Source organism: Peribacillus sp. SRI_006 (assembly GCF_057586375.1).
Map to the genome: position 1 here is coordinate 287,940 of NZ_JBYCZT010000002.1, position 57,671 is coordinate 345,610.

Annotated in this window: 48 protein-coding genes and 4 pseudogenes (1 of these 52 only partly in view); 19 read left to right on the forward strand and 33 right to left on the reverse strand. The window is 39.1% G+C overall.

Annotated elements, in window-relative coordinates; all coding sequences use genetic code 11:
- Positions 1 to 132: 132 nt before the first annotated feature.
- The 11 genes and pseudogenes from AC2YHV_RS03755 (at position 133) to AC2YHV_RS03805 (ending at position 14,628) form a co-directional block, all read left to right on the forward strand.
- Positions 133 to 726, forward strand: coding sequence for a TetR/AcrR family transcriptional regulator (locus AC2YHV_RS03755; protein ID WP_440438494.1), 594 nt, complete (start codon positions 133 to 135; stop codon positions 724 to 726).
- Positions 727 to 1,232: 506 nt separating this feature from the next.
- A pseudogene (locus AC2YHV_RS03760) lies at positions 1,233 to 1,775 on the forward strand (NADPH-dependent FMN reductase).
- A 323-nt stretch (positions 1,776 to 2,098) separates the two neighbouring features.
- On the forward strand, positions 2,099 to 3,091 hold the full coding sequence (locus AC2YHV_RS03765; RefSeq protein ID WP_096339542.1) for a thiamine pyrophosphate-dependent dehydrogenase E1 component subunit alpha: 993 nt from the start codon (positions 2,099 to 2,101) through the stop codon (positions 3,089 to 3,091).
- Positions 3,092 to 3,112: 21 nt separating this feature from the next.
- Complete coding sequence (locus tag AC2YHV_RS03770; protein WP_098936477.1) at positions 3,113 to 4,147, forward strand: alpha-ketoacid dehydrogenase subunit beta; 1,035 nt, start codon at positions 3,113 to 3,115, stop codon at positions 4,145 to 4,147.
- Positions 4,148 to 4,252: 105 nt separating this feature from the next.
- Positions 4,253 to 5,473: a dihydrolipoamide acetyltransferase family protein gene (locus AC2YHV_RS03775; RefSeq protein WP_487372617.1), complete on the forward strand. Its 1,221-nt coding sequence runs from the start codon at positions 4,253 to 4,255 to the stop codon at positions 5,471 to 5,473.
- A 16-nt stretch (positions 5,474 to 5,489) separates the two neighbouring features.
- Positions 5,490 to 6,872: a dihydrolipoyl dehydrogenase gene (lpdA, locus tag AC2YHV_RS03780; protein WP_487372618.1), complete on the forward strand. Its 1,383-nt coding sequence runs from the start codon at positions 5,490 to 5,492 to the stop codon at positions 6,870 to 6,872.
- 35 nt (positions 6,873 to 6,907) lie between these two features.
- Positions 6,908 to 7,684, forward strand: coding sequence for an acetoin reductase (locus tag AC2YHV_RS03785; RefSeq protein ID WP_057277653.1), 777 nt, complete (start codon positions 6,908 to 6,910; stop codon positions 7,682 to 7,684).
- 206 nt (positions 7,685 to 7,890) lie between these two features.
- A pseudogene (locus AC2YHV_RS03790) lies at positions 7,891 to 9,776 on the forward strand (sigma-54-dependent Fis family transcriptional regulator).
- 71 nt (positions 9,777 to 9,847) lie between these two features.
- Positions 9,848 to 10,825 (forward strand): NAD(P)H-dependent flavin oxidoreductase, encoded by a 978-nt coding sequence (locus tag AC2YHV_RS03795; RefSeq protein WP_487372619.1) that lies wholly within the window; start codon positions 9,848 to 9,850, stop codon positions 10,823 to 10,825.
- Positions 10,826 to 11,759: 934 nt separating this feature from the next.
- Entirely contained in the window at positions 11,760 to 12,107 is a 348-nt protein-coding gene (locus AC2YHV_RS03800; protein ID WP_487372620.1) for a hypothetical protein, read from the forward strand.
- 1,816 nt (positions 12,108 to 13,923) lie between these two features.
- Positions 13,924 to 14,628, forward strand: a complete 705-nt coding sequence (locus tag AC2YHV_RS03805) for an exosporium leader peptide-containing protein (protein ID WP_487372621.1) — start codon at positions 13,924 to 13,926, stop codon at positions 14,626 to 14,628.
- A 112-nt stretch (positions 14,629 to 14,740) separates the two neighbouring features.
- Here AC2YHV_RS03805 and AC2YHV_RS03810 read toward each other — a convergent pair whose 3' ends face one another.
- Positions 14,741 to 15,379: a glycosyltransferase gene (locus AC2YHV_RS03810; RefSeq protein ID WP_487372622.1), complete on the reverse strand. Its 639-nt coding sequence runs from the start codon at positions 15,377 to 15,379 to the stop codon at positions 14,741 to 14,743.
- Positions 15,380 to 16,108: 729 nt separating this feature from the next.
- On the opposite strand from AC2YHV_RS03810, the gene AC2YHV_RS03815 reads away from it, so the two are divergent.
- Complete coding sequence (locus tag AC2YHV_RS03815) at positions 16,109 to 17,140, forward strand: acyltransferase family protein (RefSeq protein ID WP_487372623.1); 1,032 nt, start codon at positions 16,109 to 16,111, stop codon at positions 17,138 to 17,140.
- 90 nt (positions 17,141 to 17,230) lie between these two features.
- On the opposite strand, the gene AC2YHV_RS03820 is transcribed toward AC2YHV_RS03815, so the two are convergent.
- Positions 17,231 to 18,205 carry a bile acid:sodium symporter family protein gene (locus AC2YHV_RS03820; protein ID WP_487372624.1) on the reverse strand — a complete coding sequence of 325 codons (975 nt, stop codon included), beginning with the start codon at positions 18,203 to 18,205 and terminating at the stop codon, positions 17,231 to 17,233.
- Positions 18,206 to 18,209: 4 nt separating this feature from the next.
- Positions 18,210 to 19,598, reverse strand: a complete 1,389-nt coding sequence (locus tag AC2YHV_RS03825; protein ID WP_487372625.1) for an FAD-binding oxidoreductase — start codon at positions 19,596 to 19,598, stop codon at positions 18,210 to 18,212.
- A gap of 531 nt (positions 19,599 to 20,129) precedes the next feature.
- Between AC2YHV_RS03825 and AC2YHV_RS03830 the strand changes: the two genes are divergently transcribed.
- Positions 20,130 to 20,918, forward strand: a complete 789-nt coding sequence (locus AC2YHV_RS03830) for a FadR/GntR family transcriptional regulator (protein WP_487372626.1) — start codon at positions 20,130 to 20,132, stop codon at positions 20,916 to 20,918.
- Between the two features lie 188 nt (positions 20,919 to 21,106).
- Here the strand turns inward: AC2YHV_RS03830 and AC2YHV_RS03835 are convergent, their stop codons facing one another.
- Positions 21,107 to 21,286, reverse strand: a complete 180-nt coding sequence (locus AC2YHV_RS03835; protein WP_034306717.1) for a hypothetical protein — start codon at positions 21,284 to 21,286, stop codon at positions 21,107 to 21,109.
- 301 nt (positions 21,287 to 21,587) lie between these two features.
- Here AC2YHV_RS03835 and AC2YHV_RS03840 point away from each other — a divergent pair, with 301 nt between their 5' ends.
- A complete protein-coding gene (locus AC2YHV_RS03840; RefSeq protein WP_034306719.1) occupies positions 21,588 to 21,959 on the forward strand; it encodes a cyclic-phosphate processing receiver domain-containing protein in 372 nt (123 codons plus the stop codon).
- A gap of 562 nt (positions 21,960 to 22,521) precedes the next feature.
- On the forward strand, positions 22,522 to 22,722 hold the full coding sequence (locus AC2YHV_RS03845) for a hypothetical protein (RefSeq protein WP_487372627.1): 201 nt from the start codon (positions 22,522 to 22,524) through the stop codon (positions 22,720 to 22,722).
- A gap of 141 nt (positions 22,723 to 22,863) precedes the next feature.
- Here the strand turns inward: AC2YHV_RS03845 and AC2YHV_RS03850 are convergent.
- From AC2YHV_RS03850 to AC2YHV_RS03875, 6 genes and pseudogenes are all read right to left on the reverse strand, one after another.
- Positions 22,864 to 23,394: pseudogene (locus AC2YHV_RS03850) on the reverse strand (family 4 glycosyl hydrolase); the annotation flags it as partial.
- Positions 23,395 to 23,572: 178 nt separating this feature from the next.
- The gene (locus AC2YHV_RS03855; RefSeq protein ID WP_487372628.1) at positions 23,573 to 24,490 is read right to left on the reverse strand and encodes a DMT family transporter; all 918 of its coding nucleotides are present in this window, start codon (positions 24,488 to 24,490) and stop codon (positions 23,573 to 23,575) included.
- Positions 24,483 to 25,178: a GntR family transcriptional regulator gene (locus AC2YHV_RS03860; protein ID WP_487372629.1), complete on the reverse strand. Its 696-nt coding sequence runs from the start codon at positions 25,176 to 25,178 to the stop codon at positions 24,483 to 24,485. The genes AC2YHV_RS03855 and AC2YHV_RS03860 overlap by 8 nt, the downstream gene beginning before the upstream one ends.
- A 671-nt stretch (positions 25,179 to 25,849) precedes the next feature.
- A complete protein-coding gene (locus AC2YHV_RS03865) occupies positions 25,850 to 26,668 on the reverse strand; it encodes a methyltransferase domain-containing protein (RefSeq protein WP_487372630.1) in 819 nt (272 codons plus the stop codon).
- Positions 26,669 to 26,841: 173 nt separating this feature from the next.
- Complete coding sequence (locus tag AC2YHV_RS03870) at positions 26,842 to 27,297, reverse strand: HEAT repeat domain-containing protein (protein ID WP_487372675.1); 456 nt, start codon at positions 27,295 to 27,297, stop codon at positions 26,842 to 26,844.
- A gap of 275 nt (positions 27,298 to 27,572) precedes the next feature.
- Positions 27,573 to 28,400 (reverse strand): TrmB family transcriptional regulator, encoded by an 828-nt coding sequence (locus AC2YHV_RS03875; protein ID WP_191929215.1) that lies wholly within the window; start codon positions 28,398 to 28,400, stop codon positions 27,573 to 27,575.
- A 139-nt stretch (positions 28,401 to 28,539) separates the two neighbouring features.
- Between AC2YHV_RS03875 and AC2YHV_RS03880 the strand changes: the two genes are divergently transcribed.
- The gene (locus AC2YHV_RS03880) at positions 28,540 to 29,169 is read left to right on the forward strand and encodes a homoserine/threonine efflux transporter (protein WP_034306727.1); all 630 of its coding nucleotides are present in this window, start codon (positions 28,540 to 28,542) and stop codon (positions 29,167 to 29,169) included.
- Between the two features lie 216 nt (positions 29,170 to 29,385).
- On the opposite strand, the gene AC2YHV_RS03885 is transcribed toward AC2YHV_RS03880, so the two are convergent.
- Together AC2YHV_RS03885 and AC2YHV_RS03890 are read right to left on the reverse strand one after the other, a co-directional pair.
- A complete protein-coding gene (locus AC2YHV_RS03885; protein WP_487372631.1) occupies positions 29,386 to 30,717 on the reverse strand; it encodes a (Fe-S)-binding protein in 1,332 nt (443 codons plus the stop codon).
- Positions 30,714 to 32,120: an FAD-binding oxidoreductase gene (locus tag AC2YHV_RS03890; protein ID WP_487372632.1), complete on the reverse strand. Its 1,407-nt coding sequence runs from the start codon at positions 32,118 to 32,120 to the stop codon at positions 30,714 to 30,716. The genes AC2YHV_RS03885 and AC2YHV_RS03890 overlap by 4 nt, the downstream gene beginning before the upstream one ends.
- A gap of 111 nt (positions 32,121 to 32,231) precedes the next feature.
- Between AC2YHV_RS03890 and AC2YHV_RS03895 the strand changes: the two genes are divergently transcribed.
- Positions 32,232 to 32,873 carry a hypothetical protein gene (locus tag AC2YHV_RS03895; RefSeq protein ID WP_063576220.1) on the forward strand — a complete coding sequence of 214 codons (642 nt, stop codon included), beginning with the start codon at positions 32,232 to 32,234 and terminating at the stop codon, positions 32,871 to 32,873.
- A 64-nt stretch (positions 32,874 to 32,937) separates the two neighbouring features.
- On the opposite strand, the gene AC2YHV_RS03900 is transcribed toward AC2YHV_RS03895, so the two are convergent.
- The 8 genes from AC2YHV_RS03900 to AC2YHV_RS03935 all read right to left on the reverse strand — a co-directional run bounded on the left by AC2YHV_RS03900 (position 32,938) and on the right by AC2YHV_RS03935 (position 41,933).
- A complete protein-coding gene (locus AC2YHV_RS03900; RefSeq protein ID WP_095678476.1) occupies positions 32,938 to 33,744 on the reverse strand; it encodes an ABC transporter permease in 807 nt (268 codons plus the stop codon).
- On the reverse strand, positions 33,744 to 34,688 hold the full coding sequence (locus AC2YHV_RS03905) for an ABC transporter permease (RefSeq protein WP_063576219.1): 945 nt from the start codon (positions 34,686 to 34,688) through the stop codon (positions 33,744 to 33,746). Before AC2YHV_RS03905 ends, AC2YHV_RS03900 begins: the two co-directional genes overlap by 1 nt.
- Positions 34,652 to 35,812, reverse strand: a complete 1,161-nt coding sequence (locus tag AC2YHV_RS03910) for an ABC transporter ATP-binding protein (protein ID WP_487372633.1) — start codon at positions 35,810 to 35,812, stop codon at positions 34,652 to 34,654. Before AC2YHV_RS03910 ends, AC2YHV_RS03905 begins: the two co-directional genes overlap by 37 nt.
- 19 nt (positions 35,813 to 35,831) lie before the next feature.
- Positions 35,832 to 36,932, reverse strand: a complete 1,101-nt coding sequence (locus AC2YHV_RS03915) for an ABC transporter substrate-binding protein (RefSeq protein ID WP_191929209.1) — start codon at positions 36,930 to 36,932, stop codon at positions 35,832 to 35,834.
- A 19-nt stretch (positions 36,933 to 36,951) separates the two neighbouring features.
- The gene (locus AC2YHV_RS03920) at positions 36,952 to 37,959 is read right to left on the reverse strand and encodes a TAXI family TRAP transporter solute-binding subunit (RefSeq protein WP_487372634.1); all 1,008 of its coding nucleotides are present in this window, start codon (positions 37,957 to 37,959) and stop codon (positions 36,952 to 36,954) included.
- A 162-nt stretch (positions 37,960 to 38,121) separates the two neighbouring features.
- On the reverse strand, positions 38,122 to 39,498 hold the full coding sequence (locus tag AC2YHV_RS03925; RefSeq protein ID WP_487372635.1) for a sigma-54-dependent transcriptional regulator: 1,377 nt from the start codon (positions 39,496 to 39,498) through the stop codon (positions 38,122 to 38,124).
- Positions 39,499 to 39,522: 24 nt separating this feature from the next.
- Entirely contained in the window at positions 39,523 to 41,544 is a 2,022-nt protein-coding gene (locus tag AC2YHV_RS03930) for a transporter substrate-binding domain-containing protein (protein ID WP_487372676.1), read from the reverse strand.
- Between the two features lie 242 nt (positions 41,545 to 41,786).
- The gene (locus AC2YHV_RS03935) at positions 41,787 to 41,933 is read right to left on the reverse strand and encodes a hypothetical protein (protein WP_189337288.1); all 147 of its coding nucleotides are present in this window, start codon (positions 41,931 to 41,933) and stop codon (positions 41,787 to 41,789) included.
- A 543-nt stretch (positions 41,934 to 42,476) separates the two neighbouring features.
- Here AC2YHV_RS03935 and AC2YHV_RS03940 point away from each other — a divergent pair.
- A complete protein-coding gene (locus AC2YHV_RS03940; protein ID WP_141489662.1) occupies positions 42,477 to 42,560 on the forward strand; it encodes a stage V sporulation protein M in 84 nt (27 codons plus the stop codon).
- Between the two features lie 255 nt (positions 42,561 to 42,815).
- Here AC2YHV_RS03940 and AC2YHV_RS03945 read toward each other — a convergent pair whose 3' ends face one another.
- The 9 genes from AC2YHV_RS03945 to nirB (AC2YHV_RS03985) all read right to left on the reverse strand — a co-directional run bounded on the left by AC2YHV_RS03945 (position 42,816) and on the right by nirB (AC2YHV_RS03985) (position 52,019).
- A complete protein-coding gene (locus AC2YHV_RS03945) occupies positions 42,816 to 43,409 on the reverse strand; it encodes a YdeI/OmpD-associated family protein (RefSeq protein WP_487372636.1) in 594 nt (197 codons plus the stop codon).
- 82 nt (positions 43,410 to 43,491) lie between these two features.
- Positions 43,492 to 43,884, reverse strand: a complete 393-nt coding sequence (locus AC2YHV_RS03950; protein ID WP_278089441.1) for an SRPBCC family protein — start codon at positions 43,882 to 43,884, stop codon at positions 43,492 to 43,494.
- A 2-nt stretch (positions 43,885 to 43,886) separates the two neighbouring features.
- Complete coding sequence (locus AC2YHV_RS03955) at positions 43,887 to 44,210, reverse strand: ArsR/SmtB family transcription factor (RefSeq protein WP_189337287.1); 324 nt, start codon at positions 44,208 to 44,210, stop codon at positions 43,887 to 43,889.
- 894 nt (positions 44,211 to 45,104) lie between these two features.
- Positions 45,105 to 45,566, reverse strand: a complete 462-nt coding sequence (locus tag AC2YHV_RS03960; protein ID WP_191929204.1) for a hypothetical protein — start codon at positions 45,564 to 45,566, stop codon at positions 45,105 to 45,107.
- 271 nt (positions 45,567 to 45,837) lie between these two features.
- Entirely contained in the window at positions 45,838 to 46,158 is a 321-nt protein-coding gene (locus AC2YHV_RS03965; RefSeq protein WP_487372637.1) for a hypothetical protein, read from the reverse strand.
- A gap of 360 nt (positions 46,159 to 46,518) precedes the next feature.
- A complete protein-coding gene (locus AC2YHV_RS03970) occupies positions 46,519 to 46,944 on the reverse strand; it encodes an OsmC family protein (RefSeq protein ID WP_095678434.1) in 426 nt (141 codons plus the stop codon).
- Between the two features lie 511 nt (positions 46,945 to 47,455).
- The gene (locus tag AC2YHV_RS03975; protein ID WP_487372638.1) at positions 47,456 to 49,072 is read right to left on the reverse strand and encodes a family 14 glycosylhydrolase; all 1,617 of its coding nucleotides are present in this window, start codon (positions 49,070 to 49,072) and stop codon (positions 47,456 to 47,458) included.
- A gap of 197 nt (positions 49,073 to 49,269) precedes the next feature.
- Positions 49,270 to 49,587 carry a nitrite reductase small subunit NirD gene (nirD, locus tag AC2YHV_RS03980; RefSeq protein WP_057277625.1) on the reverse strand — a complete coding sequence of 106 codons (318 nt, stop codon included), beginning with the start codon at positions 49,585 to 49,587 and terminating at the stop codon, positions 49,270 to 49,272.
- A 17-nt stretch (positions 49,588 to 49,604) separates the two neighbouring features.
- Entirely contained in the window at positions 49,605 to 52,019 is a 2,415-nt protein-coding gene (gene nirB, locus AC2YHV_RS03985) for a nitrite reductase large subunit NirB (protein ID WP_487372639.1), read from the reverse strand.
- Between the two features lie 204 nt (positions 52,020 to 52,223).
- On the opposite strand from nirB (AC2YHV_RS03985), the gene AC2YHV_RS03990 reads away from it, so the two are divergent.
- A complete protein-coding gene (locus AC2YHV_RS03990; protein ID WP_034311054.1) occupies positions 52,224 to 52,550 on the forward strand; it encodes a MerR family transcriptional regulator in 327 nt (108 codons plus the stop codon).
- A gap of 242 nt (positions 52,551 to 52,792) precedes the next feature.
- Here AC2YHV_RS03990 and AC2YHV_RS03995 read toward each other — a convergent pair.
- The 4 genes and pseudogenes from AC2YHV_RS03995 to nirB (AC2YHV_RS04010) all read right to left on the reverse strand — a co-directional run.
- A pseudogene (locus tag AC2YHV_RS03995) lies at positions 52,793 to 52,993 on the reverse strand (transposase); the annotation flags it as partial.
- Positions 52,994 to 53,342: 349 nt separating this feature from the next.
- On the reverse strand, positions 53,343 to 54,113 hold the full coding sequence (cobA, locus tag AC2YHV_RS04000; protein ID WP_487372640.1) for a uroporphyrinogen-III C-methyltransferase: 771 nt from the start codon (positions 54,111 to 54,113) through the stop codon (positions 53,343 to 53,345).
- 99 nt (positions 54,114 to 54,212) lie between these two features.
- Positions 54,213 to 56,363, reverse strand: coding sequence for an assimilatory nitrate reductase catalytic subunit NasC (nasC, locus tag AC2YHV_RS04005; RefSeq protein WP_487372641.1), 2,151 nt, complete (start codon positions 56,361 to 56,363; stop codon positions 54,213 to 54,215).
- A gap of 106 nt (positions 56,364 to 56,469) precedes the next feature.
- Positions 56,470 to 57,671 carry the 3' portion of a nitrite reductase large subunit NirB gene (nirB, locus tag AC2YHV_RS04010; protein ID WP_487372642.1) on the reverse strand. 1,120 nt of this gene lie beyond the right edge of the window, so only the last 1,202 of its 2,322 coding nucleotides appear in the window; its start codon lies off the right edge, out of view; its stop codon occupies positions 56,470 to 56,472.

The following is a 57,671-nucleotide window of genomic DNA, read 5'->3' on the forward strand; positions in this document are numbered from 1 at the left end:
GCACCTTTTCCCGTTCAATCTTAAAAATAAAATGTGCTGTTGGAAGTATTTTCTTGACAATTTAAAAACAGATGAATAGAATAAAATGGAAAGTCAGTAAGTACTGACAGTCGATTCGGAGGAAGTGAGAGCATGAGTAGCAGTAATAAGCTTAGTACCGATGATAAGCTGCTGTTGGCGGCAATCGATCTAATTGCAGAGAAAGGGTACAATGGTGTTTCTACTCAGGAAATTGCTGGTTCCGCAGGTTTTAGTGAAAAAACACTATTCCGTCGGTTTGGAAGCAAGCAAAATCTTTTAGAAACGGCATTTGACCGATATCATTATACTGAAGAGATGACCAAACTTTTTAATGAAGAGCAAATCGTGTGGGATTTGCATTCAGATTTACTACTGATCAGTCGAACATATCATGAAATCATGAATCGTAACCGGAAAATGATTATGATAAGTATCAAGGAGGAAGGCAATTTACCTGGTTTTAGAGAAAAAACACAAAAGCATCCCCGACAGTTACTGGATATTTTGACAAACTATTTTAACACGATGCATGAAAAAGGAAAGCTTATTCCCACAGACCCAGAGCTTCAGGCGTTGTCGTTCATGATGATGAATTTTGGTGCCTTTATGAACAATCTGGATGCCGATGAGAACTATCCAACCGTGTCCCTGGAGGCATTTATCATGGAGAGTGTGCAAACATTTACTAGGGCTTTGACTCCCTAGTTTTTGAATAAGTATAATGACAGTCAGTACTGACATACCATGGTGATTGTATAGGAAATGCCAATTTTTAATGAACTAAAAAATAGATTAAATGACAGGAGATTATGAATATGAAATCAAGTAATACAATAGTATGGATTAATGTATTTACAGCTAAAACAGGCAAACTAGATGAATTGGTTGCTATCCAAGCTGAAGAACTGCTCAATTTCAAGAAGGGATCATAAGGTGTTCCCGGTTGGATCAGCAGCCGTTGGCATCGTTCTGTAGATAATGATAAGGCAATTATGGCAACGACCTTTGAGAGTATTGATTTTCATAAAAATTGGTTAGAAAAAAGTGAATTCAAAGAACATCTTAACAAAATAAAGCATCTCATTGAAGATACAGAAGGTGGGTACTACACGTTAGTGGAAGAGATTGAAAATATGTAAATCCCTCAACTTATGAGGTTATATTCTTAAACAATTAATTGGCCAGTAAGTTTTTACGAGGAGGAGAAAACATTGGAAAAATTAAAGATTGGAATTATCTTAGGAAGCACACGAATAGGACGTGTAAGTCCACAAGTGGGAAATTGAGTTAAAGAAATAGCAGATAAACGAGAAGATGCAACTTATGAAATCGTCGATATCGCAGATTTCAAATTGCCGTTTTTTGGAGAAGGCACTGGTAAAGAACCAGGATTATTAGCTTGGTCAGAAAAACTCTCTAGCTTGGATGGTTTTGTGTTTATTGTACAAGAATATAATCACAGCATTACAGGGGCATTAAAAAACGCACTTGATTCCGCACGTGATGAATGGAACAACAAAGCTGCGGGCATCGTAAGCTATGGTTCAACTGGCGGAGCCCGTGCAGCCGAACATTTGCGTGGCATATTAGGGGAATTACTAGTTGCGGACGTTCGTGTAAATCCAACATTATCGCTATTTACAGACTTTGAAAACTTCAAAACGTTTAAACCAGCTGATTTACACCTTGGTAATGTCCATGCAATGCTAGATCAAACAATTGCATGGAGCGGTGCGCTAAAAAATTTACGTTAAGCTTGATAGTTTACTAGCTAGGTCCTTCCTCTCTAATTATTTAACAAAATTCATGTTAGTAAATACTGAAACCTAAATAAAAGGTTTATTCCTTAAGCTTAAGCAGGCTGCTTTCCACATTCAAACCATCTTTGAACTTCAGTTATAAGTGAATTCGGATCGTATATTTTAAACAAAACGAGACAAAACGAGACACCAATCTCATTTTGTCTCGTTTTGTTTCTGCTGAAAATAGTTAATGTCCTAATTTTACCGCCTCCCATTTTGGCACGGCAATTGCACTATATAAGATTGACTCGCTATTACTGATTGGGGGCTGAAAAATGGAAACGGTTCAATCGAATGAAATAAAGTTATCTCAGGACAAGGCTTATTGGATGTATAAGAAAATGCTGGAAATCAGAAAATTCGAAGACCAAGTTCATGAATCTTTTGCAAAAGGGATTTTACCTGGGTTTGTCCATTTATATGCAGGGGAAGAAGCGGTTGCTGTTGGTGTATGTGCCCACCTATCCGAAAAGGATAGCATTACAAGCACTCACAGGGGGCATGGCCACTGTATTGCAAAAGAATGCGACCTAAACGGGATGATGGCTGAAATCTATGGGAAAGTGACCGGGCTTTGCAAAGGAAAAGGCGGTTCAATGCATATTGCCGATTTGGACAAGGGGATGTTAGGTGCAAACGGGATAGTCGGCGGAGGCTTTCCGCTCGCATGCGGTGCAGCATTAACTGCCAAGTATAAAAAGACCGATCATGTTAGTGTATGTTTTTTTGGTGATGGTGCCAATAATCATGGGACATTCCATGAAGGGATAAATCTGGCGGCAATCTGGAAGCTGCCCGTAATATTCATCGCTGAAAATAATGGGTATGGAGAAGCCACGCCTTTCAACTATGCTTCTAGCTGTAAAACGATAGCCGATCGGGCGATAAGCTACAATATCCCGGGTGTCCGGGTGGATGGGAAAGATGTATTGGCCGTGTATAAGGCTGCTGAAGAAGCCGTTCAGAGGGCTCGCAGGGGAGAAGGGCCATCATTGATCGAATGCGTTACTTATCGTAATTATGGCCACTTCGAGGGAGATGCACAGAAATATAAAAAGGAACAAGAAAAAAAGGAACATAAACAAGAGAAAGATGCGATTGCCCTATTTAGGAATTACTTACTGAATCAGAATCTGCTGGCGGAAAAAGAACTGATTTCTCTTGAGAATGCCGTTGAGGAATCTATTAAACAAGCAGTTAAGTTCAGTGAAGAGAGCCCATATCCAGAAGCGTCCGATTTATTAAACGATGTTTATGTATCTTATTAAACCATAAAAGGAGGAATTGAGATGAGTAGAAAAATCAGTATGTCGCAGGCAATAAATGAAGCAATGGCAATGGCAATGAGAAAAGACGAGAATGTCATCCTTATGGGAGAAGATGTAGCCGGCGGTGCAGAGGTCGATCATTTGCAGGATGACGAAGCATGGGGTGGCGTCTTAGGTGTCACGAAAGGATTGGTTCAAGAATTTGGCCGGGATAGAATTCTTGACACACCCATTGCGGAAGCAGGATATATGGGAGCGGCAATGGCAGCCGCTTCGACAGGCTTGCGACCGATAGCCGAGTTAATGTTCAACGATTTCATTGGCAGCTGTTTGGATGAAGTATTGAATCAAGGTGCGAAATTCCGCTATATGTTTGGCGGTAAAGCACAGGTTCCCGTGACGATCCGTACGATGCATGGTGCAGGGTTCAGGGCTGCAGCTCAGCATTCACAAAGCCTTTATGCCTTGTTCACCAGCATTCCAGGATTGAAGGTCGTCGTTCCCTCATCCCCCTATGACGCAAAAGGGCTTTTACTTTCAGCCATTGAAGATAATGACCCTGTCATCTTTTTTGAAGATAAAACACTATACAACATGGTTGGAGAGGTTCCGGAAGGCTACTATACAATCCCAATCGGCAAAGCCGAAATGAAAAGGAAAGGCTCGGATTTGACGATCGTTGCCATCGGTAAACAAGTTCACACCGCGATGGAGGCTGCTGAAAAACTCACAGCTAAAGGAATTGAAGTTGAGATTGTCGACCCGCGGAGCTTGTCACCACTGGATGAAGAATCGATTCTCTCCTCTGTGGCAAAAACAAATCGTTTGATTGTGATCGATGAAGCGAATCCAAGATGCAGTGTCGCAACGGATATTGCCGCACTGGTGGCGGATAAGGGGTTTGATACGCTCGATGCGCCAATCAAGAGGATTACGGCACCACATACACCTGTCCCTTTTTCTCCACCGCTTGAAGATATTTACCTTCCTACATCAGAAAAAGTGATACAAGCCGTTTCAGAATTATTAGGGGAACCTTCCATTCTAGGAGTGTAAATAAATCCAGATGCATGCTCCAGCTTTTTCGCATAGAACTGCAAAGGTTGGAGCAACAAAACCAATGATGGATAAAACAAACCATTATGAAGGGAGAAATTAGATATGGCTGTCGAAGTGGTAATGCCGAAATTGGGCATGGCAATGAAAGAAGGCACTGTTTCGTTATGGAGTAAGGCTGTTGGGGATCCAGTCCAAAAAGGTGAAGCAATAGCCAGCATCAATTCAGAGAAAATAGAAATGGATATTGAATCTCCAGCGGAAGGTACGATTCTGAATATAGCAGTTCAAGAAGGACAAGGAGTACCTCCAGGAACCGTAATCTGTCATATCGGAGATCCGAATGAAAAAATAAAGATCGATGAACCTGTTGCTGTAGAGACCCAGTTGAAAATTGATGAACAAGAAAAGCCGAAAACAAACGAGTCCCCCACTTTGCCAATAGCAGACCGATTGATGATCACTCCGGTTGCACGAAAAATGGCACAGGCAGCGAATCTTGACATTGAGATGATTCAAGGCACCGGGCCAGGAGGAAGAATCACTAAAGAAGATGTCCAGAAAGTAATGGAGAAAAGGGATTCCATCCCGGTAAATACAGTAGAAAGAATAGTTCCGCCAAAACCTGCTATAGAGAGTCAGCAGCAGATTCCTGTTAAGGGAATGAGGAACATCATTGCCAAACGTATGAAAGAGAGCTTGCAAAGCAGTGCCCAATTAACGCTAACGCTGAAAGTTGATGTCACTGATCTAGTCATTTTGCAAAAACAGGCTACAGAAACGCTGCAAAAATATGAATCAACTAAATTGACTATAACGGACTTTGTTGCCAAGGCTGTCGTGCTTTCACTTAAAGAGCACCCTAAAATGAATAGTGCCTATATTGAAGATAACATCATTTTGTATGAGTCTATCCATCTTGGATTAGCGGTGGCCTTGGAGAATGGACTAGTTGTTCCCGTCATAAGAAATGCCGAAAATTGTACCCTAAGACAGTTATCGAATAAGGGGAAGGAGTTGGCCCGGTGTGCACGTGACGGTCAATTGCCAATTGAAGACATGCAAGGTTCCACTTTTACAATCAGTAACCTCGGGGCATATGGCGTTGAGCATTTTACACCGATTCTCAATACACCGGAAACGGGGATACTCGGAATTGGCACTGCTTACGATACCCCGCTTTATATTGGCGAAGAATTGGAGAGGAGAACGATTTTGCCACTCAGTTTAACTTTTGATCACCGTGTACTGGACGGGGCACCCGCTGCTGCCTTTTTACAAACACTAAAACGGTATTTAGAAGAGCCGATCACCGTGATTTTATAGAAAAGGAGGGAAAGACTTGAATCGTATAGTTATTATAGGCGGAGGTCCTGCAGGGTATGTAGCGGCAATCACTGCTGCCCAGCAGGATAAGGAAGTCATATTGGTAGTCGATGGGCCATTGGGCGGAACCTGTTTAAACGAAGGCTGCATGCCAACGAAGTCATTATTGAAAAGTGCCGATACGTATGACTTGGTGAAAAATGCAGGGCAAATAGGAATTCGCCTTTCCCTCAATTCGATTGAAGTCGATTGGGATACCGTACAGGAACGAAAAAGAGAGGTCATTTCTAAACTTGTGAACGGCATTCGATATTTAATGGGTAAGAATAAAATAAAAGTTATACAGGGCAGGGCTTCTATCCTTTCAAGCAATCGACTGCGGATCGAGAACGGAAATGAAAATGAAGTGATTGATGCAAGTAAGATCATCATTTCAACGGGGTCTGAACCGATTCCACTACCTTTTGCGCCGTTTGATGGTGAATGGATCATCCACAGTGGTCATGCCATGTCACTTCCTGCTATTCCCGATTCCCTGCTAATTGTCGGAGGCGGCGTCATCGGATGTGAATTTGCCAGCATTTATAGCAGGATGGGCACCGAGGTTACCGTTATCGAAATGGGGGAAAAGCTGCTTCCAGGGGAAGATGAGGATATCACCAGCATTCTGCATGAAGAATTGAAAAACCAAGGCGTTACGGTCCATACCTCCACAGCTGTCAAAAACATCAATGCAACCAGTAAAACGGTATATTTAGAGAATGGCGATGGCAAATTGGAAGAAATGCATGCTGATTACGTACTCGTATCTATAGGGAGAAGACCAAGAGTGAACGGAGTAGGCTTAGAGGAAAACGATATTGATTTTTCCCGACTTGGCATCTCGGTGGATGATCGAATGCAAACAAGCAATCCAACGATTTATGCCTGCGGTGATGTGATAGGAGGCATCCAACTTGCCCATGTAGCTTTTCATGAAGGACGGGTGGCGGCCCTGAATGCCTGCGGTCAATTTGCACAAGTGAATTACCGGGCAATCCCTCGCTGCATTTATACCTCCCCGGAGATTGCCAGTGTAGGCTTGACCGAAAAAGAAGCGCGTCAAAAATATGGTGAAATTAAAGTTGGTGAATTCGCTTTTTCGGCAAATGGGAAAGCTGTCCTTTCCAATAAACCGGTAGGAAAGGTCAAAGTCCTAGTGAACCCACAATATAATGAAATTCTAGGTTTTTCCATTGTCGGTCAGCATGCAACAGAATTGATTGGACAAGGAACGATCATGCTGCATGCTGAAATAACGGCAGATATGTTGGAAGATTTAGTGGCGGCGCATCCAACCTTGTCGGAATCCATACATGAAGCTCTTTTAAATGTAGTAGGTCAAGCTGTGCATTCCTAAAATAAATAAGTTTTTTTACTGAAGGGGGATTTTGTATGGTTAGCGGTCAACGGACGGCAGTCGTCACTGGTGCAGGTCGTGGTATCGGACGTGCCATTGCATTAAGATTAGCTCAAGATGGATTGAATGTGGTCATTAACGATGTCAAACTGGATACGGCTGAATCGGTCGTGAATGAGATAAGGGAACTTGGACGTGAAAGCTTTGCCGTTAAAGCGGATGTAAGCAATAGACGGGAAGTGTTCGAAATGGTAAATCAAGTTGTGGAACGTTTTGGACAACTGGATGTTATGGTTTCAAATGCAGGAATTGCACAAATAAAGCCTCTATTGGAAGTAACTCAAGAAGACCTTGAACAGATTTTCAATATAAATGTAAATGGTGTCCTCTTTTGCCTGCAAGCCGCGGCAGAACAAATGAAAAAGCAAGAAGGCGGGAAAATCATAAGTGCTGCCAGCATAGCCAGTTATAAAGGGTTTAGTTTACTAGGTACATACTCGGCCACAAAATTTGCCGTTAGGGGAATTACACAAGCGGCAGCACAGGAATTGGCCCAGTTCGGCATTACGGTGAATGCATACTGTCCAGGAATTGTCGGCACGCAAATGTGGGATTTAATCGATGAAAAAATGGGCCCATATATGAATCTTGCTAAAGGGGAAACATTTAAAAAGTTCACAGATTCCATAACCTTGGGACGCTCCGAAACCCCAGAAGATGTGGCGAAATTCGTCTCTTACCTTGCTTCACCGGATTCGGATTATATGACAGGTCAATCCATCATGATTGATGGAGGAGTTATTTTCTCATAAACTTTATTGTTAAATAGAGAAGCATCATGTGAATGATCACATGATGCTTTTTTTTGCAAACTCAATCTAAATATTGTAAGCGAATACATAATCTACTATAATTAAAAAGACCTCGAATAACATCCTATTTTATTACTCCATGGTATTTTTCCTCTAGATTGACTGGTCAAATGAAGGTTCAAACCAAATGATTAGAGGAGGATTATATGCTATCCACCAGTTGTTATCTACGTACATGGGAACGCTTTGTCAGTGATGGGGTTCTCGATTCAAATCGTCTGAACAAGCGAATAATGGAATCCTGGTATCGCTGCAAAAAAGATCAAGTCAACCCATACCTTAATAAAGGCAAACACATTTTGTCGGATGAATTATTGGACATTCAAAGAGAAAAAAACTCCTTCCTATTAGAAGTTGCATCACCCCAATTATCCAGGATGAATCAATCGATAAAAGAATCTGGAATGATGGCTTTATTGGTCGATCCGGATGGATATGTCCTTTCACTTTCCGGAAACGAGAAAATCCTCGATGAGGCAGGAAAAATAAATTTTGTGGAGGGTGTATGCTGGACGGAGGGTGAGGTCGGAACGAACGCAATTGGAACAGCTTTGAAAACGGGTGAAGCCGTAATGATCCAAGGTACCGAACACTATTCGATTGCCTCGCACAAATGGAGTTGCTCTGCCATGCCCATATTAAATGAAGACGGTAAGATATTGGGAGTTTTGGATATATCATGTCCAGTAGAATATTTTCATCCCTCCATGCTGGGGATGGTAGCCAATTTGGCGTATACGATCGAACAGGAAATGGGAATGCGTTCCTATAAAAAGGAGCTGGCACTGACCCAGCACTCGATAGAACTTGCAGAAACCTATCCAGATTTGCCTTTTATCGTATGTAATCATAAACAAATGATAATATCCGCCAGTAAACAGGTTCGCAAAAAAATTCCTCAATCCATCGGTATGGCGTTGACCGATCTGTTAAATCATGGATATCGAATCGTAAAGGAAAATCCGCTTCTATCCAAAGAGGATAATAGGGTTTCCGGTAAGTGTTTATTCTTATCAGAGAATCATGGTCGTGAAACCAATAGGCTTTTTCCTGCTTCAATGCCTTCAGAAAGATTTGTCTTCGAAGGGGAAAGAGGGATTAGTGAATCCTTTCATAACACATTACGTAAAGTGAAGCTTGTTGCACCGACAGAAGCGAATGTGTATATATCCGGTGAAACAGGTGTTGGGAAAGAGCTTATTGCCAAGGCTATTCATGAAAATGGCATCCGCAAAAAAGGACCATTCGTCACGATAAATTGCGGAGCCATACCTAAGGATTTAATGGAAAGTGAACTATTCGGGTATGTTGATGGCGCTTTTACAGGGGCTAAACGGCAAGGGCACAAAGGGAAGTTCGAGCAGGCAAATGGAGGGACCATTTTTCTCGATGAAATCGGTGAAATCCCTTCAGCGATGCAGGTTGCCTTACTGCGTGTTCTTCAAGAAAGAAAAATCGTTCCGATCGGCGGCACAAAAAGCATATCATTGGATATTCGCATTATCACTGCAACACACCGTAATCTTGAAGAGCTTGTCAATGAAGGGTCTTTTCGTAAGGATTTATACTATCGGCTGAACGTTTACCCCATTCATGTACCTCCCTTAAGGGAAAGGATTGAAGATATTCCTTATCTAGTCAACTACCTGTGTTCGAATAATAATTGGAATATTCCATTAACTGAAGAATTATTGAACCGTTTAAAGGAGTACAATTGGCCAGGCAATATTAGAGAACTGCAGAATGTACTTCAGCGATTGACCATCTTACTAGCAGAGGGACCTCTTGATTATGTTAAAGTGTTGAATACCCTGCATTCCCAGCCTGTTACACGGCATAATGATTTCCCTGCATGGGAAGAACCGGGTAAAAATGACATCAAGGGAAATGAACTGACGATCCGTGAAAAAATTCAACGGGATCTAATGATAGAGGCATTACAAAAATCAAGAGGAAATGTCACTGCTGCAGCAAAGCTGATGGATATTCCAAGAAGTACATTTACAAGCGGCTCCATAAGTATGGTATATAGACATGCGTGTGTACATTAAGTAAGAAAAGCAGACTTATAGAAATCCTTGAAAAATGAAAGGGGTATGGCAAATGAAAACGAGAATGACTGAATTATTGGGGATTGAATATCCGATTATTTGCGGCGGGATGTTTCAAGTTGGCCTAGCCCCGCTCGCAGCCGCCGTTTCAGAAGCGGGGGGGCTAGGCATCATTACTTCGAAAACCCAGGTGACACCAGAAGGTCTCCGTGATGAAATACGCAAAGTGAAAATTTTGACCAAGAAGCCCTTTGCTGTCAACCTTAACCTGTTTCCAAGTCAAACGGCAACCCCGAATGATGAGTTCATCGATATTTTAATGGATGAAGATGTAAAAATTGTTGAAACGAGTGGCCGAAGCCCAGAAAGTTTAATGCCCAAACTTAAAGAGCACGGCTTTACCGTGATACATAAGGTAGCGAACGTCAAAAACGCAATGTCGGCAGAGAAATTAGGAGTCGATGCCATTATCATTGTAGGGAATGAAACAGGCGGACATCCAGGCATGGGGGATGTAGGAACGCTTGTCATGCTCCCTAGAGCCGTTGACTCCGTTACTATACCAGTAATAGCAGGCGGAGGATTTTCGGATGGAAGAGGCCTGATTAGCGCCTTATCACTCGGTGCTGAAGGTATCGTCATGGGGACACGCTTTATGGCAACGCAAGAAGCACCGATTCATGAAAACGTGAAGCAGTGGATGGTATCGGCCAATGAAACGGATACGGTCGTCATCCAACGGAATATAGGCAGTCCTTCGCGTGTAGCATTAAATGCCGTCAGTAAAGAAGTGGACAAACTTGAAAATGAAGGTGCCACTATAGAGGAATTGATTCCGCTAATTACGGGACAAAGAAGCAAGAAAGTATACTTTGAAGGAAATTTAGACGGAGGCATCTGGTCATGCGGTCAATCCGTAGGACTCATAAAAGAAATATTGACCGTCAATGAACTGATCAAACAAATCGTCCAAGAAGCAAAAAACTCGTTCGAATTCATCCAAAGCCGTATCGAATCCATTCGAACATAAATAACCTAACTGGAACATGCGATCAATAGTGATTTCGTGTTCCTTAGGTGGTCAAGAATAGACTTTATCAAAAATGCATGACCGTTATTTATAACAGAAGAATGATTTATAACTCTAACGCGAAAAGCCAATTCAAGAGAAAAAAGCTACATAAGCCCATCAATTACTTGCTAATTAACTTTCAGCAACTTCTTAATAAAAACTTTCAAATGCAAAAAAACCAAAAAGGTAATTAACCTTTCGTGAGTGTTTACATAACATTATTATTCTGCTTAATTCAAACAAAGCTTGAGATTTTAAAACCATTCTATTTTATCTGGCATTTTTGATTCCTGAAACTTTTAAATCTTTTTATATTAAATGTAAAAATCGACTTTTACGATTTTATATCACTCATGATAAACAAGAACTGATTGCTGAAAGTAGGTGTGGCTCTATACAAATTTAATTTGAAGGTTTGCCTTATAATCCTTGGCAGCTTCCTCTTGATTCACTTCTTGTTTCCACATATGAAAGCGGTCAATGCTTGTTATTTTACATCAAAACTCGATGGCGGTTTGAGCATCATTAAGTTTAAAACAATTTTTAAAGGTTATTCATGCTAAAGGCTGCTATGAGGTTAATTATGAAAGCTTATATTGTAATTATGTGGCTAAATGGAGGAGCTATCATCAATTTCAGGTAGAAAGGGGAACTTGCATGATAAAAAACCTTTTGAATTATCGATAAAAAACCTTTTGAATTTCATTGAGGTAAATTATATTTATATAACTTTTTATAAGTGTTAACCCGTGATTTTTCTCATTTGGCCAATTAATTTATATATAAGAATAATAAAAATGATAAAAAATGTAAATAAAACCGAGATATTTAGATTACTACAGGTTATTAGATAACTATTCTTTGAATAGGTCTTTAGGAAAGGGGAAACAATATGAAGAAAAAGATTATTTGTGCACTTACCCTAGCTGCTTTTTTAATAGGAGGGGCAATCATTTATTACTCAATTTCTATTTCTTTATACACAGCTACAGAAGATTTAAATGAATTCCCTGTACCTAAAAATGCTGAATTGGTTCAGTTAAATGAACAAGGGAATAGATATGAATGGTCAAGGGCTTCTGAAGAAGACGGCATTCCCAATGGATATGCAATGGCCCTTAAAGCGAATGGATGGAAAAAGGGGAAAAGCGAGGGCGCTTCCGTTTTATACATGAAGGGAAATAATAAAATAGATTTGATTACAACAACCAAGCAATTAGAGATCCTTAGAGTGAAATGACTAAGGATGATAAATACTAATTGAATAATCCGATCTATAGTATAAAAATGATTGAAAACGAAATATGTTAACAATTAGCAGATAAATTAAAAATCAATATATAAATCAAGAAAATTTAAATGACCGTAACTGATGTGAAATTAGCTTAAATCCAAGAAATCTTATTGCGAATTTAGACCGAATTTTTAAATTGAAGATCAATCATTATAATTGGAACAATTTTTATTTAAGTTTTAAAGTATAAGTTTACAATGACTAATTAATAAAAAAATTATAGATAAATAATGGCAATGAAATTAAATATAAAAAATCCGTATCCCATCTCACTAAGTTAAGTATTCTTAAGATATGAGACAAAATAAACATTAAAAATACAACTTCCTATAATATATATTATGTAAACTAGAAAAATGTTTAATAAAAATGATTCTTTCCTTTAATGTCTACCACCCCTCATCTATTAAACATTTTTAACAACGACTACATCTGACATATAGACATCCATACGGAAAATCATTTTTACGAATGTTTTAGCTTCTCTATTTTCCTTTTATGATTAATTCTAAATTCCTGTCAAGACTTTCTTTTTAAAATTATTATCTAATTGATAAATATCCTTGTTGAACCGTTTATTATTTGATTCATTTCCTTATTCCCGAAATAATTCACCAATCTTTACAAATATCCTATTCATGAATCTAAACTTTTTCAAATATACCTCAGGGTGATTCAGATTTAGAAATCCATGATTTTCCACGCGAAACGGGATTCGACAATACTTTCTTTCGTATTTCTCAGTTGCAACAATCCATTGTTCGGAATTCGCTTGGAAGACTTGAAAGTTTAAGCTACACGGTTACATTGGCAGAACCAGAGGCTTCTTAATTCAGTTAACCAATCCGATTCCATATATAAGACGCTCTCCCCTTTTACAAATGAACTGCGTCTTTTTCGGTATTCCTTTTTTCTCCAGAAGTTAATTTTCATGGTATTTCAACAAGCACATTTATAGGTTTTTTTATGTTCAGTATATACATAACGTTGATAAATCGATATTCCAGCTTCTTCTTTAAAATAACTTGCCCAAACGTTATTCAGCTATCATTCTTAATTGTACGCATTCAATATAACCCATTCAATATAACTTTAAATAGATCCTTATTTTTAAAAAAACAAACTTAAAAATCCAAGCCTTTTTTTTATATCGGCATATATAGTGTAGAAAGGGAGTGATTAACTTGGACGATCACGATAATAATTGTTGCAAAGAATCACACTACGGAAAACAGGACCTCAAGGACCAGGGGGTGCTTTGGCTTAATCATTGTACAATCCGTTTGGGAATTTTGTCATATAGATTTTGATTTCCGAGGATTCAGTTTAAATACAATCCCGAATCCGGAAACAAATGAGATCACTGTCTCTCTAAGTGGTGTCTATGAAATAAGTGCCGACCTTGTTGTTGTTACTAATGAACTTGACACTTCATTATTCACGATTAACTGAAGTGTCATAGGGCCCATTCCAGGTTCCTCTTTCGGAATCGTAATAGGATTGACATGTCAAACTGGAGAACCTTTTTGGTTTAACACTATAGGTAAGACCGTCCAAGTGGAATTAAATGCAGGAGAAAAAGTGTTTGTGTTTATTCAAAATGTGAGTGGAAGTGTTTCTTATAGATCTCCGTCACTTACTGTAAAACGTATAGGGCCCCTTGTATCCTCTGCTAAAGAGGAAATAGAAACTATTAAAGCAGAAAGAGAAACGGAAAAAACAGAAAAAAATCTTCATTGCTCGACTTTTCGGAAAGTGAACAATGAGAAAAAGGGTGAGTAAAATAGATAAGCCAATTCAAGGTCGTAGATTTGTTGACACGACCTATAAGTGTAAAAAAGATGATTTCTTTAATAAAAAAGATGATTTCGTCAATAAAAACGATCATAAAAAATGTAAGGATAGTGAACAAGGTCCTCGAGGACCTCAAGGACCTCAAGGGTTTCAAGGACTTCCAGGACCTCCAGGACCAGGGGGTGCTTTGGCTTATGGGTCATTGTACGATCCGTCTGGAAATTTTGTCACAGTATCTACGGTAAGTCCTCCGGCTCTGGGGCAGAAGGTTGTTTTTACAACTACTGGGCCGTTATTAGGAACTGCTCCTTTTCCTCCCGGTCCTGGTCCTTATACTGATATTGAGGTTCTGACTGCTGGGGTTTATGAGATTAGCATGGATCTAACAGCCAGATTGATTAATGCTTCTAACTTGACGTTTAATACCGAGGTGCAGTTCAGGTTATTCATCAATGACACAACCCCGGTTCTTGAAAGTACTTTTGAATCCTTTAATCGTATTTCAGGCGGTCCAGGCGGTCAACCATCGCAAGTTGAAACTAGAAACACGATAGGAAGAACAATCCAACTTCAATTATCCGCAAACGATAGGCTAAGTATTAGAGTTATTACTGCATCTGCCAATGTAACATATAGGTATCCCTCATTAGTAGTCACAAAAATCGCCAACTAGCTGCCAAAGTCAGTAAATAGGAGCAAAAAGAGCCCTAACCTAAATGTTGAGGGCTTTTTCCTTTTATAACTTTCAGAAGCTTAGAATGCTGGAGGATTCTTAAGATTATTTTTTAAAACTTATCAGGAAACTGCTTTATAACTCCCGCAGAGATAGTATCTGCCATTAAGATTATATGTATGACCCCTTCGTCAATTGCAACAATTCTTGCGTTCCAATCTTTTGCTAAGCTTGCAGTTAAATCATTTGTCACAAATTTCAGATATATATACAGCAAATTTTTTAGATCCTCATTTTTTAAATAGGGGTTGGCACCGCTAAGGAAAGCTGCTATTTCATCAGCATTTCTATACCATTCTTTGTTTAGCTGTTTCACCAAGGCATCATTTCCGCTTTTAGCCGCATCTACAATCTTTCCCGCAATTACAATATGCTCCTTAAGAAGATCCGTAAGTTTGTTCCCAGCTTTCTCTCCGTATACTGGCTTTACAGCATTACCAATATCCTCCTGATTCTTTAGAAGTCTAGCCAGTACCTGTGTTTGATCCTCCGCTCCAGCGGTGGTTGCACTTGTTATATAATTACTTGTCCACAATACATGATCAATCCAAAGTCTCCTGAATTCATTTTCGAAGTTTACCTCAGATTGACTAATACGTTGTACCTGTGGCTTAGCGTATGCGCTAGTTGTTCCGGCCACCATGTTTAGAGGAAAAAATAAAATAAATCCCATCAACAGTAATTTTTTCATAAAACCATCTCCTCCCAAAGTTAAAAAGTTCTTTTTTATTATTGATATATGCGATTTTTATATGCATAAAATTGCTTGTACTTACCATGTTTATATTAAATTGGAATTAGATGGACTCACATCGTCCAATGTAAGCTGTTTTGTATAAAATCAGGTCATCAATCATGATATTAATACACAGACACAGCTACGTCGCATTGGTGCTTTAAATATGATTAATTAATGTTTAAATTACTTGAAAATTCAGGAATGAGGCGCAAAGAATTAGTGAATTTAATATGGGAGCAAGTTAATAGAGAAAGTAGAAAATAAGAACGCCTCCTCCCCCTTCATCACATTGTCTTACCAAAACTATTAAGCATTCTATAGCAGCAAAAATTAAATGTATTTAATAGATCAGCAGGACTTATGCTCCAGCATGTGTGCAGTGCTCCAAGCAATGATAATTAAATATCAATTTGCAAGGTGCAATCAGAATGTCTCCCACTTCCCTTAGTCAAAGGCTTGAAAACATAGGCATTCATATGATTACTATCTGTATAGTCTGTATAGTGATGATACTACTACAAACAGTCCACCCTCCTGAACGATTAGCTGTTCATTAATTAAGTCTTACAGTATCTTGTAATTGGAATCAGAAAGAAAGAAAGAAAAAAATAAATTTTTCTTTGGTGTACATAATATAGGGAATAACCAATGATAGTAAAAGTGTTATGAAAGGGTGAACAAATGGAAAGAAATAACGCGATTGACTTTATTAAATTTTTTGCCATATTTTCTGTTGTAGTCATTCATGTATTCCCTAGGGATAGCCAAATTGGTCTATTTATTCTCGATAACTTCTCAAGGTTTGCGGTGCCATTCTTCTTTACTGCATCTGGTTATTTGTTCGGTCAAAAGATGATCCATAAAAGGGATTCCTTTGATTATTTTAAAAGGTATATTATAAAAATCTTGAAACTGTATTTGTGCTGGCTCTTCTTTTATATGATGTATGATGTTCTAATTCTGTATAAAGATGCTGCCGATGTACCAAAGGAATTTGCGCAATACATAAATCATTTTTCTTTTCTTGACCTTTTATATTACGGAACTGGGACTAGCGGATACCAATTGTGGTTTTTAACCGCATTAATTTGGAGTGTTATCATTCTATTCGGTTTTTTTAAGTTAAAAAAAGCATGGCTTCTTTTACCCATTAGCTTAATATTCAACTTGTTAGGTCTTTTCGGACAATCGTATTCGGTGTTCTATGATCTTCCTCTGAGTACACGGGATGCTTTATTCATTGGTCTTTTCTATACAACTTTGGGATTCTTCTTTGCGGATGATAAATTCTTTAAAAAGTCGGGAGCAATAACAGCCAAAACCAATTTATCTTTAATTTTTATCTTCTTTACTATCCAAGTGGTAGAAGGATACTTATTAGAAAAGATTTTATCGGGAAGTCATGGGGAGTATTTTATTTCTACTATCTTTTTAACTGCATTTCTTTTTTTATTTGCATTAAATAATAAAACATTGGGGAAGGATTTGTTCATTACTAAAGTAGGAGGAAGAGCCCTGGGTATATACATTGTTCATGTAGTTTTCATCGATATTTTTGATTTAATTATATCGGCACTAAGAATGGATCCTATATCTGACAATCTTTTCTTAAAACTATTTGAGACACTCCTTATAATTACGATGTCGTACATTTCTTATGACCTGCTTCAATATTTCAAAAGGCGTTTAAGCGAATTTGTAAAAATCAGTTAGTGGAAGGTTAAAACCCTTACTTAGTGCTGGGATTTATAGATAAAAAAAACCCCTGCTGGGAGCATGGGATTTTTTTTCAATTACAAATAATTAAAGCTTGGTCTCCACCGGGTGAACTCTCGGTTCCTCTATGCTGTCGCCAGCATGTTTTTTTGACCAGTAAGTCGCGAGAATTGGTCCCGATATGTTGTGCCATGCAGCAGCCAGGACGCTTGGAAGTGCTGCCAGCGGGCCGAAATGTGCAGTAGCAAGTGCAACACCTAACCCAGAGTTCTGCATGCCCACTTCAATCGAAATCGCTCTTCTATTCAATTCATCAAGTCCAAGCACTTTTGCTGCTAAGTAACCAAAAAGTAACCCAAATCCGTTATGAAGCATCACGGCAGTAAAAATAAGGAACCCGGAAGCAGCAATGCTAGCTGCGTTGCCTGAGACTACTGCGCTTACAATAGTAATGATGGCTGCTACCGAAATAAGTGGTAAAACGGTCATGCTTTTTTCGACTGCTACTGGGAAAAACCGCTTAATGGCCAATCCTAAAACAATCGGTAGAAGGATGACTTGTACAATGGACTTAAACATATCAAAAAAATCAACAGGCATCCATTGTCCTGCCAGCAAAAGCAGAAGCAGCGGTGTCATGATAGGAGCCAGTAAAGTTGATACCGAAGTCATAGCTATCGATAAAGGTACATTCCCTTTTGCAAGATATACCATAACGTTAGAGGCTGTTCCACCTGGTACACAGCCAAGCAATACCAGACCTGCAGCTAATTCGGCTGGCAAATTCATGAGTTTAGCAATAAGGAATGCTACAGATGGCATAATGATAAACTGGGCGCAAACTCCAATTATCACGGGCAGTGGTTTAGTAATGATGATTTTAAAATCAACTGCCTTCAAAGTGAGCCCCATTCCAAACATGACAACGCCAAGCAATATTGTAATGAATCCTCCCAATCCCAAAAATGGCTCAGGAAATATAAAAGCAATGACGGATATTAAGATAACCCAAACAGCAAAATATTTTCCGGCTACTGCGCTTAATGCTTCTAATACTTTCATTCCATCACACTCTTTCTAGCATTAATATTTTATTGGGATTTAATAAATTATTTGGATCAAGGGCCACTTTGATTTTTTCCATCACAAACAGTGAGTTCCCATGTTCTTTTTCCTGATATTTTTGTTTACCGACCCCAACACCATGTTCGCCAGTACATGTTCCCTTACGTTCTAGGGCATACAGGACAATTTGTTCATTTAGCTGTTCTGCTCTTTTAATCTCTTCTTGATTATTGTTATCAATCATTAAAAGTACGTGATAGTTCCCGTCGCCTACATGGCCGACGATCCCACCGGTAAGGCCAAGGAAATCAATAGCTTCCCTTGCGTGGTGAATGGCACCGGACAGCTCTGAAATCGGAAGGCAGACATCAGTCACCATCAGTTTTTTTCCAGGATTGCCATGAATATAAGCATAGGCAAGATTATGGCGAGCTTCCCATAGGCGGTTCCTGGCAGCATTATCTGTTTCAAATTCAATATCGAAACAATTATGTTCAGCTACTATTTCCTTAGTGAACTCTATGTCTTGCTTTAACCCGGCTTCATTGCCATGAAACTCCAAAAATAGTGTAGGCGCTTCGTTATAGCTTGTATCACTATAAAGGTTAACCTGCTTCATTGAGGGTTCATCGACAAGTTCCACCCTTGCTATTGGAACACCTGACTGCAAAATGGATACAACAGCTTCCACCGCATGGGTCAATGTCGGAAATGATGCCCTTGCCGCCATAACGTGCTCAGGAATTCCGTAAACTCTTAACGTCAATTCCGTAAAGCAGCCAAGCGTTCCCTCTGATCCAACAAAAAGGCCGTTTAGATGGTAGCCTGATGACGATTTAGCCGCCAAATTGCCAGTATGTATAATCGAACCATCTGCAAGTACCACTTCAAGATCACGGACTTGATCACGCATCACACCATATTTAACTGATGTCGTTCCACTGGCATTTGTTGCCGCCATTCCGCCAAGAGTAGCATCAGCTCCCGGGTCAACGGAAAAAAACAAACCGTATTTTTTCAATTCTTTGTTTAGTTGCGAACGCGTTACGCCAGGCTGAACTTTTACGAGAAAATCGTTTTCACGAACTTCCAGGATTTTATTCATTAGTGAAAAATCAATTGTTATGCCATGATTGTATGGTATGACATGTCCCTCGAGGCTTGATCCCAACCCAAAAGGAACCAACGGGATTTTGTACTTATTTGCCAATTTCACAACTTCACTAACTTGCTGTGCTGTTTCCGGAAATACAACAATATCTGGAAGACTTACAGCATGATAGGATTCATCTCTGGCATGCAATTCTCTTACTGTCTGGTTTTCCGTTACTTGGCTTCCCGAAAGGATTTGCTTTAAATCGTTGATTAAATTTACACTAGCCGCTTCCATTCTATTCTCCTTCTTTCTGCTATAGCATCCGTTTTTGTCATATCAAAAACTTTGGTCGTACCTATACCAATATTTAGTTTCTTCTTCTATTCTTCAACTGAGTATCAAGAGATGGTTTCCCCCTCCTTAAATGGCTTTATATGATACCGTTTCCATTTATCGGATAATTGGTCTAACCAATTTTCATTATACTAAATTTTTTGACTTTTTCAACAATTATCCGTTTTATACTTTTCTCCATAAAAATATGCTTTATTCTCAATATTTATGGTTAATTTTCCATCCTTATAACAAAAACCCAAACGACCTTTAATAGCCATGTGAACGTAATTTGACTGAATCTAGACCATAATATTTTTACAATATTGGTCTAACCAATTAAAATATCAGATTTTTTCAACAGTTATTTATTTTAATTTTAATATTGCGGATTATCCCCTTGCTTCATAAATGAATGCTTGTTAGAATGATTTCACTAATAGTCGTACCAGCAAGTTGTTAGGGTTGTCATGGAAGGATGTGAAGAAAGTAATGGATTCAATACCAGTTAAATCTCCCAAAGTGTACGAAGTCATCTTCAATCAAATTAAGGAATCTTTTATTAGCGGTGAATTGAAACCTGGAGATAAATTACCGCCTGAACGCGAATTATCCAACCTTTTTAAAGTGAGTCGAACATCAATCAGGGAAGCCCTTCGAGTATTGGAGATAAACGGAGTCATTGAGATTAGACCAGGTGATGGAACATTTATCAGACAATCTGATGTCCAATCACTGATTGAACAGCTAGCCACCTCAATCATCAAATCTGAGGACAACATGGTCTATGAAATGCTTGAAGTCCGTCGAGTAATTGAAACGGAGTGTGCTTTTCTTGCTGCGCAGAGAGCAAACTCTCTTGATTTACAAAATATCCTTAAGGCTCTAGAAGAAATGGCACGCTCGGGACATGATGAAGAATTAGGCTTGCGAGCAGATCTGCTTTTTCACCATAGTATTGCACAAGCCACAAATAATTCCATATATGCTGGATTGGTTCATACTTTAAGTGACCAAATGAAAAATACGATTCGTGCCACCAGACGGCATCGTTTCGCAAAACCAGGTCATTTTCAAGAAACGCTTCAAGAACATAAAGAAATCTACTATTCCATCGCATTAAAGGACGCGGACAAAGCCAAGCAACTAATGAATGCCCATATCATTCGCATTAGAGAGCAGATGGCTGCGGCTACACTTGAAAGCATTGGAGAAGATGCAAAAATTGCTGCTTATCCAAATAAAAAAGACCAGCCTCACAATGCTGTAGGTGAAAAATAAAGTTCCGCTTGCAATATAATTAACCCAATATGGAACTACACCTCTAAAATTATCAACTAAGTGATTTTTTAACCTTGGCCTATTAATTGACACTACTTTGCCCAATAAAAAAAGCGCCTTTCTCAGAGGGCGCTAAGCTGGTTAATTATAGTTAAAAAATTGATCCCTTATTTAGGTAAATGTTTGTTTTATCCTTTTGACATAGTGAAGGAATCAATGTTACATACTTTTAGAGCATTATCAATCAATGAAAGCTGTTCATTAATCATAGATAAGTAGGAAATATGATAGTCATTAATTTGTTCCTTTAACTCCAACAGCAGCGTTTTGTCCCTTAATATAAGGTAAATCTCGTCTGGATGTAACATATCACTTCTCCTTTTAATCAAGATATTACCTTTTACCCAAATTATTACAATCATTAACTTGTAAGTGGATGTTTTGTACTATATTTCACAAGGTATTGCTCAGTAACAATTCCTTCTTATAGTAAAGATCCATTAGTTGAAGTAGCACGACGATCTAAAAAAGGCTGTCGTATAGTAGTATTAAACGTCGAATATGCCCCCTTCTTACCTTATTGTGTTAGACTTAATAGATAAAACCATATTTTCTTGGTTTTAATTGACTTTTCTTAGTCACACTTGCATAAGCAAAGGAGTGAAGGAAATGGAGAAAATCAGCGTTTTTTTGGATGACTATCGGAAAGCACCCGATGGCTATGTGTTAGTCGAGACTATTGACGAATGTTTAGAGCTATTGCAAAACTTTGATATTGAACATCTCTCTTTGGACCATGATTTATTAAATAAAACCAGGAATGGTTCTATGCTTGTTCAAATGATGGTGAAAGAAAAACTATTTGCTAATCGCATTACTATTCACTCTGCCAATTCAGTTGGCGGTAAAGCGATGTACAACTGTTTAAAGCAAGCACAACGGAATTTAACTATGCCCCCTGCCATTATCGTATCCTTACGACCATTGCCCCTCAAATTCTTCCCGTCAAAGGTTCTGCAACATTATATAGATATACGGTAACCCCTTCTCAATCTCAATTACATTTCACCCATTGTTTATACATTAGACCGTAGGTAAGATACAAAGGGCAACTTTAATCCGAGTTGCTCTTTTTGTATTTCTACTTTGTTTAAGAGATTGAATATTTTTCATTGCACACTTTGCCATCATCACCATGTGAACAACTTAATCATCGAATTTTTTTTTTTTCTGGCTGCGTATATCTATATCCCAATTCCCATAGCATTGTACCGACAAGTAGAAGTTCATACCGGATACACATAAAGATTCGACACATATGAGATATGTAATTTTAAAGTTACTATCCTCCCCCTGCCCTATCACCTAATTAATTTTGGTGGTTTCTTAAGACATATCTAGCCACCCAGATCTTTCAATTTTCTGTGGTGATTTTTCCTTCTTTGAGGCTTTGTCTTCCGTTGTAAAAGGTAAACAGTTATCTTTTGTGCTTTTTTGCATTAACTGCCTCCTGATGTAAACAATAAATTTAATTGGAGCTGTTTATAGCGCAACGAAAGCAGCTGTAAATTATGATAGTGAAACGTTCCGTCAAGAGGAAGCCGTGGTTGAAAGTATTGTTTGGGTATCGATTATTTCTCCAGGAGCTATCACAACAGAATTAACTCAAACCATTGCTGATACAGACTTGAAAGGTCCGTTCGAAGAATTATACGATGCTTTTGCGATTAGTCCTGCCCGAATAGCGGAAACGATTCTAGATGCTACCGTTAATGAGTTTATTGTAAGACCATCTCGACAATAGCCTTAATCGATAAAAGTTTTGAATAAATTGCAGGTCAATAAAATAGATCACACCCTGATTGAAAGCGGACAAGGGGTGATCTATTTTAGTCTTAAAGCCAATTGCTATTTAATATGCCCATTCTGTATTCATTGAATTAATTCATGATTTCACTTCATTGAAAAATTGCGGCAGGTCTTCTTTATGCGCTTCGAGCATTTCATCCAGCATTTTTTTGGCGATAGTGTCTGATGGTACCAAAGGGTTTATCGTCATCGCTACCAAAGCTTTATGATAATTTCCTGTGTCAGCCGCTTCAGCAGCCATTCTTTCAAATGATTTTATTTGCTGGACCAACCCCCGGACTGCTACAGGCAGGTCGCCTATGGCGATTGGTCTTGGCCCTTCTTTGGTGATCACACAGTTAATTTCAATGGCTGATTCATCTGGAATACTCGCTATCGCTCCGTTATTATGTGTATTGACTGGCTGAATATCCCGCTTATCATTGTAAATCGAATTGATGAGGCTGCAGGCCGCTTCGCTGTAATACGCTCCACCGCGCTTTTCTAGTTGAGTCGGTTTAACATTCAGTTCAGGATCTCTATACAATTCAAATAGGTCTTTTTCCAGTTGTTGAAAGACCTCAGCCCTCGTCCCATTTGTTGCTGAGGATTCCTTTTCTTCGGCAAGCGATACAAAAAAAAGCAAATTCACATGTAGTGTAATTGCTTTTTAAAGAAGTGTATGGATATAACTCATGCTAATTTAGCTTTCGTTAATATTCGAGCTATCCCCTAACAGGTAGACTATGGTTTTAATCGCCAAGTAAAAATAAACTCCTGAAGATTTTCCCCGATTTACAATGACCTTACTTGTTTTTTACGATGGATAGTATCGTAATGGTGCTTATTATGCAGAGTGTGCCGAGCCACTCGGCAAAACCGAACGTTACTTTCAACCAGAAAACGGATATTAAGGTTGCGGATAATGGCTCAACGGAAGCCAATAGGCTTACCTCTGAAGCAGATATGAATTTTGTACTTTCCAAATAAAAATAAAAAGCAATGATCGTTCCGAAAATGATGATGAATAAAACCGCTGAAAATGAAGATAACGTCCATTTGCCTTCAAATGCCCATGGGGGATGGATCATGCTAAAGCATATGCCTCCAATCAACATGCCCCAACCCACAACAATCATTGAACCCCATCTTGAAAGGAGTTTAAAAGGCTGCAATGTATAGAATGCCAAGGCAAAGGCTGATGTTACTCCCCAAAATACTGCCCACCCGGAAATGGAGAGTGTACGTATGCTTCCTCCCGTCACAAGCAAAAAAGTGCCTAAAATCGCTATGATCACAGCTACGCTCACCGTAATGCTTGGAAAACGTTTGGAGCGAATGGCTAAATAACAAGTGATCAGTGCCGGGGCCAAGTATTGAAGGACAGTGGCAGTGGCTGCGTTGCCATGTTCAATTGCTGCAAAATATGTGTATTGAACAGCGAGCATGCCCAGAATGGCAAAAAGGATAATTTGAAGCGCATCATTTTTAGTTTTCCAAATCTCAAAAACTTTCAGTCTTTCATTCTTATAAGCGACCCCCAATAAGATGATTCCAGAAAGCAACAAGCGTACAACAGTGAGCCACTCAGGACTGAAACCTTGCTGCTGAAATAGATATTGAGCTGCCGTTCCTGACACTCCCCATAACGCAGCGCCAGTCAGTACCAGTGCAATCCCTTTATTTCTTGAAGGTGATATAGCAACTAAAGTATCATTATTCATTTTTTTCTTTCCCACTTTTTACACGTTCCGTATGGGCTTGTATTCTAAAGTAACTTTCTTTCCAATTCTTTTCTATCTCCTTAAGCACCATAGTGAGATTTCCACCCCTAATTGCCTGTATGATCTGGTCATGCTCATCAACGGAAAAGTGTACATCACTTACCTGATTGAAATAAAACAGTTCCATTCGTATAAGTTTTTGTTTGAGTCCCGATAGAATCCGCTTCAACTCATCATTTGTTGAAAGATTGATGTAAATGGAATGAAAGTCATTATCTTTCTGGACGGCCACTATTTGATTTCCCTCGTCGATTGCGTTTTTAACTTCATGATTGATGGCTTCCATTTCCATTAAGTGTCTTTCTTCAATGAAATCAAAAGCCTGTTCCATAGCCAGCTTTTCCAGTGTCCAAACAAGGGAATATATGTTTAATCCCCCCTCGATTCGAATAGGGGAAACAATAGTTGAACGGCTCGGCTTGGTCTCGACAAATCCCTCATCCTCAAGCCTTAAAAGTGCTTCTCTAATAGGGGTTCTGCTTACTCCCAATTGTTCGGCTAATTCTTTGTCGCGTAATTGTTGGTCTGGCGACAGGATTCCCTGGACAATCCAATCCCGCAATATCAGGTATGCTTCTTCACGTACAGACGTACGTATAATTTTTTGTGAAGAATTTGAATGCTTCAACGGCTTTACCTCCTTAAAATACAGGTATATATAATATGCAATATATCACATATCGCATTCCGTTGGAAGAAATTATAGAACATTTTAAATCTGGGTCCTTTAATAAAACATCAAGCATCTTTTCACATAATAAAAGGGAATCCTTCCTTTGTAAAAACACTTTTTTACGATGGTGAAAGAAATCCTTCTATCATGATTCCTCGAGCTTTAAATTTACAACGATTCACTGATTAAAAATAAAGTTCTATTTTTTTGTATACCATTGTATGTATTTTAAAATTCCTAGTACATAGATTGAGACTAATGGCATTTGTAGTTTATTGCTTTCAGGATTAACAAATATTGGGTATTTTTCGCGAGTGATTTGGATACTTCTCCACTTTACTGACCATTTTCAAGTGAATTTGTGTATCTAAAAAAATGTCTTGAAAATATCTTGGTGCTTACCGCACTCATTACATGAATATTCTATTTCCAATGCATCTTCAGTTACTGTATGAACTGTCTCTTTTTTACAAGTTTCACAAAATCTCTTTTCGGATATTTCTTTCATTTATCATTCACACTCCGTTTTTTCAACATATTTGTACCCTTGTTACTATTATTTTGCGAATATCCAACGGAAAAAATACCTTTTTCCTGAAGGGCCAGAGAAAAAGGTACTAAAATTGTTAATTTAACCTTGGATTCCAATACATCAAAGCTGCATGAAACGGATATTCGTATTCGAAAACTCCTTCTTTTTCCACCACATATTTATTTAGGATCGTTTTTACTTCATCATAGGAAAAATGTTCATTAAGAATTTTTGTTGTATTATCTCGGATTGCTTCTTCATAGGTGGAATAGATTTTTTTACTTTTCAATTTAACGATCTTACAGTCCGCCAGTATTCCAAGTTGATACAAAACATTCAAGATGTGTATGTAATCCCGTCTTCTTAAATTGATCGTATATCCTCGTTGCTTCAATTCCATATAATGAGGTTTTTCTGGTCCGGTTGTCATACCTACTATCGCTAAACGAGCTGCAGAATCATTCATTTTTAATAAGGTATGACCGATTTCACTCATTCGGTAATAACAATTAAAACCAAATACTACATCATATTTGACTTTTTTGTTATCACTTTCCCACTTATCATGAATTAACTCCATGTTTTCGAAACCTTTTTCGTTTGCCTGGACTTCCAAAAAATTGATAATGCTTTTGGAACTATCTATACAAGTTAGCTTCCTGACTTCTTTTGCAATATCAAATGTATAATTGCCCCATCCAGGGCCGATTTCCAAAACATGATCATCCTGTTTTAATAATGCCAATAACTCTTGCTGCACAATTTTTGCATAAGGGTCCGCTTTATGTTGTTTTTTCGCTGCGACCTTGGAAGCCCAAAAAGCTTCTTCTGCAGCATCATCTTTTAGCCTGTTAGGTATCTTCCCTGTATGATCTGTCATTGCCTGTTTCCAAAGTTCAATATAATCTGTCATCTTTTCTCCCCTGAATTCGTATGTAGTTATCGGTTTTCAAATTAAAGCAAACAGCCAAATACTTCCTCTATTAAATATATTAGCATACCATAGCTAAAACTTTGTTTTACACATAAGAAAAAGGAGCAAAAACTTTGCTCCTGTATCCATATTGCTTATTTTTCTAAAAACTTTTATCTTTTCGATAAAGCTGACCACGTATTTTCAAGCCATTTATCAAAGTCTGCTCCTTTTTCACCCTCATATGTATCATATATATCCATTCTCATCTTCTGGAGTTTGTCTTTGAATTCGTGATATGTGTGATTTTCAGGTAAGCTCTTATTGATCCTCACTAAGATTTTGGTCAAACCTTTGATCAACTCGCCCTTTTTCCTTGCTGGCAATTGCACATCTTCGCCTAAACTTTTCAATTGACGGTAGGCTGCCTCTTGAACTTTATATACAGAATCATTATTCATGATATGTGTGAGAATGGCGATTACTTGTTTATTTTTTGCTTGACCCAATTCTTCGATTGCATCTAAACGTTCTCTCCAATTAGATTTGCGATTGGCAGACTTTTTTAATTCCTCATAGTTGGCAGGTAATTCGATACCCGTTGTTTCCTTGTTATTCAAATGAATCATTTCTCCTTCTGTCTTAGTGATCCGGATATCAAACATGTAATCCGATATAATAATCCCATTACCAAAATGGCTTATTCCTTCTTCATTATACCCTTTTCCATATTTTAATATAGTTAAATTTATCTGCCGTATCGTCAAACACCCGGGTTCCGGGACGAGATGCTTTGTTTGTCCTCAATATACCTGCGCCTATCAACTTCAACTTTAAAAGGCATAAATCCTGCCTGGATTCATGCCACTTTGAAGGATGTTTTTATTATTGAACATGTACAAATCTAGTCCACGTAATGTTTTTTATTATCTGGATGAATAGAAAATTTTTTACGTAAATTGACGAGGTTTACACCAAAACTTTCTTCTAAAAGTTCCCTATGTTTCTCCATGATTTCCATGAGATACAAATCATGAATCATGACTTCTGTAATGGGCATCACTAAACCTACATGCATGGTCCATGCTGCACGGCTATCTTTACCAAGAGAGACTATACCTGCGACTACTTCAGAATCATCGCCACTGATAACAAGCCATCGTCCACCATACTCTTCTGTAATTTCATAACCCATATAATGGAGGTAAACATTTGCAAAATCACAGACGATTTCCCCATAGGCAATAATTGTTACATTGACCCCACCATTTGCGGCCTGTCTTAGTTCAGGTTCTAATTCTTCGAATTCGTCTTCCCAAATCTCTAAGAGTATTCTTTTTTTAGCAGATAATATACAAGCTTTAACTTTATCAAGTATTTCATTGCGCCCCATGATATTCCAGATATTTTCACGATCATTTGCAGACCGTTCGAACTCCGCTAATGATTTTTCTGCCAGTTCAAAATTCTCTTCCGCTTTCATCCGACGGTTTTTTATTAGCTCCTTTGCAGGAACAGGAGTATACTGTGGTGTGTTTCCAGGACTGACCAGAATATCTCCGCGTATGGCGAGACTATCCAGAATTTCATATATTCTTGAACGTGGTACACCGGAGTTTTTTGCTACTGCATAGCCTGTTAATGGCGATTCTTCCAATAAGGCAAGATATGCTTTCGCTTCATATTCGGTGAAATTCAGATTTTTTAATGTTTCTAAAATGTTTTCTTTCATAAACCCTCCAACACAACCTTAGTCGCTACCTTTGTAACTAATATTTTAGCAAAATCTGTTGACGTTTTCCATTTTCATCTAATATACTTACTAAGTAGTTACTTTAGTAACCACTATGAAAACGGGAGGGTGAATTAGTTTGGACAGCTTACTTACATACATTTCAATAGTGGCAATGATGGTTATTATACCGGGAGCAGATACAATGCTCTTAGTGAAAAATACGCTTAGCCATGGTCCGAAAGCGGGACGTTATACCGTTCTCGGAATGGCAACGGGACTTTCTTTTTGGACGCTTATAGCCATTCTTGGACTATCTGTTGTCATTGCAAAGTCTGTGATTCTTTTCAGTACAATCAAATATTTGGGAGCCGCATATTTAATTTACTTAGGGATAAAAAGTTTTTTTGCTAAAAGCGTTTTTTCCTTAAAAGAAATTCAAGCACAAGCAAATACACCTGTTAAGTATTCAAACCGGCACAATAAAGATTCCTTCATGCAAGCATTACTTAATAATATTCTTAATCCAAAGACCGTTTTAGTTTATATAACAATCATGCCACAATTTATCAATTTGAACGGAAATGTAAACCAGCAATTGATTATATTAGCCTTCATCTTAACCTTGCTCGCTGTACTGTGGTTTCTATTTCTTGTTTATCTAATTGATTACGCAAAAAAATGGATGAACAATTCTAAATTCCAGAAAGCATTCCAAAAATCAACTGGCTTAATTTTAATCGGTTTTGGGATAAAAACAGGAATTTAAATTCATTTACTCACACATTCCGTTCAGATAATTGAACGGTTTTTTTCATTTACGAACCGGCACCGATATCTTTTTAATTATACATATGGCACTGCATTATTGACTGCAAAGATTTTTACGTCTTCATCATTTAAAACAAAAACGTCAGTATTTTCCCATAAGTGCAGGAAATACTGACGAAGTAATGTCCTATGAAGTTTGAAGTATCCCTTTTTGTCAATCCAAGCCGCAAGCCTTGGCAAGTACTTCAACAAGGTGCAAACTTTTCATTTGGTTCGCCGCTCCCTCCCTTTGGATGCCAATGCTCATTTGCATTTGGCATCCTGGGTTAACCGTAACAATGGTAGTTGCTTTCGTTTCGTTAAGATTCTTCATTTTCTCATCAAGAATTTTCATGGATTCATCAAAGTGGAGAAGATTGTAAATGCCTCCAGATGCACAGCAACGGTCAAACCCTTCCATTTCGACATAGGAAACTCCTGGTATGGATTGCAATAATAAACGAGGTTCCTTTTGGACCTTTTGAACATTGCGTAAATGACATGAATCTTGATAGGAAACGATGCCTTGCCATCCTTCAGTGAAGGGTAGCGGTCCCAATTGATGAAGAATTTGACTGATATCTTTTGATTTTTCCGAGAAAGCCCTTGCCGCCGCAGCCCATTCTTGATCCTCTGCCAATAGATGTCCATATTCAAGAAGCGAAGCACCGCAGCCTCCTGCGTTATTTACGATTACATCAGCATCCGTTTGCATGAAGGTTTGGATATTTCTCTTTGCCAATGCTTTCGCTTGTTTTGTTTCACCTTGATGGGAATGCAGAGCACCGCAGCAATTCTGATTTTCAGGGAGAATGACCTCACAACCTGCTATGGTAAGCAGCTCAATGGAAAGACGGTTAATTCGTGACATCATGGAATCCATGATACACCCAGTAAAAAATGCCACTTTTAATTTCGTTTCCCCTTTTGCCGGTATAATCGTACCTGGCCGGATACGTTTGGAAGAAGTCTCGATGACTGGAAGTGCCTGTTCTAAATGTGCAAGGGCAGGGGAAACCTTCTGCAATATATTTGATGAACGGATAAGCTTGGATAAGCCGGTTTTTTGATAGAGCTGCACTGCACTTCCAATCCTGTTCATTCGTTTTGGATATGGAAAAAGATGAACCAATGCCAGTTTTTTGATTTTTGTCATTTTGTTTTTTTGGTTTGCTGACGGGGAGTTTTCAATGGCTTCTTTAGCCGCTTCCAGTATATGTCCGTATGGCACACCAACAGGACATGCTGTTTCACAAGCACGACAGCCTAAGCATAAGTCGATTGGTTCAGCTAAATCTTTTTGGAAATCTATTTTTCCTTCGGCTGCCATTTTCACTAGATTGATACGACCGCGTGGAGAGGCGGATTCCACACCCATTGATTCATATGTAGGGCATGCCGGTAAACAGTATCCGCATTTTACGCATTGGTTTGTCCAATCATAGGCATCTGAATATAAATTTTGGACCGCAGCATTTGACTCATTCGGTTTGGCGGGTAGATTCATGGAACCAACACGACCCTTGTCTGTCCCTTATCAGGAAAAATCTTCCCTGGATTCAGGATATTATTGGGATCCCATGCTTCTTTAATTTTTTTCATCATATTCACTCCAGTAATTCCTAATTCCATTTCCATATATGGTGACTTTAAAGTACCGATTCCATGTTCCCCTGAAAGTGTTCCGCCTAATTCGATTGCCGCTTCAAAAATTTCACTGACAGCAAGCTCCACTTTTTTCATTTCCGTAATATTTCGTTTATCAGTAATGATGTTCGGATGTAAATTCCCATCCCCTGCATGACCGAATACAACCAAGTTCAACCCGTATTTCTCCCGGATATTGTTTAATCTCTCCATCATTGCCGGTATTTGACTGCGTGGAACGGTCGCGTCTTCAGAAATTTTTGTAGGACCCATTTGTGTAATGGCCGGGGAAACCAATTTACGCGCACTCCAAATCGTTTGGCGCTCTTCCTCTGTCTCCGCTATCTTGACGTAGGAAGCACCCTCTGCCCTGCATATATCGGCGCATTTATTGATTTCTTCCTCAATCGCCAATGGGTGTCCATCTATTTCTATGATCAGAATGGCTTCTGCCTGAAGAGGCAACCCGGAAGGATGGTAGCTTTCAACAGCACGGATGCACGCATTATCCATTAATTCCAGGGCAGAGGGTAGAATTCCTGATGATAAAATGCTGGTAATTGTATGTCCAGAGTCTATCAAATGATTGAAGTGGGCGACAAATGTTTGTTTAGATTGAGGTTTTGGTATTAAGCGGATGATTGCCTCAGTTACGATGCCCAGAGTACCTTCCGATCCTACGATCAATCGAGTCAAATCATACCCAGTTACATTTTTTACGGTCTTTCCGCCAGTACGAATGATTTCTCCCGTCGGGGTGACCACCTCCAGACCTATCACGTATTCTTTTGTCGTTCCGTATTTCAATCCCTTTGGCCCGCTGGAGTTCTCTAATAGATTCCCGCCTATAGTGGCTACATTGGAACTGCTTGGATCCGGCGGATAGAATAAGCCAGCTTCTTCAGCCTTTTTATGAATATCTGCCGTAATCACCCCTGGAGAGACTATGGCAAGCATATTTTCCCGATCAATGATCAATTTATCCCGCAAAAGGGTCATATCAAGAACCATCCCCCCTTTAACAGGTAAAGGGCCGCCGCTTAGCGAAGTTCCTGATCCTCTAGGGTAAACAGGTATTTTGTGAGTATTAGCCAATTTAACCACTTCACTGATTTCCTCCGCGTTTTTGGGCTGGATGACGATTTCGGGTAAATATTCCCCAAAAGATGCGTCATAGCTATAACAATACCTTTCTGCCAAATCAAGAAACATTCTGTCACCTGGAATTACCTGTCGAAGATCGACCAAGGCTTCTTTCTCCATGCTTCCCACTTCCTTTCTTAATAGAAATTTGGAAAAGGTCTATCCGTATGTAATATAATGGCATTTTAAGATTCTGCTAGATATAATGATGAAAGAAAAGGAGGTTTTTTTTTGAAAATCGCACTGATTCATGCAACCACAACTGCACTAAAACCAATTGAAATTGCCTTTCAGACCGTTGCACCGAACATTGAACTCCTTCATTTCATGGACACGTCTCTTCTCTCCTTGATGGAAAAGAGCGGCAAGTTAACTCCTGAAATCATCCGCCGCTTTTCTGCATTAGTGAATATCGCCTATGATTCTGATGTTTCATGCATCCAACTTACTTGCTCTGCCTTTAATGACATCACTGCAATTTTACAGCCTTTATACTCTGTAAAGTTATTTCGTTCAGATGAGGCCATGCTTGATGAAGCTCTTCGCTATACTCGCATTGGCCTGGTTTCCACCGTAAAAGAAACGCCGATCGCCCTTCAAAATTACCTATTAAATAAGAATCCGGACTGTATGATCGAGTCATTGGTCGATCCCGGAATCATCCATTTATTATCACAAGGAAAAAGAAAGGAACATGACGATCGGGTTAAAAAGATGGTGGAACAATTGGATGGAAAGACAGAAGTGATTTTGCTTTCACAATATAGTATGGAACATATCGCAAAGCAGGTTAATCCCTCTGTCCCTGTCCTAACGGCGCCGTTATTGGCTGCGAAAAGGTGTTTGGCCCATTTGAATGGAATGTACACATGAGTTTTCTTCGAAAAAATCATAACTTTTCCAGCATGATCGTATGTCACATCATATATACCGTTTTTTAACCGTTTGTATGATGCGAACCGCCAAAAACTTTGCCTACACCTTGAATTTTTTCAAGTATGACAATCAGAAGGACTGATATGAAAATAACCACGCTCGACACGGATGCGACGATTGGATTGTAGGCATCCTGCATTTGCGAGAAAATCTCGATCGGCAACGTTCTCATTTCAGGTGATACCATAAAAAGAGAGACCGTTACATTATCAAATGATGTCAAAAATGCGAATAATCCCCCTGAGATGGCCGCGGATCCAATTAGCGGCAGTGTCACTTTCATGAATACCGTTAGTGGATTGGCTCCAAGTATGGCCGCAGCCCTTTCGAGATTATAATCAAATCCACTTAAACCGGTTAATACGAGCCTCATGACATATGGTATGCAAATCACGATATGGGCAATTAAAAATCCTGTAGACGTACCGGCAAGCATCATTGGTGTAAAGTACATTAAGAGTGCAATCCCTAAGACTAATTGCGGCACACTTAATGGAGAAGTTAAAAGGGCCGTAATATACGATTTTCCCGGAATATCATACTTTGCGATGCCAAGGGCACCCAAAGTACCGAATATGACGGAGAAAAGGGCAGCTAATGCTGCGAACTTCGCACTGTTCAAAAATGCTTCCAAAAATTCAGGGCGCTCCAAGATCTTGGCATACCATTGCAGTGAAAAGCCTTCAGCCGGAAAACTTGGATAATTGGCACTTGTAAAAGAAGCGGGAATAACGACAATGAGCGGGATCAAGATATAGATAATGGCCAAAACGGCTACTGCAACCCGAAGGCCGCCAAACGTTTTCATCATCGGAATACCTCCTTGAATTTCCCTTTTTCAAACGCTCTGGTAAAGACGGTTACCGATATGACAGTGGTTGCTAATAGAATATAAGAAAGAGCAGATCCGAATGTCCAATGCAGCAGGTTATTAATTTGATCATAGATGACAACAGGCATCACGGGCACGTTGGCTCCCCCCATTAGTGCAGGCGTAACATAAGCACTCATTGACAAACTGAATACGAGAATGCAGCCAGATACGATACCTGGGATGCTTAGCGGCAATGTAATGGAAAAGAACCTTCTGAATGGGCTTGCCCCAAGTATGGCTCCTGCCTTATCAAGAGAAGGATCGATATTATAAAGACTTGCAACGATGGATAAGATCATGAAAGGAAGATATGCATTGGAAAGCCCAATCACAACTCCTATCTCCGAAAACAATAGTTTCAATGGTGCATCTATTATGCCAAGGGCCATCAAGGTTTGATTAATCGTTCCATTAGGCAAGAGCAAAAGGTACCAGCCAAAATTACGGACAACTATACTTACCAAGAGCGGTGACACGATCAAGAGAGTGATATACCCTCTGATCCGCGCTGAACTTTTGGCCATTGTCAAAGCTACAGGATATCCAAGAAATAAAGCAACCAAGACCGAATATAAACTGATCTTCACTGTCAGCCATAATGAAGATAAGTAATAGCTATCGGAAAATAATTGTGTATAGTTTTTTATGCTATAAACTGCCTCCGCTCCTCCAAGATTATCTGTGGATATGAAGCTTAAATATAAAATGTATAACATCGGTATGACAAAGAAACCAAATATGAAAAGCAGAATCGGCGTTAAAAGAAGTAATCCCGGCACCCAGACTTTCCTTTTCTTGCTTTTAGGCTTCTTTTGCGGCTCGATAGGACTCGTTTGCTGTTCTATTTCTTGACTAGCATAACTTCTGATGGGCTCCATCCAATCAACACCTCACTTCCATTTTGCCATGATGAATCGAAAGCGGAAGTCAATACTTGAATACTTTTCCCCTGTAACAGAACATTGATTTCCCATGAGGTACCGAGATAGTTCATTTGGCTGATCTTGGCACGATGGAAATCCAATGGAGATGAAGATTTTTCATCGAGAGAAACGATTTGCAGTTTTTCCGGTCTAATATAAAGTTTTACCTCATCCCCGGTTTTCAGATCACTTACATTTCCCATGATGTTATTTGTGTCGACATGAGTGATATCAGAACCGATCATGACTGCAACTTTCCGCTTATCGATAGCAGACACATTTCCTTCAAAACAATTCGATTTCCCGATGAATTGAAAGACGAACTCTGTCTTCGGATGATTGTATATTTCAGTCGGAGTACTGATTTGTTCAATTTTCCCTGCATTCATGACCACGACTCGATCAGACATGGATAGAGCTTCTTCTTGATCATGAGTCACAAAAATGGTCGTTACGCCAATTTCCTTTTGTAAACGCTTAATCTCGGCCCTTAGTTCATGACGCAGCTTTGCATCAAGGTTTGAAAGCGGCTCGTCAAGCAAAAGGAGCTCCGGTTCAACAACAAGTGCCCTTGAAATCGCTACACGCTGACGCTGACCTCCTGATAATTCCCTTGGATAACGATTCTCCAAACCTGACATTTTCACTAATTCAAGCGCTTTACTAATCTTCTTTTTTTGCTCAGCTTTCCCGACTTTGCGCAGTTTCAAGCCAAAACTGAGATTTTCATAGACTGTCATATGGGGAAAAAGCGAATAGGTTTGAAAAACCATTCCTAAATCACGCTTGTAAGGCGGAACCTTCGTAACATTATTGCCTTTAATATGGACCTCGCCCCGATCCGGATCGAGGAATCCGGCAATAAGGTTTAAGGTTGTGGACTTTCCGCACCCGGAAGGACCAAGAAGAGTGAGTAACTCTCCTTGTTTCACCTCCAAATCAATCCCATTCAGGACAACATTCGCTCCAAATTGTTTAAACGCGCCTTTAATCTCTACATCATTTTTATTTGAGCCAACCCCCTGAACTGCCTCCAGGTGTTGCCTATTAATTTCCACATCTTTTTTTAATACTTCCATGTGATCAACACGCTCCTTTTTATTTGAGTTTTTTCCCTAATTCAGGAGTAACCTCTTTCGACCATCTGTCTGACACCTCTGCACGGATCTCGGCAAACTTGGCGAAATCAGGTTTGAATGTTTTATCACCTTCTTTAAGCCCGATTGACTCTTCATATTTTTCTGGAATTTTCATGCCTTCCACTGTCGGATAAAATCCTTTTTCGGAAATTAATGCTTGTGCTTCTTCACTGATTACATAGTTGATGAATTCTAGGGCTTCTTTGCTATTTGGCGTATTTTTCACTAGACCAGCGCTGAAAGCTTGAAGCGGCACGCCTTCTTTAGGCACGGCCATCTTAATCGGAATACCTGAAACGGCTAATTCACCGATGGAATAACTTCCCATAACCGTTACGTCAGCAGCTCCTTGTTGGATCGCTGGCATCATTTGCGTTGAGTTTTTATAAAATGTATTGGAATACGCTGCAAGATCTTTTGCCTTTTCGAGACCTGGTTCCATGTCTTCCGTACTGCCGCCGTTTGAAATCGCCAGACCATTAAGGGTATTGAAACCCCAATCATTCGTAATATCTGAAAATGCCGTTTTACCCTCGTAATCAGGAGAGACAAGATCATTCCATGATTCAATTGATTTTAAGCCTTCCTTTTTAAAGGTTTCCGTATTATAAGCTGGTGCAATTACCAAACCAAATGCTGGAGCGGCCGCATTTTCAACCGGAATGAACCGTGAATCCACCGATTTCATATTGGGAACATTGGACTCATCAATTGGTACGATCAGTTCCTTCTCCTTAGCGCGTATAACATCAACCGGTACAAAAAGGGCAACATCTATTTGCGGAGCATTCTTCTGTAATTCCACTTTGGATAGGATTTCACCTGATAAACCGGAAATATAATTAACCGTGATTCCCGTTTCTTCTTTGAATTTTGGGGCAATCACATCTCGGATGGCACTTTCGATGACACCGCCATTACCGGCTATCGTTATTTTTTTCTCTCCTTTTTCACCAGCACCCGTTTGTACGGATTCCCCCGGTTTTTGCGGAGTAGGATTACCACATCCCGCAAGAGCGATCAAAACTATTATTGATAAAAGACTCATCAGCTTTTTCATAATCATTACCTCCTGTTTTTCATTGATTTCCAATAATTCCTTGTTCGGTGAAATAATTCACGGCCCCTGGATGAAAATCCAAGGGAACTTGTTTAGTTGCTTCCGTTATTGAAATATCAGAAGCAGCTGGATGTGCATGCTGCAGTTCAGGCAGATGTTCATATAATGTTTTCACAAGATTGTAAGCATGAGGATCGGACATTTCCTTGTAGGTTACCAGGACATTTTTAATTGAAATGGTTTGGACATTTTTCTTCATCCCCCTGTATGTATCTCTGGGAATTTCATTATGGGTATAAACTCCATATTGTTTTTGAAGGCGTTCAATGATGTCTCCCGGTATTGGAATGAAAGTCAGTTCCGTCTGCTTGGATATGAAAGCGATTTCATTATTAGGGATTCCCGAAGAAAAGAAAGCTGCATCAATGGTACCATTTCGTAATGCTTCTGCAGATTGAGAAAAAGAAAGATAGGATAAATTCAATTGATCAGTCGGTAAATCGGATTCTAACAGTATCCGCTCTGCAATAAGCCTTGTACCGCTTCCAGCCGTTCCTACACTAATGCGTTTACCCACTAAATCTTCCAAGGAATCAATATCATTTTGTTTAGTAGAAACAATTTGAACATAATTGGAATATAGGGCCGTTAAAGCTCTTAACTTGGATTTATCCGTTTCAGGCAAATCCAGTACATCCACTGAGGTAAAACCAATTTCTGCCCGATGACGGCTAACCAATTCAGTATTTTCAATGGAAGCATCGGTGACTTGGGTACCTGACACAGCCCCGTTGTATTTTTCATACATATTTGATAATCTTTGTCCCAATGAAAAGTAAACACCTGTCATATCTCCGGTTCCAATGATTAACATCCTGTTATTTAAATCCTGTCCTTCAGAAGTTAGTTGCCTCTGAATCAAGGTAGTAGCAGGTTTAGATATTTCCTGCTGCTCATTCATAAAAGAACATCCTGTCATGAAACAAAATAACAAAGCGACTTTTATAAAGAGTGCTCCATTTTTCATCGTGATCCTCCTTTCTTAATGTATTTAGATGCAAATGCCATGCCAAGTCGATTTTCTGCTTTAAAACGCAAATCCTGCCGATTTCAAGAATGTTATACAAGGATAAACCGGCAATTTTTTCCGGTTTTCCAGAAAAAATTGCCGGTTAACGCGATGAACCCTTTATTCTTCTTTTGAAATGAGCTTGATTTTATCACGAAGGCTCCTTTCAGAAATTTTTAGGATTTGGGCTGTTTTTTGCCGATGATTATTACAATATTGAAGAGTGGCCGTTATGACCTTTTCTTCTATCTCTTTCATGGAAATGCCAATGGGAACCCTGAAACTGTTGAAATCGTCGTCCGTGCCATCCGGCTGAAGAATGAACTTCTGTTCTTGAACATATTGCGGCAAGTCGGTTTCTTCCATTTTTTTTGAGTTTGATAGGGCAACAGCATATTCTATAATGTTTCCAAGCTCCCGGACATTCCCAGGGTAATGATAATCCAGTAAAATCCGACGTGCGGTTGCCGAGAACATCTTTTCTTCACGATTCATATCCTTCGCGTGTTTTTTTATAAAATAATCCATAAGGATCGGTAAATCTTCTTTTCTATCTCTTAGTGGCGGCATCGAGATAGGAATGACATTTAGCCTGAAAAACAAATCCTCCCTAAATTCCCCTTCCATCACCATTTGTTCCAGGTTTTTATTGGCTGCACTTATAATACGGACGTCCAATGAGATTTTTGTATTGGATCCCAGAGGCGTCACTTCCCGTTCCTGCAATACCCTTAATAATTTGGCTTGAAGTGGAAGGGGCATTTCACTGATTTCATCCAGAAAAAGAATCCCTCCATTAGCAGCAACGAATTTCCCTTCCTTCCTCTGAGTTGCACCCGAAAATGCTCCCTTTTCATAACCGAACAATTCAGATTCTAGCAGCATCTCAGGAATTGCTGCACAGTTGACGATCTGCATTGGATTGTTTTTCCTTCTTCCCAACGTATGGATATTTCGGGCTACAAGCTCCTTTCCAGTACCACTTTCTCCCGTGATGAGAACACTGGAATCAATATCTTTCACTCTTTCGATCATTGAGAAAATACGCTGCATCGCCTTGCTGTTACCAAGGAAGTTACCGAATCCCTTTTGAATCTCTAATTCTTCATGTAATGTCTCCAATTGATTGGACATCTGTTTGAATTCGGCTGCCCTCATCAACAACAAAGAAAGTTCTTCAATATTAATTGGTTTTTCAATATAGTAGTAGGCTCCTTTTTTTATGGCCTCAATGGAAGTTTCAATGGATGAATAGGCAGTCATCATGATGACTGTTACGTTAGGTGATATTTGTTTGATTTTCTGTAGGACATCAAGTCCACTTTTATTTCCTATTCTCAAATCAAGTAACACAATATCAAAGTGCTGATTGTCGATTTTCCGTAGACCCTCATCCGGATCTGTAGTTGTCATGACATCATAAGAATCTTCCAATGCAAAGCTAAGAGCGGTGCAAATAGCAGGTTCATCATCAATCACCAATACTTGCATTTTCATATGACTCCTCCTCTTTCCAGGCTTCTATTCAATATATAGAGGTAGTAAAATGGTGAATGTCGTTCCTGAATTAGGATAACTTTTCACATGGATATCTCCGTTATTTTCTTTAATGAGCCTATACGATAACGTAAGTCCCAAACCGACGCCCTTTTCTTTATTTGTGAAAAAAGGCTCGAAAATATGGTTCAGTTCTTCCTGCTTCATCCCTTTTCCCGTATCCGATATGGCAATCCGCCCTGTCTTTTCGTTCACTTTATCAATGGTGATTTTAATGGTCTTTTCCTTTGTTTCTTCAACGGCATGAATCGAATTCAACACCAAGTTAAGAAGTACTTGTTGAATTTGTTGTAAATCTATATAAAAAATAAAGTCCTCCTCAATCATCTGCTCGAAATTTATTTGGTTTTTTTCCATTGTCACCTTATGAAAAGCAAGTAAGGATATAAGCTCATGAGCGTGGCAATTTGTAATATTTGGCGGCCGCGGACGTGCATATTCAATTAAATCGGTAACAATCCCATTCAAGCGGTTAACTTCAGTAGGTAAGTGTTCCATTAGAACTTGTCGGAATTGAGGATTATCATATTTACTCGGAAGTAAATCAATGAATGTTTTAATCGATGTTAAAGGATTCCTTATTTCATGTGCGACACCTGCAACGAGTTGACCAAGAGCGTGCAGCTTTTCTTGTGTGACCAATTTTTTCTCCAATGTTTTCTTTTCCGTCTCATCATTCATGGAAAGTAAGTATCCGGTTTGTATATCTTCAGTATTGAACATCTTATGAAACGAATAAGAAATCACCTTCTGTTCATTTTCCTCATTTAATACCAAGATTCGAAAAGAACCCGAACAATTATTCTCATTTTGTTCCTGGTGTAAAGCTTCGAAATTCTTCATCAATTGCGAATGATTCGTAAGATTCAGAATCATTTCCTTGGAAATGTTAAGAATGTCCGATGCCTTTGCATTGCAGCTGGTAATCATGAAATCGAGATCGAATGTTATGATGCCATTATTGATATTGTTTAAGATTTGATCTTTGAACGCTTCAGCATTAGCGATGTTTTGCCGTTGTTTCTCTAAATCCTTATTTAATAAATGTAATTTCAAAGTCTGGTTATGTACGGATTTTTTTAGCTTTTGATTCCATATGTAAATGATTAGAAGGATAAGGGCCACGGCAGTTAAGATTATGATCAACCAAAATATGAATTGTTCGAGTCTGGCAATTTTCTGATTGGATTGCGGCATTACCCATTTATCGATTATCCCATTGATATTTCGGTTTGCCTTAAGTTCTGTGAGTGCATTGTCCATCATGAAAAGAAGCGATTGATTTCCCTTTTTCACTGCAATCGTATAATCCGCAGGTTCAATGACTTCATCAAGAATGATGTAATTCTTTTCTTGGCGGAATTTTTTTAAATAGAAATCAGCAGTCCATTTGTTTCCGATGAACACATCAGCTCGGTTGTTCAATAATGTTAAAATTCCGGAGTGTTGATTTGAAACGGTCGTTAAGTTTGTATTCCTCATATTGAGAAATGTACTGATAACTGGTGTGTTATGGTCAAGGACAACATGTGAATCACGTAGATCCGTTAACGTATGAATATCCTGTTTCCTTTTACTAGGAATGATTATGGATTGGGACATTGTAAAATAGGATTGCGTGAAATCAAATTGGTTATCTTTTTCGGTATTATAGGTACTTCCAACAATTGCATCAATTGTTCCGTTACTTAAGGCTTTTTCGGCTTCTTCCATCCTCATCGGAATATATTTGAAATCTACGTCATTATATTTCGCTATTTCCTCCATTAAATCAATATTGATGCCTGTCAGTTCACCAGCTTCATTTTCAAATGAAAATGGAGGAAGGGCACTTTCTCCAGCAATTATAAATGTTTTTTCTTCAGCAAAAACAGCGGGAGACCATAATGTTTGAACAAAGATTATAAAGCAAAATATACTTAGTTTAAGCAGCTGCCTTTTAATTAAGAGCCCTCCTTCTACGTCAAAATCCTTGCAGTCAGTAATCCTTTGCTAAAACATCATAATTATATACTTCTCCAATTAAGACTTGAACCCTTTAATATGTAAAGAATTCTTAGTATAATCTGACACAATATAACAATAACCTACAAAAGAGTGTATTTCTGAATGCATAAGCTGCGATATCCAATAAGGATGGCAGTAAAAAACATGAAGGTTACTCTTGTCTTGTTTTTAGACATATACGAAGAAACGCGTTTGCCTGCAGTTTTTTTCTTAAAAAAATTTCACTTGATTTCAGAAATCCGCTCCCTTTCCGCCGACTGTCTGCCGAGCCTCCTCGACACAGGCGTCTGTGGGGTCTCGGCTAGCCAGTTATTCGGCAGGAGTGTTGCTATTTCTTCCATCCAATAAGGATTACAGTAAAAAAACATGAAGGTTACTCTTGTCTTGTTTTTAGACATATACGAAGAAAACGCGTTTGCCTGCAGTTTTTTTCTTAAAAAAATTTCACTTGATTTCAGAAATCCGCTCCCTTTCCGCCGACTGTCTGCCAAGCCGCATCAAAGTAAGCGTCTGTGGGGTCTCGTCAAGCCAGTTATTCGGCAGGAGTGTCGCAATTTCTTCCATCGAATAAGGATTACAGGAGAAAAACATGAAGGATAAACTAGTCTTAAACATGGTTCGGCATAAGATCAGCCTGCCTTTTTTTCATTTAAAACACGTTAGTTGATTGGAATGGGTGTTCGAGACTCCTGCGGGAAAAGCGAGTCCAGGGGAGACCCCACAGGCGCAAGGCGCCGAGAGGGCTCCAATCATGTTAACCATCAAATTGTTATCTTATTTTTCCATTTCAAGGGTTTTTATCATTTGTCGTAACGTTCCAAGATAATACGCGAAGTGGGCCATGGTCGTTAGCATTTTCCTGAATCGAAATATTCGAAAAAAGCCCAATTTCTCAGTAATAAAATTGAGAAATTGGGCTTTTTTGCTACTCCATAAAAGTACCATATTTTATTGGTGGTATGTTGAAATCATTACTTAAACCTTGTTCAAGATAAGCACCCGTTAGCTCAAAAAAAGTGACCTTTAAGCAAAAAAACAAGGTACACTTTGGTGTGCAGTTTTTTTCTTTCCTTAGCTGCAACAAGTAGGCTTTTTCACGGCAGATCGCTTACACTCTATGGATCACTTTTTTGTTTTTATCCATTTTATTATTCGGTTGAGTGGTTACTTGCGTTCCAAAAAGGAGTTCGAATGAACGCAAAGTGGGGTGAAATCCAAAACATGATTAATTTATTTTGTCATCAAATATATTAATCTTTTAAACCCTTCCCATCGAGAATTTTCTGCATGCATTTTTCGATTCTTGACTCTCGGGTTTTGGATTGTTTGGCTTGTGAAAAATAAAGGATGTATGCTCTTTGCCTTCCTGGGGTCAATGCTTCAAAAGCAGTTTTCAAGGCAGGGATGTCATCGAATTTATTGTGAAGTTCTTCAGGAATTATGAATTCTTCATTCTTTTTAAATTCCACTTCCAACCCGGCTTTTTCAACTTCAATGGCTTCATGAATATAGGCTTTCAGAATGGATTCCGTTGCAACTATTTCTTGAACATTAGTGAACCGAATCTGGCGCGCTCCCTGTACATTCTCCGTTTGTTGAATTAGAAGCCCGTGGGTATCCTGTAACAAGGCACCTTTGTGAAACAGAAGCGCACAATATTCTTTAAATCCATGTATTAAAACGATGTTTTTATTCTCAAACGTGTAACAGGGATGCATCCATTTAAATTCTTCAGTCAGTTCACAGTCAAGAACGATATTTCTTAATGTCTCATATTCTTCTTTCCACTTATTAGCTTTACCTAAAAATTCATCAACCTTAGGATTTGTTCTACTTTTTGTCATCACGGAACACTCCTCTTTCCGAGCGGTTTGCTTTTTTCTTATACGTTAGCTAAATACTAAAAAACAAGGCAGAGGTTTGGTCTTACAATACCTCTAACACGTTATTAAGTTCTTCGCCCATTTTCGCCCAACCATATTTCGCACCATTGAACGCTTGATCTTCTTTTTCGAATCCTGTTTGTTCGAGATGTAAGTGGGTTGTTCCATCCTCGTGCTTTAAGGTCCATGTGACTGTAGTGTTTATACCGCCACCTACCCAGGTGTAAGATAACTTATAAGGCTCCTCGACTTCAAGAACTTCGGAATCAATAATTAATTTCCACTGTTCATTTCGAAACTGGAATTTATGTCCGACGACAGGTTTAATATCATTAGCCATTACCCATTTCCCAAGAGTATTTGCATCCGTTAAGGCAAGCCATACCTTCTCGATCGGGCTCTTAAAATTAAAATCTTGTGTTACTGTTAAACTCATTTTTATTCCTCCTCTAATATTTGATTTAAAAGTGATATTCTTTCACTCCAGAATCTTCTGTAAAACGATACCCAATCCTCAATTTCTCTCAACGGACCAGCATTCAGTCGATAACGGGTTTCCCTGCCGACTTTTCTGCTGATTACTAGACCTGCCTCTTTAAGGATTGCCAAATGCTTTGAAACCGCAGTACGGCCCATTTCAAAATGTACGGTCAACTCATTTAGTGGCAATTCCTCCACGTCCGCCAACAAACGTAGCAATTTACGTCTTGTTGGGTCAGCAATGGCTATATAAATATCACGTTCTTGATTTTTCTCGTTCAAAATCACCCACCCTTTTAATTGGACACCAATTGGTGTCTTTTATTATATGACACTGATTGGTGTCCTGTCAATTTTATTATTGACACACTTTATTTGTTTTATTCTAATATCATCAAGTATATTATTAAATCCTTTTACAACTAAATTGGCCCCGTCAGTTAATGTGATTCATATATGATCAATTGCTATTTTTGAATATTGGATATGCTCGTGTTTCAGCAAAGGAGTATTTTGGAATTATATCTTCATTGATAAGCAAAGCGGAAAAGAGTTTTACTGGTTTCCATATCTGGGATGCACTTAATCATTCGTAAAGGCGTTTACTATTCCTTAATTCACTAGACGGATTGGGTAGGGATTATGATGATTCATTCGGAGAATGGAAGTATATTACTTGAGATCTGAACTCAGATATTATGTATGGTACTTAAAAAAGAGATTCTTTTGATTGCGGAAATTCAGAGATATGGGTGTTACTGGGGATTTTATAAGGAGGACCAATTTTTAACTCTGCTTTCATATGGGCTGAGCAAGAAAGTAAAAAAGCAAACGACAGGCAAATGGAATTGAAGGAGAAGAATTACGGCACGAGATTCGGACGAAGTAAGTATAAATCAATAATGACTCATTCAAAAATATGAAACAGGAAATAAACTATCTGATATTATAAACCCTCAACTTAGGGATGAGATCGTTTGAACCCCTCTTATCGACTAAGACTAAAAGTATCTATCTGGGTTTTTCAAACAAAGTTGATTGGAACGCGTGTACCTGACTCCCGCGGAAAAAGCGTGTCGAAAGGAGAATCCAGGCGCAAGAGTGCCGAGGGCGGACTTCCTTCGGAAAGCGAGTGCCATACGTTCCAATCAGTTTAAAAACTCTCAATATATTATATTATTTTTCTAATTCAAGGCTTTTTATCATTTGCCGTAACGCTCCAAGATGATAAGCTGAGTGGGCAATGGTCGCATTTACATTTGTCAGCCATTTTCCTAAATCGATTGTTTCGATTTCTGCGAAAAGAGATACATATTCTTTATGTAATTCCTCTCTGATTTCAGCCCATTTCACCTCATCAACAGTAGTGATGGTCCAGCTTTCTTCCCAATCTTTTTCAAAGTCTGTGCCATTGATCATCGATTGGATCACCCATAAATAATACCGGGTGTGGTCTGCGTGTGCCGCAATTGTCGATCCGTTTATGGAACGTGAAGCATCTACTGCGGTTAAACCATCAAGTGTACCAAAAACCCCGGTATTCGGTTTTGATTCAGTATAATAGCTTCCTTCATTTCCCGGTCCTTCAAACGTTTCCTTCAAAAGCGTTTTTATTGAACTTGCCAACGTCTCGCTCATCTCATTTCCCCCCCAATGTTTAGTCGACTTCATTACTCTATAATATACTAAGACAAACCAATAAACATTTATATTTTGTTAAATTAATCCAAAAATATCGCGAGTTTAAAGAGTTACTCGCTTAACTTGCATAAGATAAGGGTTTCAATTACTTTCGAGTACAGTTAACAGTGGTATTCACGACTCTCTTAACGTGATGAAAAAAATACCTTAAAAAGGCCATTCCACAGGAACGGCCTTTTTAAGGTATTTTTGAAAATTTGATTTAGTTTTAGTAGCTTTTCAAACGCTCTTCCAGGGACACAATTCTAAACTTTAACTCTTGATTCGGACCCAAGCCCCCTATTACAATTTGATTATCTTCCGTAATGGTGACATATCTGAAGGTTTCTTCTCCATGAATCTTGATTTTAGTCTCCGATGTCGTTTCCATTTTTGCAAAAACTTCATCTGTGTATGTAAGCGGGAGAAGATCATCTAAACCTTCTTCGGGGCTGCCAAGCCACTTAAACATGAAATCTTTCAATGAATATTGCTCAATCATCGATAAATGATTTTTAAAAATTAATTTGTCAATTGTTATCTCTTTCAACTTTAACCACTCCTCAATAGTATCTAAAGTTTATATGGATAAACTCCTAACATCAAGGGCATTCCAATGACCAAACCATTACATTTTGATTACTTGCTTACTGAATTACCCCTTTCCTTCCATAAAATGGAGTTCGCTAACCTTGAAAACCAATTTTAGATTGATATTTTCGGTATAATACCCTCGGATTACCATGGGAGGGATTATTTCCTGTGGTTTGCACGTTTTGGTATAGATGATTATTCTTGAAATGAGGATGTTCATTTCAGTCAAAACAGCCCCATGTTCAAAAATGGGGCCGTTTTTATTATACGGATGTAAAACAACTTCCTGTTAAACAATAGTCCTTTAAATTACATATTATATGTCTTGTTTTCCTTTAACACCATTTATTGAATAGCTGATTTTAATGTTGGCATTTAATGAGTGATACACTGAACAGTACGTATTTTTGGATAATTGAATCGCACGGACGACTTTATCTTCAGGTAGATCTCCCTCTAATAAATAATGGATATGAAAATCGGTAAAACGTTTAGGATGATTTTCTGACCGTACCCCCTCTATTTCTATTTGAAAGGCCTTTGTTTCAAATCGCATTTTCTTTAAAATCATGACAATATCAATTCCTGTACAGCCGGCAAGAGAGTGTAAAAGTAATTCTGTGGGTCTTGCTCCACTATTTTTACCTCCTGCTTCTTCGGCGGCATCCATCTTTATTTCATGTCCCGACGGAGTTGTGCCAGAAAAGGCCAGTTCCCCTGTCCATGTAATCATTGTCTTCATATATTTCGATTCCTCCCTTTCTTGTTGCTTTGCTCTAAAAATGGAATACATTTCAATTAATGTAAATTTATATCATTTAAGTATTAAAAAATATTGCCGTAATGGGGTCAGTATGCAAATTTACATCACTTGGATTCTGGATTTTTTATACCCTAACTTGTGATGATTTTCCATACCTTATATTCTTCCCACAAGTCCTGCTTAGTTAGTCATACTGTAAAATTTGAACGTTGATTACCTCTTCAGGCTTTAAAACCTAAAAAAATATTCCAGATGATTTCAGAAATCCGCTCCCTTTCCGCCAACTGTTTGCCGAGCCGCATCAAAGCAAAGCGGCTTGGCAAACAGTTATTCGGCAGGATTGTCGCAAATTTCTTTAATCTATTAAGGGATTGATGTATACATAGCAGTAAAAAAACAGAAGGATATTAAGTTTACCAATCATGGTTGTGAGAGCATTCCGAACCACCTTTTGTCGTCTTGATTTTAAATTATAGCCCTATAAAACCATTTACCATGAAGTTTTATAGTTTCCTTTTCCATTCAAAGGAGTTTTATACCTATTATTTTCGCCATCTTGCCAAGTGATATTGCCATTTTCATCTTTCAGAACGAACTTGAATTCATAGAATCGATCTGCAGCTAAACGAAATGTTCCACTCCAGCTACCTTCTGTGTTTTGAGTGAGTTTATATTCGTAATCTTCAGGATTCCATCGGCCGATTTCCCCTCTGTTCCCAATTAAGTAAACTCCCTGTGTGGCAGGTACATTTTCAACTGTGAATGTAACGGGAATCGACTTGCCTTCCAATTTATCAGCCATCATCCTGAACTCATTAGTTGGATTTCCTTCATCGTCGAATAAATAAGACATCCTAAGCAATGTAAATCCCTCAAAACCATGGTTAAAAAGCATTTCTGACACATTGTCAAAGCCCCATTCATTATCGATGAGAGGGAGTGCATTTTCCCCGTTTAAAGAAATTCCTTTTTCATTAGCTAAAGAGGCAATATGGGTCACTAAAGTCTTAGGAGCGCTATAGGACGGTGCAGTATGTGCGTCTTGATCTCCCATTTCCAGACAGGTGAATGTGAGGGCCATATTCGATTTCTTAAATTGATTCAATAATTTGGAGTAGTTATAGTACCCGGCACTATACTCTGCAGAATGCGGCATTACTGGATCATTCATTTTCCAATGGACTCCTGAGATTTTAGCTCCAATTGGCACGCCAAAGACTTCATCAAAATGTTTATGGGCAAACTTCGAAATTTTTGCAAGATGCTTTTCGAGTGCCCCTTGATACCACTGCATAAAATCGTATCCAAATTTAGTGTCGATTGCTCCGCCCCTGGTGAAAAATTCATCCCCATTTCCTGGCGGCTGAATCTCATTCCAGTTTTTATACGTTTTGCCCCAAGCAGCATTTAATTTTTTTATCGTGGAATATTTTTCTCTCATGGCAAGCCTGAAATCCCGTTTTGCTCCTTCTGTATAAACTTGAAGCTGTCCCCTCTCAGGATAATCCCAGCCATCGGCATTTTGGTAGGAGGGATATCTTAATTCCCCTGCCGGTCCTGCACTTAGATATATTTTTGCTATTAAATCCTTCTTATCAGCAAAGTTCTCTGAAAAGGATTTGTACAATTCATTGTACTGACCGGCTGTGCCTTCCCACCAAGGAGCAAGTACTTCCTTATTCCAGAAACCACTTTCACTCTTGAAAGCCATGTTTTCGGCAGTGTCTTTATTCCAGAGCCAACTCGGGATGGGATAGTTGCAATCATCCCCCACATTACCGCCGCATTGGTGCGTAGATAAAATGGGCACCCATTTTAAACCGGAAGCTTTCACGGTTTCCGCATATTTTTTATAATAGGACCAATCAAACTGATTATCTTTTTTACTCTCTACCAATCCCCACCAGATATCTGTCGTTATTGCATATACTCCATTTTCCTTCAACTGGGTCAGCTCTGCTTTAAATGCCTCCCAATCGGTTATTTCACCCAAGGGGGCCATCACATAAAGCTTGTAATCTGGTTGTACTTCTGCTATTCCAGGTGTATTTGATAAAGGAACAAAATACAACATAAAGGTAAAAACGCCAACCGATAATTTGTTCATAAAACGCCAACCTTCCCCTATAACTTTATTCATTTGTTCTTCGAAATCGCTTACATTCATTCGTTTTAATAAAAGAATTCCTATACTTGAAAGTATATTGCCTTTGGAAATATTTATCAATTATTCTGCCGGGTAAATTTAGTTCAAAATCTGCAAAGAAAATATGGATAGTCTTAGAGACTATCCATAGCAACTGGTTATAAAACTATATAAACATTACCATCTTCTATTTCAACATGGTATGTCTTTACACAACCATTATCAGGTTTTTGGACTTCTCCATTTTTGACACTGATTTTCCAGTCATGCATCGGGCAAAATACGTGATCACCACTCACGATGCCTTCCACAAGTACCCCACCTTTGTGTGGGCAACGATTTTCAATAGCCCGGAATTCACCATTTGCTAAATGAAAAAGAGCAATTTCATGAGATCCTATCGTTACTGTTTTCCCCAGGTTTTTTGGCATTTCATTTACGGTTGAGACCTTTATCTTTTGAAGTGTTTTCCCCATTTAGGCTGCCCCCATATTCATTTATTTGATATAGCCGGAATTTTCACTTTTTGAAATAAACCGGTTTGGATCGCATTGCTCTCAATGATTTCTTTCCACGGTTCTTGCAATACGGATAAGGCCTCATCCAAACGTTGGTTAAGCTCCATCCTTTTTTGCTTATCACCAATAATCGCCTTAATGGTATCGAACCCGACACGCTCAACCCAGACCGACGTTCTTTCTAAATAATTGGCAGTCTCTCGATAATGTTGGATGTACGCACCCGTAATTTCAATTACCTCATCACTTGTTTTCACTTTACATAATAATTCAGCAGCTCGTAAATGGGTACCGCCATTGCCGCCAATATAAATTTCCCATGCACCGTCAACACCGACAACACCAAGATCTTTGATACCGGATTCAGCACAATTACGAGGACATGCTGACACAGCCATCTTAACCTTATGCGGTGTGCCAACACGTTCGAATTTCTTCTCCATGGCAATACCCAGACCGATTGAATCTTGGGTGCCAAACCGGCAAAAGTTTTCACCGACACATGTTTTCACAGTTCGAAGCGTTTTTCCATACGCATATCCAGAAGGCATATCAAGGTCGGCCCATACGCTTGGAAGGTCCTCTTTTTCAACGCCGAACAAATCTATTCTTTGACCGCCTGTTACCTTAAGTAACTTAACATTATACTTATCGGCAACATTTGCTATTTTCCGTAATTGATCGGGATTTGTGACGCCGCCATACATTCTTGGCACAACGGAAAATGTACCATCCTTTTGAATATTAGCATGTAGCCTTTCATTGACATAGCGGGATTCTTTTTCATCTTCATAGTCAACAGGATGGATCATGCCTAAGTAATAGTTCAGTGCCGGTTTACATTTCGAGCATCCATCACTTGTATTCCAGCCGAGAACATTCATGACTTCACGAGTATGTGTCAGATTTTTTTCGCGTATTTCGGCAACAACCTCATCTCTTGATAAAGTGGTGCACGTACATATGGATTCCTTCTGGTTCGACTTACTGAAATCAGCGCCTAATGTCAGCTCTAGAATATCACCGACTAACGGTTTACAACCACCGCATGATCTCGAAGCACTTGTGCAGCCTTTTACTTCCTCAATGCTTGTTAAACCGTTAGATTCGATAGCCGTCACAATATCACCCTTCGTTACACCATTACAACCACAGATGATTTCTTCATTTGACATCGAAGTGACAAGGCTGACACTGGGTTCACTTGTTCCAACATTCAAGTATTCCGAAACGTCGGCATTTTTATTGATCATGCTCAATAGGATATTGCTTTCCTTTGTATCCCCGAATAATACCGCACCAGAAATTTTCCCATTTCGAATCATTACTTTTTTGTAAGTACCATTCCATTCATTAAATTCCTTGATTGATTTGGCTTGTTCATCCTCGAAAATTTCTCCAGCCGAAAATACATCAACACCAGATATTTTTAACTTAGTAGAAAGCACGGACCCCTCGTAAGGTTTGCTTTCCAGTCCGCAAATCCTTTTGGCTAATACTTTGCCCTGTTCATATAGGGGAGCGACCAAACCATACACCATCTCACGGTGTTCCGCACATTCACCAACCGCAAAAATATTCGGGATCTTTGTCTCCATATAATCATTCACGATAATTCCTCGATTGACAGGGATGCCGGAATTTTGGGCCATTGCAACATTTGGCTTAATCCCAACTGCCATGACCACTAAGTCGGCGCTAATTTCCTCGCCATCACTAAAGCGTAATCCTTTGACATCAATTTCACCTAAAACCTCTTGAGTCTGTTTCCCGAGATAAAAATTCATTCCCTGGCTTTCCAGTTCCCTTTGCAGCATTTTTCCTGCTGCTGGATCTAACTGCCTATCCATCAAATATTCCGAAAGGTGAATTACATCTACCTGCATACCTAGATTCAAAAGCCCCCTTGCTGCTTCAAGACCCAGCAATCCTCCACCAATGACTGCAGCCTTTTTGTTATTTTTAGAATATTCAATCATCTTTTCGCAATCTTCAATATTTCGAAAGGCGGTCACTCCTTTTTTATCAGCTCCCTTTATCGGAAGTATGAAAGGGATTGATCCGGTAGCTAAAATTAATTGATCATATGCGACTTCGCGATTAGCATCTGAATATATGATTTGCTTAGTGGTGTCGATGTTTTTGACTGTTTCACCTGAAAAAAGTGTAATATTGTTCTCTTTGTACCAGTTCCAATCATTTATTGTAATATCATCTATCGTCGTAGCCCCTTGCAATACATTCGATAGTTGGATTCGATCATAATTCGGATGCGGCTCACTTCCGAAGACAGTCACCTCAAACCTTTCCGGTTGAATTTTCAAAATTTCTTCTATACATCTTACTCCAGCCATACCATTCCCAATGAGCGCCAATTTCTGCTTAGACATGTTTTGTCCTCCAATAAGATTTTTTTGAAAGGATGATATGATTGATTATAGGTTACGTCACTTTTTATCGCCACAATCATGTAATAAAATCTTACATAGTTTTTAAAAATTAATATTTAATGTTAGTTTTTATTACAAATATTCAGAAAATTAGGATATAATATCCTTATTGATTCAGCATAAATCCAAAATGAGGTGATTTTCATCGTCCAGCAAAAAGAATCTTATATAGATAGAAAGGTAATTTCCATAGGTGTGGTCAGAGAATTAACCGGACTATCCGATAGACAAATCCGGTATTATGAAGAAAGAAAACTCGTTTTCCCCGAAAGGTCTAAGGGTGGTAACCGTAAATACTCTTTTTCCGACGTCAAGGCATTAGTGGAAATCGCCGATAAAATAGAGGATGGAGTGCAAACCCATGAAATTAGACAGGAAAAATTAAAAGAGAAAAGAAAAATTGAACAGGAAAAAATGCGAAAAAAAATGCTGCAGGGCCAATTAAATGCACACTTTGGCCTGCGTAATTGATTTTCGCCTAGAAACCCGAATTATTAGCTGTTCTATGTCCACATTTCACTCTTCGACAAAATTTTCACATTGCAATATTAAAATAGCTGTTAACATTTTTAAACTGGACATGATGACTTTCATGTCCAGTCAGTTTGCAGACAAAAGGGGTTCGGAATTAAAAGATTCCGAACCCCTTTTAAAATTCCCTTAGAATTTTGACCAAAGGTTAAGAGATTTGGTCTCATCGAGCCACTATGTTAAGCCATTTTTGTTTCAACTTCATAATTGTTTTGCGCATTGATCGAATTCCGAAGGTATATTGAATGAAGTCAGTTTAACTACTATAACCGGGTCAATACTTGAGCATCCTACCTCTGAATACATATCTTTCACCAAATCAAAATGAAAGAAAAGCCAATGGCAGCCTCCATTTTACGAACCAAATGGTTCGCTGGCACCAGTTGATCTCATTAAATAGAATCATGTTAAGAAAGCATCCTGATCACTTCAAGTTTTATTAATGCTATTTCAAAACAATGAAGACTTTAGGCAAAAGGATACTATCTAAAAGTTAAAGCAAGTTGATTGGAACGGAAGGTACGAGACTCCTGCGGGAAAAGCGAGTCCAAGGGAGACCCCGCAGGCGCAAAGGCGCCGAGGAGGCTTCCGGACCGCCCGCGGAAAGCGAGTTGCCTGAAGTGGAAATCAACGTCCAAATTTGTACAAGCAAAAAAACTGAAGACATGATGACTTTCATGTCCAGTTTTCCAGTTTCATTACAGTAAAAGTTTTTCAGGTACTCATTCCTTTCTAAGCGAACTCCTTATCTTTTATTTTCTCGGAAAACCATGATAATTTCCCGGATAAATTCACCACTTCTCCTATTACGATCATGGCGGGATTGGCAACCTGCTCTCTTGTAACGATCGCCACTATTGAATCGATTGTTCCTGTAATAGTTCGTTGAAAATCTGTCGTTCCTTGTTCGATGACTGCAATGGCAGTTTCAGGCTTCATTCCGCAGGTGCGTAATTGTTTACAGATATATGGAAGGTTTTTCATACCCATATAAATAACAATGGTGTCAACACCATGTGTCAAATGATGCCAGTTGATGTTATCAGGTTTGCCGGTCACGCAGTGTCCTGTGACAATTGCGAAGGAACTCCCCCATTCCCTGTGAGTCAGGGGAATTCCAGCATAAGCTGGCGCAGCGATTCCAGATGTGATTCCAGGGACTATTTCAAATTGAATTCCGTGCTTTGCCAGCACTTCTGCTTCCTCACCGCCTCGGCCAAAAATGAAAGGATCTCCCCCTTTTAGACGAGTAATCGTTTTTCTCTCCATTGATTTACTTATTAACAATTGATGAATATCCTCTTGAGGGACACAATGTATACCAGGCGCTTTACCGCAATAAATGTATTCAGCTTCAGGTTTGCCGTATGAAAGCAATTCACGATTTACCAATCGATCATACAAGATGACATCCGCTGCCGCGATGCATTTGATTGCCTTGACAGTAATTAAGTCCGGATCACCAGGTCCGGCACCAACAATATAGACCTTACCTTTTTCCATCCTTTATCCCCTTTTGTTGTTTAGTCATGAAATGTGATTAGCTCCCTTTTCGATTATGATTGAATCAAAAAAATATGGTGAAGGGGAAGATCCCCCCCCTTAATGAGACGTTAACTCTAATATAGGATGTACTTTTACAGCGCTGACTTTAAACCCAGGCATTTTGCATGTCGGGTCTAAATCCTGTGAAACGAGGCGATTGACATTTTGGGAGTCTGCCCAATGAAAAGGAACGAATATAGTATCATGGCGAATCGTTGCGGACCATTTGCTTCTTACAACAATACTTCCGCGCCTTGATTCAATTTTCACCAAAGTATTGTCTGAAATATGATATTTCTTGGCTGTTTCCGGATGGATTTCCATATATGATTCAAAATTTCTTGCGGCTAATGATGAGCTTTTTCTCGTTTGTACTCCTGTTAAATAGTGTGACATGATTCTTCCTGTTGTTAAATAAAGCGGAAATTCCGTACATGGCTTTTCTTTTGGAACATGAGGCACGTTATTAACCACAACCATGGCCGCCTTCCCGTCCGGGTGTGCAAAAGACGATTCGAATAACCTTTTTGTCCCTTTATGGTCAATGGATGGACATGGCCACAAAATGCCTCCTTCTTTTCTTAAGCGATCATACGTTATACCATAATAATCGGCGGTTCCCCCGCGGCTTGCCACTCTTAGTTCTTCAAATATCTCATTTGCAGATTGAAAGGGAAAATGCTCCCCTTTCCCAAGAGCTTTAGCTATATCACAAATGATTTGCCAATCATGCTTCGCTTCCCCAGGTGATGAAAAACTTGCTTCCCGCAACGTTACCCGCCCTTCCAAATTCGTCATCGTTCCTTCATCCTCTAAATAAGACGAAGTAGGTAAAATCAAATCAGCCAATCTAGCAGTTTCAGAAACGAACATATCTACTGCGACAAGAAACTTTAATTTTTTCAAAGCCTTTTTGACAAAGTTAGCATTGGGATTTGAAACAATTGGATTGGAACACATTAAAAACATGCCGGTAATTTCACCTTCATTTATCTTCTCTATCATTTCGTATGCCGACACACCTTTACGCGGCAAATCAGACTCATCAATTCCCCATATACTTGCAATATGTAATCTATGTTCCTCATTTTCAATCATGCGATACCCCGGCAGCTGGTCTGCCTTTTGGCCATGCTCCCTTGCTCCCTGCCCATTTCCCTGTCCGGTGATAGCTCCATAACCCGAATTCACTTTTCCAATTTTCCCTGTAACAATAAGAATATTAAGGAAATTACGGACAGCAGCCGAACCATCTGTTTGCTGCTCAACTCCCCTTGCTGTAAAAATCATTCCTGATTCTTCTTTCCCGAACATGGCAGCCGCTTTTTGGATTTGTTCACTTGGAACCCCTGTCATTTCTGCAATTTCCTCCAACTCTAAAGATGTGACATACTCTTTAACTTCTTTATAGCCATTTGCACGTTCCCGGATAAACGCTTCATCAATAAGATCCTCTTCAATGATCACTTTCAATAATCCGTTTGCCAAGGCGGCATCCATCCCAGGTTTCACCTTTAGATATAAGTCGGCCATTTTCGTTGTTGCGGTTTCCCGGGGATCTACAGCAATGATATATGCCCCATTTTGTTTCGCTTGCTCAAAGTACGGCATGATTGTCGGCTGGCATTCCGCAATATTCGTACCCGCCAAGATTATGCACTTTGTGAACGGAACCTCTGATAAGCTGTTGGTCAGGCCCCTGTCGATACCAAATGTTTGGCTGGCTGCCGAAGCAGCTGCAGACATGCACAAACGGCCATTATAATCTATATACTTTGTTTTTAAAGCCACCCTTGCAAACTTCCCAAGCAAATAGGCTTCTTCATTTGAAATGGATGCACTCCCATAAACAGATAATGCATTTACACCATCTTCTGCTTGTATTTTAGTGAAATTCTCCTTAATGTGGCTTAATGCTTCCTCCCATGATATTCGAACAAATTCCCCGTTTTTTTTCAATAATGGGTATTTAATTCGATCTTTATGCAAAGCATGTTGATGTGCATTCATTCCTTTAATGCATAAGCGCCCCTCTGAGGTTGGATTATCTTTTCCAATCGTCATATACTTTTTTCTTGTTACTATTGTTTGTTCCAGCAGCTGCATCTTACATTGCATGCTGCAAAATGGACATTGTGTATCATATCGTTTTTCTGATTGGACCTCTTGTTGCTTCGTGCGGAAATACTTTAATAATAATTCGGTCAAGGCTCCTCACCCTTTACTCATGGATTTCTATGGATTTTTCATGGCACAAACATTTAACCGCTTACTATGTCTTGCATCTAGTTCTCCCCTTTGTTCACTCCCTGATCTAGGCCAGTTCCAATCGTTGAGATAGTTGCTGATTAAGTTCATCATCAAACAATATTTCTCTAACATGAATTAAACCCAATCGTTCAATCCATTGCCAAGTCCGTTCTAAATAGTTGGCTGTTTCCCGGTAATATTGAATAAAGCCGATGATGATTTCAATGGCTTCTTCATTTGTGCCGGCTACACATAATAGTTCACCTGCACGTGCATCACGCCCGCTGCTTCCGCCCACATATATTTCCCAGCCCCTGTCAATGCCCATAACACCTATATCTTTCGTTGTTGATCCTGCACCGTTATGCATACAAGCGGATATGCCCATCTTTATACGGTATGGTGTTGATACTTGCTCCAATCTTTTTTCCAAATCTACAGCAAGTAATAGGGATTGCTGTTTATCACAAGAGCAAACATGTTCACCTATACATGTTTTGACGTTTTGAACGGTGTTACCATATTTCGAACTTAACGGCATATCTAAATCAGCCCACACACCTGGGAGATCTTCTTTTTTCACCCCCATTAAATGAATCCTTTGTTCACTTGTTATCGCAACCTGGGATATTTCATATTTATCGGCAACATTAGCAATTTTTCGCAAGTCATTTGCATTCGTCATCCCGCCGTACATTTGCGGGATAACTGAGTATCGGTTATCACTTTGAACTGTTGCATTCTTTTTTTCGTTTATGAAAAGAGTTTGCTGTCTGATCTCGTACTCTGGATGAATCATCCCTAAATAATAGCTCAATGCAGGCCTGCAAGTTGAACAACCTTTTGTATTTTCCCATTCAAGAGCATCCATCGCTTCTTGGACAGTCGATACGTCTTGGAGCTGCATTTTATACACAACTTCATCTTCCGTTAATTTCGTACATGAGCAAAATGCAGTTTGTTTCTCATCCTGAGTAGTAAGATTACTTTGAATATAGGTCAAAAGCTCGGTCACTGCCGGCTTACATCCGCCGCAAGAACCGGAAGCCTTTGTGCATTGTTTAACTTGTTCCACTGTCGTTAACCCCTTATTTCGAACCGCTTCAATGATTCCCCCCTTTGAAACAGCATTACAATGGCAAATGATTTCATGATTTGCCATCGAAGCGATTAACCCCTCAGCCGTATTTGGTGACTGGAACATTGAACGCCTTTCCTCTGACGATACTTCTTGCCGCTTTACAATCATATCGAGTAATCGTGAGC

Bases quoted from the DNA above. Each gene is read 5' to 3' on its own strand.
- AC2YHV_RS03970 (WP_095678434.1), bottom strand. From the start codon at position 46,944: ATGAAGACAATGATTACATGGACAGGGGAACTGGCCTTTTCTGGCACA.
- AC2YHV_RS03975 (WP_487372638.1), bottom strand. From the start codon at position 49,072: ATGAACAAATTATCGGTTGGCGTTTTTACCTTTATGTTGTATTTTGTT.
- AC2YHV_RS03815 (WP_487372623.1), top strand. From the start codon at position 16,109: ATGGAAAGAAATAACGCGATTGACTTTATTAAATTTTTTGCCATATTT.
- AC2YHV_RS03810 (WP_487372622.1), bottom strand. From the start codon at position 15,379: ATGAAAAAATTACTGTTGATGGGATTTATTTTATTTTTTCCTCTAAAC.
- AC2YHV_RS03755 (WP_440438494.1), top strand. From the start codon at position 133: ATGAGTAGCAGTAATAAGCTTAGTACCGATGATAAGCTGCTGTTGGCG.
- AC2YHV_RS03825 (WP_487372625.1), bottom strand. From the start codon at position 19,598: ATGGAAGCGGCTAGTGTAAATTTAATCAACGATTTAAAGCAAATCCTT.
- AC2YHV_RS03835 (WP_034306717.1), bottom strand. From the start codon at position 21,286: ATGTTACATCCAGACGAGATTTACCTTATATTAAGGGACAAAACGCTG.
- AC2YHV_RS03900 (WP_095678476.1), bottom strand. From the start codon at position 33,744: ATGAAAACGTTTGGCGGCCTTCGGGTTGCAGTAGCCGTTTTGGCCATT.
- AC2YHV_RS03935 (WP_189337288.1), bottom strand. From the start codon at position 41,933: ATGTTTTTTTACTGTAATCCTTATTGGATGGAAGAAATAGCAACACTC.
- AC2YHV_RS03905 (WP_063576219.1), bottom strand. From the start codon at position 34,688: ATGGAGCCCATCAGAAGTTATGCTAGTCAAGAAATAGAACAGCAAACG.
- AC2YHV_RS03915 (WP_191929209.1), bottom strand. From the start codon at position 36,932: ATGAAAAAGCTGATGAGTCTTTTATCAATAATAGTTTTGATCGCTCTT.
- AC2YHV_RS03805 (WP_487372621.1), top strand. From the start codon at position 13,924: ATGAGAAAAAGGGTGAGTAAAATAGATAAGCCAATTCAAGGTCGTAGA.
- AC2YHV_RS03770 (WP_098936477.1), top strand. From the start codon at position 3,113: ATGAGTAGAAAAATCAGTATGTCGCAGGCAATAAATGAAGCAATGGCA.
- nirD (WP_057277625.1), bottom strand. From the start codon at position 49,587: ATGGGGAAAACACTTCAAAAGATAAAGGTCTCAACCGTAAATGAAATG.
- AC2YHV_RS03885 (WP_487372631.1), bottom strand. From the start codon at position 30,717: ATGAATCTACCCGCCAAACCGAATGAGTCAAATGCTGCGGTCCAAAAT.
- AC2YHV_RS03875 (WP_191929215.1), bottom strand. From the start codon at position 28,400: ATGAAAGAAAACATTTTAGAAACATTAAAAAATCTGAATTTCACCGAA.
- AC2YHV_RS03950 (WP_278089441.1), bottom strand. From the start codon at position 43,884: ATGAGTTTAACAGTAACACAAGATTTTAATTTTAAGAGCCCGATCGAG.
- AC2YHV_RS03830 (WP_487372626.1), top strand. From the start codon at position 20,130: ATGGATTCAATACCAGTTAAATCTCCCAAAGTGTACGAAGTCATCTTC.
- AC2YHV_RS03800 (WP_487372620.1), top strand. From the start codon at position 11,760: ATGAAGAAAAAGATTATTTGTGCACTTACCCTAGCTGCTTTTTTAATA.
- AC2YHV_RS03960 (WP_191929204.1), bottom strand. From the start codon at position 45,566: ATGAGCGAGACGTTGGCAAGTTCAATAAAAACGCTTTTGAAGGAAACG.
- AC2YHV_RS03865 (WP_487372630.1), bottom strand. From the start codon at position 26,668: ATGACAGATTATATTGAACTTTGGAAACAGGCAATGACAGATCATACA.
- AC2YHV_RS03920 (WP_487372634.1), bottom strand. From the start codon at position 37,959: ATGAAAAATGGAGCACTCTTTATAAAAGTCGCTTTGTTATTTTGTTTC.
- AC2YHV_RS03775 (WP_487372617.1), top strand. From the start codon at position 4,253: ATGGCTGTCGAAGTGGTAATGCCGAAATTGGGCATGGCAATGAAAGAA.
- nirB (WP_487372639.1), bottom strand. From the start codon at position 52,019: ATGTCTAAGCAGAAATTGGCGCTCATTGGGAATGGTATGGCTGGAGTA.
- AC2YHV_RS03820 (WP_487372624.1), bottom strand. From the start codon at position 18,205: ATGAAAGTATTAGAAGCATTAAGCGCAGTAGCCGGAAAATATTTTGCT.
- AC2YHV_RS03925 (WP_487372635.1), bottom strand. From the start codon at position 39,498: ATGAAAATGCAAGTATTGGTGATTGATGATGAACCTGCTATTTGCACC.
- AC2YHV_RS03795 (WP_487372619.1), top strand. From the start codon at position 9,848: ATGAAAACGAGAATGACTGAATTATTGGGGATTGAATATCCGATTATT.
- AC2YHV_RS03765 (WP_096339542.1), top strand. From the start codon at position 2,099: ATGGAAACGGTTCAATCGAATGAAATAAAGTTATCTCAGGACAAGGCT.
- AC2YHV_RS03785 (WP_057277653.1), top strand. From the start codon at position 6,908: ATGGTTAGCGGTCAACGGACGGCAGTCGTCACTGGTGCAGGTCGTGGT.
- AC2YHV_RS03855 (WP_487372628.1), bottom strand. From the start codon at position 24,490: ATGAATAATGATACTTTAGTTGCTATATCACCTTCAAGAAATAAAGGG.
- AC2YHV_RS03840 (WP_034306719.1), top strand. From the start codon at position 21,588: ATGGAGAAAATCAGCGTTTTTTTGGATGACTATCGGAAAGCACCCGAT.
- AC2YHV_RS03945 (WP_487372636.1), bottom strand. From the start codon at position 43,409: ATGACAAAAAGTAGAACAAATCCTAAGGTTGATGAATTTTTAGGTAAA.
- AC2YHV_RS03890 (WP_487372632.1), bottom strand. From the start codon at position 32,120: ATGGAGAAAGAAGCCTTGGTCGATCTTCGACAGGTAATTCCAGGTGAC.
- AC2YHV_RS03870 (WP_487372675.1), bottom strand. From the start codon at position 27,297: ATGATTCATTTGAATAACAAGGAAACAACGGGTATCGAATTACCTGCC.
- cobA (WP_487372640.1), bottom strand. From the start codon at position 54,113: ATGGAAAAAGGTAAGGTCTATATTGTTGGTGCCGGACCTGGTGATCCG.
- AC2YHV_RS03910 (WP_487372633.1), bottom strand. From the start codon at position 35,812: ATGGAAGTATTAAAAAAAGATGTGGAAATTAATAGGCAACACCTGGAG.